The sequence below is a fragment of the Actinoallomurus acanthiterrae genome, from assembly GCF_054775715.1.
Map to the genome: position 1 here is coordinate 2,366,174 of NZ_BAAHCO010000001.1, position 56,867 is coordinate 2,423,040.

A 56,867-nucleotide genomic window follows, 5' to 3' on the forward strand; every position below is an offset into this window, starting at 1 on the left:
CGCGTCTCGTACGCTCCGCATCGGGATCGGCGCCGCCGCGCTGAGTGCCGCCGCCGCGCTGGGTGTCGCCGCATTCGGCCTGCCCGGCGGCGCCACCGCGGCCCCCGCCGCCCCGGCGGCCCTCCACGCCGCCGCCCAGCCGGCCGCGCAGGACGTCTCGGCCGCCGCCGCCCCCATCAGCCGGCGCAACGTGATCCTGCGGGCCAACACCTGGCACCCGCACTCGAAGAACCGGATCCCGTACAGCCAAAAGAAGTACCACGGGGGCTACCGCACGGACTGCTCCGGGTACGTGTCGATGGCACTGGGGCTGTCGAAGCCGGGGGCCAACACGGTCGCACTGGCGTCGAGGACCTACTCGAACCGCATCAGGAGGATGTCCGGGCTGCTGAAGGGCGACCTGGTCATCGACTCCACCGGAGACAACAACACCCGGCACGTCGTGATCTTCGAGAAGTGGGTCCGGAACTCGAAGGGGAAGATCGTCGGCTACTGGGCCTACGAGCAGCGGGGTCATTACGGCACCGACCACCGCATCCTCACGTACGGGCTGAGCAAGGGCAGCCAGTACCACCCGTACCGTCCGAAGAACATTCGCTGACGGTGCGGTGAGGGCAGGGCGGGGGCGCGCGGCGCCCCCGCCCTTTTCCGATGTCAGGGCTTGCGGCCGACGCCTGCGAGCAGCCAGCCCGACGGTGTGCGGTACGGGCGGTCGGGCCGCCAGTCGGGGGCCAGGACCAGGCCGGGCTCGAGGAGCTCGAAGCCGTCGAAGAATCCCGTGATCGCCTCTCGTCCGCGCAGCGTGAGCGACTCGCGCAGCTCCATGAAGATGTCCTCCACCGCCTCGACGGCCTCGGGCGTCTTCCCCTCGAACGTGGCGTGCGAGATCACGAGATGGCTGCCCGGGGCGACCGCGTCGCGGAACCGCCGCACGATCCGGGCCGGCTGCTCCTCGTCGTCGATGACGTGGAGCAGGAAGGTGAACAGCAGCGCGACCGGCCGGCCGAAGTCGATCAGGTCGGTGACGACCGGGTCGGCGAGGATCCGCTCCGGGTGCCGGGCGTCGGCGTGGACGACGGCGGCGGACGACCCGCCGGACAGCGTCGCCTCGTAGTGCGTCACGGCGACCGGGTCGTAGTCGACGTAGACGACCCGGGCCTCGGGACCCGCCAGGTCGTGGACGTTGACGCGTTTGGGCAGGCCGCAGCCGATGTCGAGGAACTGGCGTACGCCCGCGGCTCGCAGGTGGCGGACGGCGCGCCGCGCGAAGCGGGAGTTCTCCGCCGCCAGGTTTCGGGCCTCCGGGGCCACGGACAGGATCCGATGGGCCAGAACGCGATCCGCGGCGTAATTGTCCTTGCCACCGAGCGCGTAGTCGTACACGCGTGCGTCGGTCGGCATGTGGGCGTCGACGCCCCACGGCAGCCGTGCTCGCTCGGCCAAGACACCTCCAAGCCCCCGCCAGGTGCGACTCAATTTAACCCGTATCACGGCAGCCGGTCTTCGTCTTCGACCGGAAAAGAATAAGTTTGTTACCGGTAAGACGCGGAGCGCCCCCGGGTAATTCGATTGAGGGGAGATCCGCCTCCCCATAGCCTCCTGCCAATGGAGCGGAGCGTGGAAGCGCGTCAGATCGTCTGCTGGACCGAGGCGGGGACGTCGTTCTCAGCCCGCTGGCGGTCCGAGTCCGGGGCGCCGCCGCCCCGGCGCGTGACGGTCGCGGTCGACGGGATGACCGCGGACGACGCCTACCACCTGGCGTGCGAGGGCACGGCCATCCTCTGGCGCGGTGACTTCGTGGGCGCCCGCGAGCTGCTCGCCGCGATGGGACGCCGCGCGGACCGCCGCCCGCGCAGGGTCGTACGGAAACGGCGTCATCGGCCGGCGCCGTCGCCCGCCGAGGCGTTCCATCTCCACCGTCAGGCGCAGTCGCAGCGGGCCCGCGTGCTCGGCATGCTGCTCGTGCCGCTCGAACCCGACCACACGATCCCGCTGCGGCGGGCGCCCGACGTACGGCGGGCCTGTGCGGAGACGTACGGCCCTGGTGACGGGCCGTCGGTAACCTCGCTCCGGGAGATCCTGGGGCTGATCGGCGCACACGAGTGGCGCCGGAACGGCGTGCGGATCCCGGCGCTGGGGGATCGGGTCCACCCGTACTACGGGGTGTTCTCGCCGGTGCGCGGCGAGTACGTCGACCTGGTGGCGCAGGCGCCGCTGCCCGCTGAGGCGCTGGCGTTCGACATCGGCACGGGCACCGGGGTGCTGGCCGCCGTGCTGGCGCGTCGGGGCGTCGCGCGGGTCGTGGCGACCGACCAGGATCCGCGGGCGCTCGCGTGCGCCCGCGAGAACCTCACGCGGCTCGGCCTGGCGGACCGGGTCACGGTCGTGGAGGCCGACCTGTTCCCGCCGGGACGCGCGCCGCTGGTGGTGTGCAATCCGCCGTGGGTGCCGGCGCGGCCGAGTTCGCCCATCGAGCGCGCGATCTACGATCCCGGCGGCCGGATGCTCCTCGGCTTCCTGAACCGCCTGGCCGGGCATCTCGATCCGGACGGCGAAGGCTGGCTGGTGCTCTCCGACCTGGCCGAACATCTGGGACTGCGCTCCCGCGCCGAACTGCTCGGCGCCTTCGAGGGCGCGGGGCTGGAGGTCGTCGGCCGGTCGGACGTACGGCCGCGCCACCCCCGTGCCGCCGACGAGGACGATCCGCTGCACGCCGCTCGCGCCGCCGAGGTGACCTCCCTCTGGCGACTGCGCGTCCGCCGCCCCTGCGGATAAGGTTTCGCCCCTTTTTCGAACGATCTCGCCGAGTCGTATAGACAGTAAAAATCGGGTAGATCGCTTTTTACTCTACTAAAAGCGCGCCATGGTCTGCGGATGGGAAATCGCAGGTCATGGTGGCTTTTCCATTGCGTCTGCCACGCTGGTCGCAGTGATCGCCGTATGCCTCGCTGAGCTGCTGGTTCATCTTTTGCATTCTCGGCTGGATCGATTTAGTCTGCCTGCGACGTTGACGCGCAATACGGCTTGTCCCTAACGTCGATTAACACCCTTTAAGTCGGTTGGCCCGACGTGGGGCGGGACGTGGCATGCGTGGATCGGGCCCACCATACGCCGGTTTTACCTCGTGAAAGGGGGCCCTATGGCGCCCACGACCACCGGATCCGTCGATTCGGGACGACACCTACGGAGGGACGTCGGTTTCTGGGGACTGATGTTCGTATCGCTCGGATCGATCATCGGTTCCGGCTGGCTGCTCGGGGCGCTCACCGCGGCGACGATCGCCGGTCCGGCCTCGCTCCTGTCCTGGATCCTCGCCGCCGTGATGCTGGCCCTCCTCGCCCTGGTGCACGCCGAACTCGGCGCGGCGTATCCCATCGCCGGCGGCACCGCCCGGTTCCCGAGTTTCGCGTTCGGACCGCTGGCCGGCTTCGCGGCCGGCTGGATGGCCTGGGTGCAGGCGGTGGCGATCGCCCCGATCGAGGTCGAGGCGACGCTGTCGTACTGCAATCACATCGGCTGGGTGAAGGACAACATCACCCTGTTGCACACCGATGGGACGCTGACCGGCGCCGGCCTCGCGGTCGCGACCGTCTTCATGCTCCTCTTCACGATCATCAACATCGTCGGCGTGAAGTTCCTCGCCGAGTCCAACTCGATCACCGTGATCTGGAAGACGGCCATCCCGCTGCTCACCGTGGTGGTCCTCCTGCTGCTGACCTTCCACGCGTCCAACTTCAAGGCGGGCGGCGGGTTCATGCCCTTCGGCGCGCACGGCATCTTCGCCGCGCTGCCGGCCGGTGTCGTCTTCGCCCTGCAGGGCTTCGAACAGGCGATCCAGATGGCCGGCGAGGCGAGAAAACCCCAGCAGGACGTCTCACGAGCGGTCATCACGGCCACCGCGATCGGCACCATCGTCTACATCCTGCTGGAGATCGCCTTCATCGGCGCCCTGAACCCCGCCAACCTCGCGCACGGCTGGGCGAATCCCGTCGGCAAGGGCGACTTCGGCCCGTACGCCACCCTCGCGATCGGGGCCGGCGCCTCGTGGCTCGCGGCACTGCTCTACGCGGACGCGGTGATCTCCCCGGCCGGCACGGGCCTGGTGTACACCGCCACGTCGTCCCGGCTGTCGTACGCGCTCGGCCGGGAGAAGGCCGTGCCGAGCCCGGTGGCCAAGGTCAGCAAGAAGGGCGTGCCGATCGTCTCGATCCTCATCGCCTTCGTCGTCGGTGAGATCGCGTTCCTGCCGTTCCCGAGCTGGCAGTCCCTGGTCGGCCTCGTCACATCCGCAACCGCGATCATGTACGCGTTCGGGCCGATCGCCCTGCGCGCCCTGCGGCTGCGCGATCCCGAACGCACGCGTCCGTACCGCCTCCCGGCGCATCGGGTCCTCGCGCCGGTCGCGTTCATCGCGGCCAACCTGATCATTTACTGGTCGAGCTTCCAGGCGGAGTGGAAGCTGGGGCTCGCCATCGTGATCGGCCTGGTGATCTTCACGGTGACCCGGGTCACGAGGCCGCAGGCCGAGCGCGCGCCCCTCAACTGGGCGGCGTCCCTGTGGGTCTGGCCCTGGCTCGGCGGGATGATCGTCATCGGGTTCCTGGGCCGCTACGGCGGCAGCAAGATCCTCCCCGAGTGGGTGGACATCCTCACCGTCGCGGCGTTCTCCCTGGCCGTCTACTACTTCGCCGTGCGGATCGCCGTGTCCGGCGAAGAGGTCAACGCCGCCGTCGCGGCGGAGGAGGCGGAGATCGCGGCCGAGCCCGAGCTCAACATCGCCTGACGCGACGCGCCGCCCGTACGCTCGTCGCGTACGGGCGGCGCGGACACGCCCTAGGAGAGCAGGCGCAGCCGGATCGTCGTCGGCAGCGCGCGCAGCTGCTCGATCACGTCCGGCGTGTAGCGGGTGCCGATGTCGGTGATGACGTAGCCGATCTCCCCGCGGGTGCCCAGCAGCTGGCCCTCGATGTTCACGTCGTGGTCGGCGAGGATGCCGTTGATCGTGGCCAGCACGCCCGGGGTGTTGCGGTGCAGGTGCGTCAGGCGGTGCCCCTCCGCCGGTGCGGGCAGCGACACGGTCGGCAGGTTGACGCTCAGCGCGGTGTTGCCCGTCGCCACGAAGTCCTGCAGCTTGCCCGCGACGAACTGCCCGATGTCCTGCTGGGCCTCCTCCGTCGAACCACCGATGTGCGGCGTGATGATGACGTTGGGCAGCCCGCGCAGCTCCGAGACGAACTCGTCACCACGGCCCTTCGGCTCGTGCGGGAACACGTCGATGGCCGCGCCGGCCAGGTGCCCGGACTCCATGTGCCGCCGCAGCGCCCCGTGGTCGACGACGAACCCGCGCGAGAGGTTCATGAACAGGCTGCCGGGCCGCATCCGCGCGAACTCCGCCTCGCCGAACAGGCCGCTGTTGCCGGCCCGGCCGTCGACGTGCAGGGTGACGACGTCGGCGACCGAGAGCAGCTCCTCCATGCTGGCGCAGCGGCGGGCGTTGCCCAGCGCGAGCTTGTCGGCCGTGTCGTAGAAGAACACGCTCATGCCCAGGCTCTCGGCGAGCACCGACAGCTGGCTGCCGATGTTGCCGTAGCCGATGATGCCGAGCCGTCGGCCCCGGACCTCGTGGGCGCCCTCCGCGGACTTGTCCCAGACCCCGGCGTGCATCAGGGAGTTCTTGTCCAGGAGCCGGCGGGTCAGCGCGATGATCTCGGCCACCACGAGCTCGACCACGCTGCGGGTGTTGGAGAACGGCGCGTTGAACACCGCGACGCCGCGCTGCGAGGCGGCGGACAGGTCGATCTGGTTGGTTCCGATGCAGAACGCCCCGATCGCGAGCAGCTCCGGAGCCGCGGCGAGCACGGCGTCGGTGATCGTGGTCTTCGACCGGATGCCGAGCAGGTGCACGCCGGCGACACGGGCGGTGAGCTCGTTCTCGTCGAGGGCGCGATCCACCGTCTCGACGGCGTAGCCGTTCTTCTCAAGAGAGGCGACCGCGTCGGAGTGAATGCTTTCCAACAGCAGCGCGCGCAGGGGTTCAGTAGCGGTGCTCACCTTGGGAACAGTCCTTCTGCAGGCGTCGTCGTCCATCAAATGCTACGTGAGGCGGTCACGGTCCCGTCGCGGCGGCCGGAGCGCACCGCGGTCGATCAGCGCCGGTCCGCGCACGCCCGCGCGTACCGGGGGCCGATCAGCGCCGGTCCGCGCACGCCCGCGCGTACCGGGGGCGGATCAGCGGCGGTCCGCGCATGCCCGCGCGTACCGGGGGCGGATCAGCGCCGGTCCGCGCATGCCCGCGCGTACCGGGTGGGCGACATCCCGATCGTGGCGGTGAAGTCCCGGGTGAAATGGGCCTGGTCGGCATATCCCAGCTCGGTGGCCAGGGCCGCCCAGTCGACGTCCGTTCCGGACGCCGCCCGGTCCGCCGCGTCCTGCATGCGGTACCGGCGGATCACCCATTTGGGGCCGACCCCGACGTAGTCGGCGAACAGCCGCTGCAGACGCCGCGTCCCCATCCCCGCCGAGGAGGCCACCCGGTCCACCCGTGTCAGCGCCGGATCGGCGGCGATCCGGTCCACGACGTCACCGACCTCGAGGACCACGGGGTCGGCGCGCGGCGCGCGGGAACGGAGGAGATCCTCCGCCAGGGCGACCGCGTCGCCGGGATCCGGCGCGGCGATGATCGCGTCGGCGGCGGCCCGCGCCGCGGGGCCGAAGACGTCCTCCACGGGGACCCGCCGGTCGGTGATCGTGGAAACCGGCGCACCGAGGAACGGCCGGAAGCCACCGGGCCGGAAGCGCACGCCGACGACCCGGCCCCGGCCCTCGATCGTCTCGGTGAACACACCGCGGACCACGCCCACCACCCGGGCCTGCCCGTCGCTGAGGAACGTCATGTGCACCGACGGATGGGTGAGGACCTGCTGCCGGTGGGATCCGCCCTCTCCCAGATCCCAGTGCAGGATCCAGTGATAGTCGGCGATCCACGCGAGATCCTCCGCGGGCGCCCGCCGGGAGACGTGGAAGCGATCCAGCGCGGCGCGGCGGTGGAGGATGGCGCGATCGGCCTGGGGCGCTGCGTCGGCCATGTGGTCAAGTGTCGCATTTGTTCAAGACGGCCGGCCGCGACCGGCCTACGGTGTCAGCCTGCCACCAGACGAGTCACGGAGACGACGATGGAGCTTCGCCCACTGATGACGCGCGCCGCGGAGGCGCCGGTCACGGTGGTCCAGGGGATCGGGCCCGACCGGCTCGCCCTGCCGACCCCGTGCCCCGAGTACGACGTCCGCGCGCTGCTGAACCATCTCATCCACTGGACCGGAGCCCGCTCCGAGGCCGCGGCCCGTAAGACGCCGCCGCCCGAGCCCCCGGCGGAGGACCCCGACTTCACGGCCGAGCCGGGCTGGGCCGAGCGGTACACCGCCGGGGTGCGCGCGGCCGGGGCCGCCTGGTCCGAGCCTGCCGCCTGGGAGGGCGACACGGGGATCGCCAAGGCGGCGGCGATGCCCGCCCGGTTCGTCGGCGGTATGATGTTCGCGGAGGTCCTGCTGCACGCCTGGGACCTGGCCGCGGCGACGGGCCAGAAGGCCCCGATCGACGACGAACTGGCGCGGGCACTGTTCGACCAGGTCTCCGCGATGGCCGAGATGGCCCGGCAGTACGGCGCGTTCGGCCCCGAGGTGGCGGTGCCGGACACCGCCCCGCCGCTCGACCGCGCACTCGGCCTCGCCGGCCGCGACCCCGCCTGGACCCCCTGACCCGCGGTCCGGGCCCCGGCGCGGTCGCGTACGGCGCCGGGGCCTTCAGCGGCTGTAGCGGCTTATAAGCGAAATCGCAGGGGCCGGTCAGCGGCCGTAGCGGTTCTTGAGATGACGCCACCAGTCGCGGAACATCCACTTGTCGAACTCGGTGATCTGGGTCGCCGTTCCCGCCTTCATCAGGAAGCAGCACTGGCCGGTCGGCGTCCAGTCGTAGAAGTCGTCCAGCCCGAACGTATGGCCCATCTCGTGCAGCAGGATGTGGATGTTGTCGGTGTTCAGGTTGCTCGTGAAGTACTCGCTGCCGATCCGCTGACCCCAGTCGCCGCCCGCTCCGCCGTTGAAGCCGGACGTCAGCCAGAGCGACAGGTCGTAGTGCCGGGCGGCGCCGCCGGGGCAGCCGGAGTAGTTGCCGTCCTGGTGGAAGAAGCGGCCGCACGGAGCGGCGCACTGCGGGGCGTTCTCGTTGATGTCATTGACATAGACGTCGACGGAGTTGTCGCTCCACTGGAGCGTGCTGCGGTTCCGTACGGCCCAGCCGACCACCTTCACCGGCACCGTCGTGTACGGCCAGTTGTTCCAGCGCTGTCCGTTGTCGAGCATCGCGGCCATCCACTTGGCGAACTGCCGGCTCAGCGCGGCCTGGATCTGGCCGCGCAGGCGGAGGAAGCTTCAACTTCCGCAGTAGCAGTGTGTAAGGACCTAAAGATTCGTCTCGGCGAATTTTCGTAACCATGTGTGCATCTCTGGTGGCGGATGGTAGTTTGATTTGTGTCCGACGTGCGAGAACCAAGCCCTTCGGGCCTACCGCCGGGCTGGCGGGAAGTTACGTCTGTGGAGCCTGTGTAAGACCGATGGGCGGCACTCCGTCCCACGCTGGTTAGCCGGGTCGGCAACGGGTCGTGAAGCAGAAAACTCAACCCGCAAGGGTTGAATCGCCCTGCTTCGGCTGGGGGAGAAGTCAAGGAAACGCCCTTTCCTGAGGTCCGAGGTCAGGCGGCTGACGATAGGTCGCCTGATCATCGGCGGATAGCCGCCTTTCGTGACTTTCCACGCATTGACACAAGGCATTACGGGTGCGACGGTGGGAATTAACTGTGACCTCGGGGAAAGGGATGTCGCCCCATGGCCGACCTTCCACGGCTGCCGTTCGAACGTTCCAGCGTGCTGGACATCTCCGCCGCGTACGGCGCGCTGCGCGCCAAAGCGCCGATCACGAGGGTCCACACTCGGACCGGCGACGAGGCGTGGCTCGTGACCGGGTACGAACAGGTGCGAGCGATCTTCGCCGACGAGCGCTTCGGCCGTTCCCACCCCGACCCCGACAACGCCCCGCGCGTGTCGAACTCCGCCCTCACCGGCGGCCCGAACGGTGACTACGCCACCGAGAAAGACGTGCACGACCGGATGCGGCGGCTGCTCGCGCCGGCGTTCTCGGCGCGCCGGATGCGGGCCCTGTCCGGGCACGTCCAGGAGCTGGTCGACGGCCTGCTCGACCGAATGGAAGAGCAGGGCCCGCCGACGGACCTGCACGCGTCGCTGTCGGTGCCGCTGCCGATCCAGGTCATCTGTGAGCTGCTCGGCGTCCCGCTCGCCGACCGCGACCACTTCCGCGCGCTCGCCGAGGAGATGACGGACCTGACCGATCCGGACCGGTCCGCCGCCGCCCGTACGGCCATGGAGGAGTACTCACACGGCATCGTCAAGACCAAGCGGGACCACCCGGGCGAGGACGTCTACTCCGACCTGGCAACGGCCGACCTGCCCGACGAGGAGATCGCGACCATCGCGGGCGGGCTGCTGTTCGCCGGACACGAGACGACCGTCAACCGCATCGACGGCGGGGTCGTGCTGCTGCTGCACAACCCCGAACAGCTGGAGGCGCTGAAGCGCGACCCGGGGCTGGCACCCGCGGCCGTCGAGGAGATCATGCGCCTGGGCTCGCCGAACGACCACGGCCTCGGCCGGTACGCCCGCGAGGACGTCGAGATCGACGGCGTACGGATCGAGGCCGGGGAGCTCTGCGTCCTCGTGACCTCGGCCGCCAACCGCGACGAGAGCGTCTTCGTCGACCCCGAGCGGTTCGACATCGGCCGCGAGACCCAGCCGCACCTCGGCTTCGGCTACGCCATCCGCTACTGCCTGGGCGCGAACCTCGCCCGGGTCGAGCTACGGGTCGTCTTCGGCACGCTCTTCCAGCGGTTCCCCGACCTGCGCCTGACCGTGCCGCTCGAGGAACTGCCCCAGCGCAACGACCGCCTGACCGGCGGCTTCTCCGCCCTGCCCGTGACCTGGTGACCCGTTACCGCCCGACCGGCGGCTTCCCGTCGCCCGCGGTGATCTGGCGTCACCGTGTGGCGAGCGCCGGGGTCCGGGTCACGCGCCGGCCCGCCTGCCGGGCGAACTCGGCGAACCGCGCGGCATCACGTACGGCCGCCCCGCCCGGGTCATTGTTGAAGTAGACGTACGCGTCGGCGTCGTCGTCCCAGGTCTCGGCGAGCCGCCGGACCCAGGACCGCAGCGCCTGGTCGCCGTAGTCCGGCCACGGCGTCGCGGCGCCCTCGTGGAGCCGGAGGTATCCCCAGTCCGCCGTCCGCCACAGCGGGATCAGCGGTCTGCCCAGCCGGTCGGCCCAGCACAGCGCGGCACCGTGCCGTACCAGCACGTCCCGTACCTCGTCGGTCCACCAGGAGGGGTGACGGGGCTCCACGGCGACCCGTACGCCGGGCGGGAAGCGGCGCAGGCAGCGGGTCAGGCGTTCGACGTCGACCTGGAGCGTCGGCGGCAACTGGACGAGGACCGGGCCGAGTTTGTCGCCCAGTCCACCGGCCGCGTTCATCAGCCGGTCCACCGGCTCTTCCGGATCCTTCAGCCGCTTGATGTGCGTCAGATACCGGCTCGCCTTCACGGCCATCACGAACCCAGGCGGCGTACGCTCCCGCCACCCGGCGAAGACCTCGCGGCTCGGCAGCCGGTAGAAGGCGTTGTTGTTCTCCACCGTCTCGAAACACTCGGTGAAGCGCTCCAGCCACACGCGCTGAGGCAACCCCGTGGGGTACAGCACGTCACGCCAGTGCGTGTACTGCCACCCGGACGTCCCCACGAGCATCGGCATATTGGCGGTCCTACCCACCTACCACTCCCCAAACGGAGCGGCCGCGACCCCGCGTCACAGGTCTTCACGACTCATCGCCCGCCGGAAATGGCAATATTAATGTCATCCCGGCTGGATACTCAGGCCGTTGGTGGCGCGCCCGGAAGTCATCCCTGCGGTGACCGACCTTAAGGAAGTCGCCAATACTCCCGAATTGGCCGTTTTGTCGGCCATGGTGCACGGCTCACGGAGTCATCGTCCCTGATGAGGCGCGTACTCGGATCGAGGGCTGCGTCGATCCGTCGCAGTTGGAGAAGTGGGTCCGCATGGCCGCCAATGCGCAGTCCATCGACGAACTGTTCGACTGAGCCGCGTGGTCGTCCGGCCGTGTGGCGACCTCAGTAGATGAGCAGTGTCCTCGGGTCGCCGGAGGTCCGGCGGTACGGTTCGACGCTGTAGCCGGTGTCGCGGAGTAGTGCGGTGATCCGCTCTCGGCGCGCGTCGCCCGCCGGGATCTCGACGCTGGCCGTGGCCGCCGGGGCGTGCCGGCGCCTGATGGTGACCCCGTCGTAGAGGTACAGGCCCCACGCCGACCACGGGACGTCCGGGGTGGGATCATCGTGCTGCATCCAGGCCATCCACGTCTCGCCATGGACGTACCAGCAGTGGATCGCGCCCCTACGCCAGGCCCCCTTGTGGTGGATCCAGACCCAGGAGTCGCGGGCCTCGATCCGGTGAGAGCCGGGCGGGTAGTGGTCGAGCGGTCGGGCGTCATGCATACGGCCATCATCGAACTGATGTTCGAATGATCGCAAGTCAGGCCAGGTCAAGACTGCTTTGCCCACACTGCGGCTCGCCGCGACTCTCGCCCCTTGGATGAGGCGGAGACGACGCGCGGCCGCCCGGCCGCCCTGGAAGGCGTGCTCTTGACGTACGGCGGTCGCGGCTGCGAATCTCAGCGGAGAGGGTGAGTGGCTGATCCACTCATCCTCCTGGGTCGAGGGAGCGATGACCGGCTCTCTCCCGCCGTACGCCGGGCCGACACGAGGAGCCGCCCATGACCGCCGCCATTCCCCGGGACACCGTCGTCGACGCGCTGGTCGACCGGCTGCGCGACGACGTGCTGAGCGGCCGGTACCCGCCAGGCTCCTATCTGCCGCCCGAACGGGAGCTGGCCGGCGGTTACCAGGTCACGCGCACCTCGCTCAAGCACGCGCTGGTCCGGCTGGTCCAGGCCGGGCTGCTGGAGACCAAGCACGGTGTCGGCACCCGCGTGCGCGACTACGAGAGCCTCGGCGGCCCCGAGTTGCTGCCCATGCTCGTCAACGCCGCGGGCGCGGAGTGGATGGAAGAGATCTTCGAGGCGCGGCGGGAGGTGGGTGCGCTGATCGCGGGGAGTGCGGCGGCGAACGCCGACGAGGAACACCGCGGGCGGCTCGGCGCGCTCAGGGAGGAGTTGCGCTCGGCGCCGGACGCGGCCGCCGCCCAGGCGATCGAGTGCGAGATCCACCGGGTCATCGCCGCCGCCTCCCGCAACCGGGTGTACCGGCTCATGGTGAACGCTTTGCTGAACGCCTACATGGAGGTCCGGGAGGCGTTCCAGCACGCGTTCGCCGATCCGGTGGAGTCGGCGGCGCGGATCGACCCGGTCATCCGCGAGATCCAGGCGGGTCGTCCCGACGGCGCGCGGACCGCCGCGCGGGAGTACTTCGCACGGACGCAGGAGCTCATGCTCGCGTCCGTCCCGGGCGACCGATCACAGGAGGCACCCGCATGAACGGCCCGCTGTCCGGCCGCACGGCTCAGGAGGATCAAGACCGGGCTCGACCGCGCGTGCCCCGCGATCGGCGCAGGCGGCACACCACCTTTCAGGAGGTGATGACGGGCGGCGTACGGCTCGACGGAGAGGACCGGCCCATGCGGCTGGAGCTCCACGCCGACCTGCCGGAGCCGCTGCGGCCCTGGGGTGACACGGAGGGCATGCTCACCGGGCGGGTGCTGGTTCCCGGATGGGCCGACGACCCGTACGCGACCGGCGTGCTGCGGGTGGCACCCATCGCGGCCCGGCGCATTCGCTACCGCATGGAATTCCGGACCGTGGACGGCAGGGCGATGTTCCTCGACGGGTGGAAGTCGGTCAGCTACCGCCGCCCGGTGCACTCGATGACCTACCTGCCCGTCACCATCACCGACGCCGACGGGGGCGTGGTCGCGGAGGCGCGGCTGCGGTTCGACCTCCGCGACCTGGCGAGCTTCGTCGCGGGGTTCCGCCTGCCGCGCACCGACCAGGCGGGCGCCGATCGCCGGAGCGACGTTCGGGCGGGCGCCGATCGCCGGAGCGATCCTCGGGCGAGTGCCGATCGCCGGAGCGATGCTCGGGCGGGTGCCGGACGCCGGAGCGATGCTCGGGCGAGTGCCGGACGCGCGGTGGCGTACGACGCCGCGGAGCTGTTCCGCAGCCGGTGGCGCGGGCAGCCGGGGCGGCTGGAGGTCTGGTACACGACGCTCACCGACCCGGCCACCGGCACCGGAGTGTGGCTGCATCACGAGCTGGTCGCCCCCAGCGACGGCGCGCCGGCCCGAGGGCACGGCTGGGTGGCGCTGTTCCCACCGGGCGAGCGGCCGGTGCTCGAGCGCTTCGGCCCGGAAACCTGGGCGGCACCGGGCGGTACCCCGACCGCCGAGCCGACATCCCTGGTGGCGGCGGCCTCCGGAGGCTGGGAGGCCGGGGACGCGAAGGTCTCCGCCGGTCGGGAGGCTGAGGGCGCGGCGGTCCCAGCCGGATTCTCCTGCGCCGGTGTGGAGGCGACCGCCGACCGCCTGAGCGGTCGCGCGGGGACCCTGTCGTGGGACCTCACCACGTCCGGCGGCGGAGCACCGCTGTACACCTTCCCCCGCTGGGCGTGGCGCCGCGAGGCGCTGCCGGCGGCGCAGATCGTGCCCGCACCGACGGCGCGCTACGACGGAACCGTCCGTTGCGGTGACCGGGTATTGGAGCTGCGCGGCGCGCCGGGCGGCTCGGCCCGCATCTACGGCCACGGCAACGCCGAACGCTGGGCGTGGCTGCACGCCGACCTCGGAGACGGCGACGTCTGCGAGGTGGTCGCCGCCGTATCGACCCGCAAGCTCCTCGACCGCCTGCGTCCGCTCCCGTTCGTACGGCTGCGGGTGGACGGCATGGACTGGTCCGATGGCGATCCGCTGCTCACCGCGCTGCGCGCGCGGGCCGACGTCGGGCTGCCCTCCTGGAGGGTGCGCGCGCGATCGCGCGACCGGGCGGTCACCGTCGAGGTCACCCTCCCGCAGGCGGAGACCGTCGCGGTCGACTACACCGACCCGGACGGCCGGGCGGCGACGTGCCACAACAGCGAACGCGCCGACGCCGTCATCACGTTGCTGCGCCGAAGCGGGTCACGCTGGCTGACCGAACGACGCTGGCGCCTGGACGGTACGGCCCACGCCGAAGTGGGGCTGCGATGACGCGGCGCGCGGACGGGCCCGGCGACGCGGCGCCAGTCTCCGGGAGCACGGTGCCCGGCGGCACGGGCGTGTCCGGCGACGCGGCAGCGGTCCTCCCGGGCACGGCGCGCGGCGTCGGTGCGGGCGGGACGGTGGCGCCGCGCGGCGTACACGCCGGCGTGACCGCGGCGCTGCTCGGCGTCGATGACGAGGACGAGCTGCGGCGCCTGTGCGCGCGGATCGACGACATCACCCGGGCGTTCCCGCGCCCGGCGCGGGTTGGCCTGCGGGCGGGCGCGAACGCCCTCGACGTGGCGGCCCGGCTGCTCACCGGCCGTCCGCTCGGCGGCCTGGACGCCGCCCACCGGGAGGCCGTCTGCGCGATCGTCGCGTCGCGCGGGCCGGGCGCACGACTCGTCGAGACACTGAAGCTGCCCGCGCTGCTGGCGGCCGGTACCGACCGTCTGGAAGAGGACTTCGCACGCGGGATCCCGGCTGGGCGCCCGGACCCGGAGCTGACCTGCGTTCCGTCGGCGGAATGGCCGACCTGCGCCACCGCGGACGCGGTCGTCGTGGGGTCCGGTGCGGGCGGCGCGATGGCCGCTCGGTCCCTCGCGCGTGCGGGCCTGTCCGTCGTGATCCTCGAGGAAGGGCGGCGCTACACCGCCGCGGAGTTCCGCGAGCGGCGTCCGCTGGACCGGTTCCTGGAGCTGTACCGCGACGGCGGTGCTTCGTTCACGCTGGGCCACCCGCCGGTGCTGCTGCCGACCGGGCGCGGCGTCGGCGGCACGACGTTGGTCAACTGCGGTACGTCGTACCGCACGCCCGAGCGGGTGCTGCGCCGCTGGGCCGCCCTCGGCGTGGCGACCGAGCGGCTGGGCGGGTTTCTCGACGAGGTCGAGCGCACCCTGGAAGTGGCGCCCCAGCCGATGGCGGCGATCGGCCGCAACGGCACGCTCGTACTGGAGGGCGCCCGGCGGCTCGGCTGGCGGGCCGCGCCGCTGCGGCGTAACGCTCCCGGCTGCGACGGCTGCTGCCAGTGCGTCGTCGGCTGCCCGCACAACGCGAAGAACGGAGTCCACCTCAACGCGCTCCCGCAGGCGTGCGCGGCTGGGGCGCGGATCGTCACGCACGCTCGGGCGGATCGCGTCATCACCGAGCGCGGGCGTGCCGCCGGGGTGCGGGCCCTGCGGCCGGACGGGACCGCGTTCGAGATCCTCGCGCCGCTCGTCGTCGTCGCCGCGGGCGCGACACAGACCCCTCCGCTGCTGCGGCGGTCCGGGCTGGGCCGCCATCCCCAGCTGGGCCGGAACCTCACCGTGCACCCGGCGACCAGCCTCGCCGGACGCTTCGAGGAACCGGTGACGTCGTGGCACGGCGTGCTCCAGAGCGTCGGTGTCGAGGAACTGCACGGCGAAGGGGTGCTGATCGAGGCGACGGCCGGTCCGCCGGGCATGAGCTCGTTCACGCCGCCCGGGGTGGGCCGGGCACTCCGCGACCAGCTCGACCGCGCCGACCACCTCGCCGTGATCGGCGCCATGATCGCCGACGAGCCGTCGGGCCGCGTGTACGGGCGGCGCTCCCCGGTATTGCGGTACGACCTGGCGCGGGCGGACGCGTCCAAGCTGCGGCGCGCGATGCTGGCGATGGGCCGGATCCTGTTCGCGGCCGGCGCCACCGAGGTGCTCACAGGAGTCGCGCGGCACCCGGCCGCGCGTACCGAGGACGAGCTCGCCGAGATCGTCGCCGGGGTGCCGATGGCAGAGGTCCACCTCGCCGGTTTCCACCCGACCGGCACGGCGCGCATGGGCGTCGACGCGGAACTGGCGCCGGTCACCCCCGAAGGCCGGCTCCGCGGCGTGACCGGCGTGTACGTCGCCGACGCGTCGGCGCTGCCCACCTGCCCGGAGGTGAACCCGCAGGTCAGCGTGATGGCGATGGCCCTCGCCGTGGCCGAGGACACCGTAGCCGCCGACTGACCAAAGGCGCGGGGAAAATATGTTGTACCCGCCGCCAGAATTCCTATCATTGAAGCAGAACGGAACGAGGAAGGATGTCCATCATGATGAGCTCGACGCTCACCGCCTCATGGGAATGGCGGTCCGAGCCGGGTAATCTGCGCGGCGTCCTCTGGGAGTGCTCCGGATAGAGAGACGATGCTCTGTCCAGAGGCCGCCCGGTGGATACCCCGGCGGCCTTTTCTTGTGGGCGAGCCAACGGATAGGCGACCGTCCTCCAAAGTCGGTGAAAAGTAGGTTCGACTCCTGCCGCCCATGCGGGACGACCGTCACGTCGACGGGACGCTCCTTGACAATTCAATAGATATTCCATGCCGCCCTGGCCCAACGGCAGAGGCGTCCGGTTCAGGACCGGAAGGTTCAGGGTTCGAATCCCTGGGGCGGTACGCACGCGTGAGGCATCCGGCTGGATAAGGAGCCTCCGTTTCAAGGCCCGTTGGTCCAGTGGTGAGGACTCCCGGCTCTCTACCGGGCGGCGCCGGTTCGATTCCGGCACGGGCTACGTGTCATGGCCCCTTCGACCATGGGTTAGGTCCTGGGACTTTCAATTCCAGGAAGCGGGTTCGAGTCCCGCAGGGGTCACGCGGAGCGCAGTAGGGGAGTTCGGCCGTCCCCGCTAGTCTCATAAGCTAGAGATCGTGGGTTCAAATCCCACCTGCGCCACCATTCCGGTGTCATCCAACGGCAGGATGCGCGGCTGTTAACCGCGTCATGCTGGTTCGAAACCAGCCGCCGGAGCGGGTTCGGCGAATGGCCGGCCAGGTATTTCCTGGCCGGCCATTCGCGTGAATAATTCGCGAGCCGCTCGACCTATTTGTATTACTGAAACGGCCCGGAACCCCTCAGCAGGGAATCTGGAAGTCGCCGTAAATGAGGTTGTTGCCGGTCCGGGGCTCGTCGGACGGGGTGGGCGGGACTTCGACGGCGCGGGCGGCGAAGCCGGCGTTCTCGGCCGTGACGCGGTTCAGCGGGGCCGGGGTCAGCACCTTCTGGCTGCGGACGAACTTCACGAAGCTCTCGAAGTCGCGGATGCTGCGGTACGGCCGGTCGTACTCGGCCAGCGCGGGGTACCCGTCGCCCTGGACGAACGTGTAGGCCATCGTCGCGAGCCGGTAGCTCCGCTCGACATCCAGCGGCTTGCCGTCGATGAGCACGTCGGTGGGGTCGACCCGGTCGCCGGCGGGCTTGCTCGCGTCGTACGTGTAGCGGACGTTGCGGGAGACCGCGAACGGCGCGTACACGACCTTGCCGTCGGCGCCGGCGGTCCACTGCTGCTCCAGCGCGTCGTGGATCTGCTGCCCGGTGACGGTCGCGGTGACGACCGGGTCGCCGTACCCCACGGCCTTGAACGCCTGCGCGAGGGTGATCGACCCGTCCGGCGCGGCCGGGACCAGGTCGCCGCCGACGACGCCCTGGCCGACGCGCGGCGCGATGGCGATCAGCGCGAGGTCGGCGGGGACGTTCCGGTGTGTGTTGCCGTCGTTGATCGGGTCGATCGGCTGCCGGGCCGCCCAGTACGCCCAGTCGGCGGCTAGGTCGCCCATCGTGCTCTCGCCGGCGGTGTTCCGGGTGCGCGTGAACGACGCGGTGACCCGGCCGATCGAGGTCTGGCCCCGCTTGGTGGCGAAGTCGAGCCAGTGGTCGGCGACCTCCTGCAGCTCCGGGTCCGGCGTCACGTCCTGGGTGACGGCGTGGTTGGTGGAGACCGTGAGTTCGCGGATGACCTTGCCCGTACGGCGGTCGAGCCGCAGGTCGATCTCGTTGATCAGCTGGCCGTTGCAGCCGGCCTCGACGAAGGGGCGCGGGACGCCGTTCGGGTCGGGGACCATCATGTTGAACCGGCAGTGCCAGTGCCCGGTGACGATCGCGTCGATGTCCGGGGACACCTGCCGGGCCAGGTCGTACGCCGGGCCGGACGGGTCGCTGCCGCTGTTGAAGTCGCTGCCCGCGACGGCTCCGTCGTGCATGCTCAGGATGATCGCGTTGACGCCGCGCGCCTTCAGGAGGGCGGCGTACCGGTTGACCGTCTCGACCTCGTCGAGCGTCTTCAGCGCGGGCTGGAACGACGCCGGGAAGGTCTCCGTGCCGAACGCCGTGAGGTGGATGAACCCGATCGGGATGCGGCGCCCGTACCCGGCGTCCACCCACTCGATGTTGTACGGCGGGACGACCGTCCGGCCGGTCGCCGACCACACGACGTTGGCGCTGTAGTACCGGAACCTCGCGCCCCGGAACCGGCGGCCGGTCGAGTCGGCGAACTCGTCGTCCCAGCCGATCTCGGGGAACGGGATCCCGCGCTCCATGTGCGCGGTGAGGAACGCCGGCGACTTGTCGAACTCGTGGTTGCCGGCGGAGCTGAACCGGAAGTCCATGCGGTTGAGCGCCTCGACGGTCGACTCGTCGGCGACGCTCTCGGCGTCGAACTCCCACCCGGAGAACATGTCGCCCGGGCCGAAGAAGATCGAGTTGCGCCGGCCGTCGCGGAGCCGGTTCAGGTGGGCGGCGAGGTAGCCGACACCGCCGACGGTGTAGCGCGAGCCGCCGGCGCCGGTGATGACGCTGCTGCCGTGCAGGTAGCCGTGCAGGTCGGTGATGTTGAGGAGCTGCACGTCCACGTACTCGTCGGCGGTGGCCGCGTCGCGGGCGTCCTCCGTCGCGTACGCGGGCGTGCCGATCGCGGCCATGGTGGCCATCGCGCCGGTCGCCGTCAGGAAGGTCCGCCGTCCCAGGTCCTGCGTCATCGCCCATCTCCCGATCATGAGGAAGCGCACGGGGAGTGAAGCGGTTGAAGATCAAATCGCCGTCACCGGGGATCGGCCGGAGCGTGAACGTCCGATGATGCGTAGATCTTCGCTGGATGCGCGGTGCGGATGGCCGCAATCGGCCGTCACCGTACGGGGGTTGCCGGGGGCAGCCGAGCGTTATCGTCGAGTCACGATTCGTATCGAACGGGGGCGTCGATGCCGGATGTCGCGCCGATCACCAGGGTGAGGTCCAGGCCATGAACAATGCACTCGCCGGCGTCCGCCCGACCTTCCCCGCGGCGCCGTGAACGCGGCGATCGAACGGCCCCGCCGAAGAAGGCGGCGCGTGATCACGGCGGTCGTCGCGGTCGTCCTGATCGCCGTCGGGGCGGGGGCGTACGCGGTGTTTCGCGCCATCCCGGACATCCGCACCGCCTTCTTAGTCGACGCGTCGGCGTCGGCCTCGGGCGCGGGCCACGGTGGCTTCGGCGCCGTCGCCGATGCCGTCGGGGTGGCGGCCCAGAACGCCGGGCACGACGACGCGCTGTCGCTGCGGCGGTTCGGCGGCGCCTGCGACGACCGGCACAACACCGTTCAGGTGGTGGGCTCCGGCACCGGCCACGGCCGGCGGATAGGCGAGTCGGCTCACAAGATCACTCCAACCGGCTTGGCCACGTTGCACGGTGGCATATCGGCCGCGATCCATGACTTCTCGGGCCGCTACCCGTTCCGCGGCCGGAAGATCAATCGGATCATCGTCGTAACCGGCCACGGCACTGACGCCTGCACCCACGACCAGGACGCTCTCCGAAGAATGATCCAGCAGGAGGTGAAGGCGGCAAAGGTACGCCTCGACTTCCGATTCGTCGGCTACAAGACGCCGGCGGGCGAACGCGATGGCCTGGCCCGGATGGCCTCGGCGGCCGGAGCGCCGGCTCCGCGATTCGTCCGCACCCCCGCCGACCTGACCGCGGCACTGCGGCGACTCGTCGTACCGGAGTCTCATGCCGCCAAGAAGGTCGACGTACCGAGCGCCAGTCCCAGCGCCGAGCCGGCCAGGCAGGTCTCCCTGGGGCGGTTCACCATCGCCGCCCCCACCACGTGGCAGCGGATCGCTCCGACGTACAACCCCGACCTGTTCGACGTCCGGCTCCCCGGAAAGCCGACCTCTGGAGAGTGCGTGTCGGTGCCCTCGGGTGACACGTCGTGTCCGGGTTTCTCGGTCGCGTACGACAAGGCCACCATGTTCCTGGGGGCCAGGCCGTTCGACGTGGACAAGCCGGTCGGCACGCAGTTCACTCAGGACGGCGACAATCGCGACTGCCCCGGCCATCCGAACCTGGTGATCGACCAGGACGGCGGCGGCGCCCGGCTGATGGCCCAGGGCCATAAGCCGATCGGCGGCCGGAGCGCGGCCTACCGCCAATGGCGGATCGACTGCTACCAGCGCAGCGGCCAGGGGACCGGGCCCGCGGCCGGGGTCTCTTTCACCGAACGCGTCTGGTACATGTCAGATCCGAAGGTCCTGATCGTCGACAACTGGGATACGCCCGATCTCGAGCACATCCTGCAGAAGGCCGTCTGGAAATGAGCACTTCGACGGCGCTGTAGTGCCGCATCCGTTGTGCCGATGCCTGCGGGAGCTGTGAGGTTCTGGTGGAATGTCCTGCGAGTAGCTGATCACGACCATTGGGAGGCGTCTTGCGCGGCGACTCGGGCCTGCGGCGCGGAGTGGAACTGTGCGGCCGATACCGGCTCGAGGAACCGATCGGTGCCGGCGGCATGGGCGAAGTGTGGCGCGGCATCGACCTGCGGTTGCGGCGACCGATCGCGATCAAGATTCTGCCCGTCGGACTGGCGGCCGACCAGACCGCGGCTGAGCGGTTCCGGCGTGAGGCCGAGACCACCGCGGCTCTCCAGCATCCCGGCATCACTGTGATCTTCGATGTCGATGAGCACCCGTCCGAACAAGGACGTCTGCTGTTTCTCGTCATGGAGCTGCTCACCGGACAGGACCTTGGCGCGCTCCTGGCAGGGTACCCCGGTGGCCTGCCGATCGGCCAGGCGGTCACGCTCGCCACGCAGACCGCCGACGCGCTGGCCGCCGCGCATGCGCACGGCATCGTTCACCGGGACATCAAGCCGGCCAATCTGTTCCTGCTGGGCGACGGCCGGGTGAAGATCTGCGACTTCGGCATCGCCCGGCTCGCCGACGCCACAACGCGGCTTACGGCCACTGGCGGTTTCATCGGGACACCGTTCTATATGGCGCCCGAACAGTTCCGCGGTGGGGAGCTCAGCGCGCGCGTCGACCTGTACGCCCTTGGTTGTGTCCTGTACGAGTTGCTGACCGGAGCGCCGCCGTTCATGCGGGACACCGGTGCGGCCGCCCTCATGTACCAGCATCTCAACGAGGCCCCCGACCCGCTGCGCGCCCGCCGCCCCGACGTGCCCGCGGCCCTGGAGAAGGTGACGCTGCAGCTGCTGGCCAAGGACCCCGCCGAGCGCCCCGCCGGCGCGGCGGCCGTCGCCGCCCTGCTCCGAGGTTCCGACGGCACACGCCACTCGGCGATGCCGACGGAACCCGACCGGCTGCCTCAGCCCGCGCCGAACGAAACGCGGGGCCGAGGGCAAGAGGCGACGACCGTCGAACCATCGCCCCCGCGCCGCCGCAAGGCCGTCCTCACCGCGGTGGCGGCGGTCGTGGTCGCGGGCGTCACGCTCGGGGGCGGGGCGGTCGCCCTCAGCGGTGTCTTCGGAGGTGGCAAGCCGCACTCCACACCCACCCCCGCGAGCGTGCCGTCGGACCCGAAGCCGGTGACGCCAGGCTGGCAGGCCGTCCTCGCGCCGAAGTGGGGCGTGGCGTACGACGTCCCGCCCAGATGGAAGGTGCGGACGCCCGACTGGTCATCTTGGGTCGCGGACTCCCAGGGGCAGGTGTACGCCGGTGAGAACGCGGTGGCCGACAGCCGGAACGGCAAGTGCACGCGTGCGCAGACCGGCCTTCGAGGCGGCTCGGACCCGGTGGCGAATCCGGGGGCCGATCAGATGCCGGCGCTTACCGGCGCGGCGCAGACGGAGGCCCGTAAGTGGGTGTCGGCCCTCTACGGCGGTGTCGACACACCGCCGCACCCGCCGAAGTCCGAGCCCGGTCCGGCCGGCACCGTCACGATGCGCGGCATCACGGCGGCGCGCGTGTCGTTCAAAGTGACCACCACCGCGCGACAGGACGCCTGCACGCCGCCGCATGCCCTCGTCGAGACGATCGCCATGGCGGCGGTCAAGAACGCGGCGACGTCCGGCCCGCTGATGTTCACCGTCTTCGCCGACCGTGGTGTCCGCGGCGGGCTCACCGACGCCGAGCTGAACAAGATCGTCGCGAGCGTCCGCCGGTACGGCTGTCCGGCGGGCACCTCACTCACCCGCAACACCTGCTCGTCGGGAAAGACCACACCGACGCCGTAGGTTCGGTGTCGTTCTCAGCCGATCTGGTAGGTGACGAGGGACCGTGCGGGGACGGTCGCGGTGAAGGCGCCACCGCTCAGGGCGATCGTGCCCTGCCGGGTGGTGCTGTTGCTCCCATTGGTCAGGTAGGGGGTCACGGTTCCGGTCGACAGGCCGGTGCCGGACAGCGTGTAGGTGGCCGACGTGCCGGTCGTTCCGGTGTTGAGGACCACGATGGCGACGGAGCCGTCGGTGTTCTTGTAGGCGGAGACCTTGAGGGCGCCGTCCCCGGTGGTGGCCGAGATCCGGGTCGCGCCCGGGCGGATGAACCGGCTATAGCCGGCCAGCGCGTAGTACCGCTTGGACGGTGTCAGTGTCGCGCCGCTCAACCCGATCAGCGAGCTGTCGTGGCTGGTCGAGCTGACTCCCCAGAAGTACAGGAACGCGCTGAGATCGGCCTGGGTCATGCCCGTGTGGACGCGCTGCGCCCAGGTGAACCCGGAGCCTTCGCTGCCGTCGTCCCACGCGGTGGTCCACGTGCTCCCGTTCACCGACCACTCGGACTCCCAGAGCGGCCGGCCGCCGGTGCCGATCGGGGATGCCGGCGCGCCCGAGTAGCCGTGGCCGGTGAACAGCCCGACGCCGGAGTTCGCGGCCGGGTCGCCCTGTACGGCACTGACATAGCCGGGGAGGTTGTTGAAGCCGAGGGCGTCACAGCACGCGACCTTGGTGGTCAGGCCGGAGGCCTTCATTGCGGGGCCGAACACCGACAGGAAGCTCGCGGCCTGCGCCGGGTTCACCAGCATGCTGGAGTAGCTCGTGCTCAGGGTCGGCTCGTTCACGAAGCCGACCGCGGACGGGGTGAGGCCGGCCGAGGCCCAGAACTTCGCGTGCTGGACCAGATAGTTGGCGTAGGCCTGCCGCCAGTCCCCTGAACCGCATGAGGCTCCCGGGGTGCCGCACAACGAACCGCCGTTGGACTCGCTGCCGTTGGTCTTCATGAACCCCGGCGCGCTCCAGGCGTCGTTGTAGAACCCCGTGACGCCGTACGTCTTCGCCTGCCTGGCCAGCCACACCTGCCCTTGGTCCTGCGCGTCGCTGCTGCCGTTCCAGACGTACTTGGGGGTCGCCGAGGGGCTGCCCGGGGAGTTCGGCTCGATGGAGTCGCCACCCGAGGGGATGATGCTGCGCAGAATGCTGAACCCGGCGCCCTTGGTCGTGCTGAACAGCAGGTCCAGCGCCTGCTGCCGCGTCGCGCCCGCCGCGTTGCGGATCGAGTTGGCCTGGCCGAAGGCTTCGGACACACCGAACCCGTCGATCTTCTGGTAGGTCGTGCCGCCGTTGACGGTCACCGCCGACGCGGCATTCGCCGGCCGCGTCGGATACGCCAGACCGAGGACGATGGAGGCGGTGGCGACCAGCCTGACGCGGCGTCCGATTCGAGACATGCGAGCCTCCGCGATTGCGAATCTCGGATGTGGAGTCGAACACCTCGGCCGCCGTACTGTCCAGCACGGACCGACCCGCCCCACGTACGGGCCGGTCATCGCGCGGCGTACGGCTGAAAGTTACACAATCGGCTTGCCGTGGGCCTCCGCCGAAAGGTCCTGTCCGTCGTCCCAGGTCTTGAGCCGGTCGGCGTAGGCCTGCCGGATCATCGGGTAGAAGCCCTGGCCGAAGAGCACCCGCAGGGGCGGGTTGTCGGAGTCGACGATCTTGAGGAGGGTCCTGGCCGCGGCGGCCGGGTCACCGGCGGGCTGCTTGCCCGCGACCTCGCCGAGGCGCCGGCGGAGACCGTCGTACGCCGGGTTGAGCTCGGCCATGTGCCCGTTGTCGAGCGGATCGGGGTTCTTGCCGGACCGGGTGGCGAACCCGCCGGGCTCGATCACGGTCACCTTGATGCCGAAGCCGGCGACCTCGTGGGCGAGGGCTTCGTTCAGGCCTTCCAGCGCCCACTTGGAGGCGTGGTACGCGCCGCCGAGCGGCATCGCGATGAGGCCGGCGGCCGAGGACAACTGGACGATGTGCCCCGACCCCTGCTCGCGCAGGTAGGGCAGCGCGGCCTGAACGACCCACACCGCACCGAACAGGTTGGTCTCCATCTGGTCGCGCAGTTCCCGCTCGGTCAGCTCCTCGATCGCGCCGATCTGCGCGTAGCCGGCGTTGTTGACGATGACGTCGAGACGGCCGAAGTGCTCCTCGGCCCGCTTCACGCTCTCGAAGACGGCGGCCTTGTCGGTCACGTCCATCGGGAGCGGAAGGACCGCGTCGCCATAGGCGGCGACCAGATCGTCCAGGCTCGTGGCGTTCCGGGCGGTCGCTGCCACCTTGTCGCCGCGGGACAGGGCGGCCTCGACGAAGTTACGGCCGAGGCCACGGGACGAACCAGTGACGAACCAGACCTTGCTCATGATGTCTTCTCTCCCGGTCACCGCTGTCGGCTGTTACACCCCCGAGACGAGACGACCCCGGCGAACCGTGACATCCACCGACTGTGACCTGCGTCTCGTGATGCAATGACATCGGCAGGGCCCGCGCTGCCGGGCTTCGGCCGAGAAGGCGCACATACCTCTTCTTAAAGCGCCGCCTGTCAGGCTTGCGGCTCGCAGAAGCCGACGAAGGAGGTCACGACCGATGGCGTTGCACCAGGGCGAGGACGGCCGTTCACGGCCGATACACGTGAATCCGCTGTTCGGGGAGGCGGACCCGGTATCCGGTGTCGAGGCCGTCCTCCCGCGGCATCGGCTTCCCGAGCATCCGATGGCCCCGGCGACCGCCTATCAGCTCGTCCGCGACGAGATGCTGCTGGACGGTAACTCACGCCAGAACCTCGCCACGTTCGTGACCACCTGGATGGAACCGCAGGCGGCCACGCTCATGGCCGAGACCGCCGACAAGAACATCATCGACAAGGACGAGTACCCTCAGGCGGCCGAACTGGAGCGCCGCTGCGTCGCGATGCTGGCCGACCTCTGGAACGCTCCCGACCCCGAGACCGCGATCGGCTGCTCCACGACCGGATCGAGTGAGGCGTGCATGCTCGCCGGGATGGCGCTCAAGCGTCGATGGATGCACCGCAACGCCGATCGGTACGCCGCCGGGGCTCGGCCCAACCTGGTGATGGGCACCAACGTGCAGGTGTGCTGGGAGAAGTTCTGCAATTTCTGGGAGGTGGAGGCGCGTCAGGTGCCGATGGCCGGTGACCGGTTCCATCTCGGTGCGGAAGAAGCCGTCGCGCGGTGTGACGAGAACACCATCGGCGTGGTGGCCATCCTCGGCTCGACGATGGACGGCAGCTACGAGCCGGTCGCCGAGATCTGCGCCGCCCTCGACGCGCTCGAGGAGCGCACGGGGTGGAACGTGCCCGTCCACGTGGACGGCGCGTCCGGGGGCATGATCGCGCCGTTCCTGGATCCCGACCTGGTGTGGGACTTCCGGCTTCCCCGCGTCGCCTCGATCAACACCTCCGGCCACAAGTACGGGCTGGTGTACCCGGGCGTCGGCTGGGCCCTGTGGCGCGACCGCGAGGCGCTGCCCGAAGAACTGGTCGAGCGCGTGAACTATCTCGGCGGCGACCTGCCCACGTTCTCGCTCAACTTCTCCAGGCCCGGTTCGCAGGTGGTCGCGCAGTACTACAACTTCCTGCGGCTCGGCTACGAGGGCTATCGCGCCGTCCAGCAGGCGAGCCGGGACGTCGCGACGCACCTGGCCGCGCGGATCGAGGCGATGGGCTGCTTCCAGCTGCTCACTCGCGGCGACCAGCTACCGGTGCTCGCCTTCACCACCACCGATGACGTGACGGAATTCGACGTCTTCGACGTCTCTCGACGGCTGCGGGAGTTCGGCTGGCTGGTCCCGGCGTACACCTTCCCGGCCGACCGCCAGGACCTGGCGGTACTCCGGATCGTGGTCCGGAACGGATTCTCGCTGGACCTCGCCGACAGGCTGGCCGAGGACCTGGAGAGCCTACTGCCGTGGTTGCGCAAGCAGCCCCGGCCGATGATGGGCCCCGAGGACGGCACGAGCTTCCACCACTGATCTTCCTTCCGAGGGGTCAGGTGGTCAGGCCGTGGCGGGCGGTGTACGCGGCGACCTCGGCTCGGGCGGTGATCCCCGCCTTGGCGAACGCCCGGTTGATGTGCGACTTCACGGTCACGGTCTCGATGTGGAGCCGGGCGGCGATCTGACCGTTCGACAGCCCGGCGCTGATCAGTGTGAGCACCTCGGCCTCCCGGGCGGTGAGCCCGTCGGGGAGCCGCGTGCGTTCGGGAACACGCCCGGTACGGGCGGTCGCCACCAGGCGCGCCTGGACGGCCGGGTCGACGGGCGCCAGGCCCGCCGCGGCGGCGGTGACGGCCTGCCGGATCTCGCGGTGGCCCGCGTTCTTGGTCAGGAACCCGCGGGCGCCGGCGGCCAGGGCGGTCAGGACCGACTCGTCGTCGGCGTACGAGGTGAGCACGACGACGGCGACCCCGTGATGGTCCGCGACGATCCGCCGGGTCGCCTCTGTTCCGTCCAGGCCCGGCATGCGCAGATCCATCAGCACGACGTCCGGCCGGTGGGCGGCGACCGCCGCGAGCACCGCACGCCCGTCCTCGGCCTGGGCGACGACCTCGATGCCCGGGAGCAGCTCGAGGAGCGCGGCGAGCCCCTCCCGTACGGTGGCCTGGTCGTCCGCGACGACCACGCGGACGACCGGCTCGCTCACCGGCCGACCCGGGCGCATACCCGCCAGCCGTGCTCGGTCGATCCGCTGGTCACGGTGCCGCCTGCCAGCCGGACGCGCTCCCGCATCGCGGACAGCCCGTACCCGCCCTCGACAGTGCCGGCGACGCGCGTTCGCGCCAGGCCGTTCGTCACCTCGACCGCCAAGCCGTCGTCGAGGTAGTCGAGGCTGACGCGTACGTCGGCGCCGGGAGCGTGCTTCCGGGCATTGGTGAGGGACTCCTGGACGGTGCGGTAGACCGCCAGCGCCGAGTCGGCGGGCAGCGGCCAGGCGTCACCGCGCAGCGACCACTCGACGGACGCACCCGTGTCATGGCGGAACGCCTCGACCAGCCCCTCGATCAGCTCCTGGACGGCGACCTCGCCGTCGCCCAGCGTCCGTACGGCGGCGACGGCCTCCTCCTGACCCGACCGGGCGAGCGTCCGGGCCCGCGCGAGGTGCCGGCGCGCCTGGTCCCGGTCGCCGGTGAACTCCAGCGCGGCGTCGGCGGCCTCGAGCTGGAGGGACAGGCCGGTCAGCGAATGCCCGAGGACGTCGTGCAGCTCACGGGCGATCCGGCCGCGCTCGGCGAGGGTCGCCGCCTGCGCCTGCCGTTCGCTCGCCAGTACGGTCTGCTCGGCCAGCAGCCGCGCCTGCTCAGCGCGGTCGGCGTGGAGGCGGTGGTTGCGCCCGACCAGGTAGGCCACGAAGGTGACCGCCGCGAACGTGGCGAGAGCGTCGCCGTACCCGAGGAGGTAGCCGGTGACGAGGACGCCGCAGCAGCCGCCGATCAGCATCGTGCCTTCGCGGCGGGGGAACACGGTCCCCGCGTCGATACAGGCCCAGAAGGTGAACCAGTACACGGCGGGCTGCGGATGCACGAACAGCAGCGCGCTGCCTGCTAGACCGGTGCAGGCGATCGCCGCTCGCAGCGCCGGGCCGTTCCCGCGCGGTCCGACGACCGCCCAGGCGAGCCACGCGACCGACGCCGCCGCCAGCGTGACCGAGGTCCACAGGTGCGTGCCGTGCAGCCCGGCGGCGCCCTTGTGGGCGGTCTCTCCCCACACCATGAACGCGAGCCCGGCGAGCATCGCAGTGCGGACCGGCCACTGACCGCTCAACCGGCCGGGAAACGACCTTCGCACACGCCCTCCCAACCACGGTGATCCGGCCGATTATGCGGCGGATTCCACCCACATATCCAACCGGAAGGCGGACGATCTCCACCCGGCTCTCCTCCTACGGTGACGAACACGACCGGCCGGGGCGCGCCGGGGCAGCCGAGGAGTGGATGTTGTCCGCGATAACGATCGTCAACCTGGTGATCTTCGCCGCCGTTCTGATCAAGGACTGGGGGCACAACCGGGTGACCCTCTTCGCCGTCTTCCGGCCGCTTCTGCTCAGCGCCCTGATCTTGCCATTCATCCCGCTGAAGTTCGACGCCGGTAACGGTGGCCTGGCGCTGGAGGCCGCATCGCTGGCCGGCGGCGTCGCGGTGGGAGCGTTCGCCTGCGCGATGCTGCGCGTGAGCGTGGACGAGAAGGGCAAGGGCTGGTACGACGCGGGCTACGCGTACGTCGCCGTCTGGGTTCTGATCACCGCGCTTCGCCAGCTGTTCGTGTACGGCTGCCAGCACTGGTTCACGCGAGACCTGGGCCGGTTCCTCGTCGACAACCACATCAGCCCGGCCGCCTTCGGCGACTCGATCCTGTTCTTCACGCTCAGCATGGTGATCGCCACGCGCCTGGGCATCCTGCTCCGCAGCCGCCTCCTGGCCGCCCGCGCGGTCCACGCCGTCGCCTGAGCCCCGGCGCGAACCGCACGGGGAGGATTATTCAGCCCGCGGATTTTCGCCGTTCAGAATGGCTGCATCCAATTCCTCGCCTCTGGATTCGGAAGCGAGGAATTGAAATCGCCGTGGTGGGCAAGACGCCAGCCCGAATTAGGGGCGCGTGTTGCAAATTGCTACATTCACGCAAGCGGATACGCCACTGGTGTCATTGTTGAAGTCATTGTCGGAGTTGTTGATGGCGTCATTGTCGAAGTTGCTATTGTTGGTGACGAGTCGTGGCATGGTGCTCGCCTGGGCTTCGATGGCAGGCACTGCGATGCCGATGGTGCTGGTTGCCAGAGCGGCACTTGCCAGCAGGATCGTCCGGAGTTTCATATTTTCTCCTATGTGCGAGTTGCGGTAGGTCGGAAACCTTGTCACTTGTACCGCTATCGGCGAAGTACCCCAAAGCGGCGCTCTGCCCCTAAATAGAGTGACGATTTTGGGATTGATCTACCTTGGGAAACATCGATGACTCTGCTCATGGTCTGGCAGATAGTGAACCAATTTGTGTGGAAATGCCGTATTCGCCTGGTCCTGTATGTCGTGATATTCGGTTTCCGTCGTCGTTTGAGGCCCCGACACATGCCGTAGCACGACCTCCGACGTCCCCTGGCCGACCTTCTCGGGGCAGGGGGCATCGCGCGTGATCGCGCTTGACTTAAAGCGCTTCAACTATCCGACACTCGGTGCATGACAGCGGCACAGAAGGCCCAGGACGCCTGTCCACTGACGATTCAGGAGGTCTCCCGGCTCAGTGGCCTGTCGGAGCCGACGTTGCGCTACTACGAGAAGATCGGTCTCATCGACTCGGTCGACCGGGACGAGAGCAGCGGTCACCGGCGCTACAACGCCGCCGTGGTGGACAGGATCGAGGCGCTGAGCTGTCTGCGAGGTGCCGGGGTGAGTGTTCAGGACATGCGGGCCTATCTCCGGCATCTGGCCTCGGGGCACCGGGAGGCCGGACAGATGCGCGAGCTGTTCCAGCGCAACGCCGAGCGGATCGCCGAAGAGCTGGAACGCATGCAGGTCCGCCTGCGCTACCTGCGGCTCAAGGCCGAATTGTGGGACGCGCGCGAGCGCGGCGACGCCGAGACCGAGCGCCAGGTTCTCGCCGAGATCATCCGCGTCGTGCCCGAGATGGCGTGAAAGTGCGCGGCGCTTCTCACAATGCAGTGATGACAAGGAACGACATGACGCTGGAGTCCACGAACGACGATGGTCTTGTGCTGGTGACCGGTGGCAGCGGTTACCTCGGGTCGCACGTGGTCGGCCGCCTGCTCGCGGACGGGCACCGGGTACGTGCGACCGTCCGCTCGCCCAGGCGGGCGACCGAGCTTCGGGAGATGGTGGCCGACCCGGGCGGTCGGCTGGAGATCGTCAGCGCCGATCTTTCCGCAGACGAAGGCTGGGCCGACGCGGTGGCCGGGTGCACCTACGTCCTGCACGTCGCATCACCGTTTCCGGCCACTCAGCCGGCGAACCCCGACGAGGTCATCGCTCCGGCGCGGGACGGCGCGCTTCGCGTCCTACGGGCGGCACGCGACGCCGAGGTCAAGCGAGTGGTCATGACGTCGTCGTTCGCCGCAGTGGGATACAGCCACAAGCCCGGCAACGAGTACGACGAGAACGACTGGACGGACCCCGCTGACGACAATCCCCCGTACATCAAGTCGAAGGCGATCGCCGAACGGTCGGCCTGGGACTTCGCCCAAGCGGAAGGGCGCGACCTCGAACTGACGGTGATCAACCCCAGCGGGATCTTCGGCCCCCTTCTCGGACCGCACCTGTCCGCCTCCACCGGCTTGGTCAAGGTGATGCTCGAAGGCGGCATGCCGATGGTGCCCCCGGTGTACTTCGGCGTGGTGGACGTGCGCGACGTCGCGGACCTCCACGTAAGGGCCATGAGGCATACAGCCGCTGCCGGCGAGCGGTTCCTGGCAGGCAGCGGCGAGGCGATCAGTTTCCTCCAGGTCGCTCAGATACTCGCCGAGCACCTGGGCGCGTCGGCGGCCAAGGTGCCGTCGCGGGAACTGACAGCCGATCAGGTGCGCGAGGCGGCCCGGTCCAACCCCGCAATGGAGGAAGTGGTCGGCCGCCTGGGCGTAGTTCCCGTCCTGCACACCGAGAAAGCCCGCGACATGCTCGGGTGGGCGCCCCGCGACCCGGAGACCACGATCGTCGACACCGGGGAAAGCCTCATCCGTATGAAACTGGTGGCCGAGTGACCGTTCGAGGTCTCCTGACCGGGCCGTTCACGGCCAGGAGACCTCGAACGACGCGAGGTTACTTCGCCTGCTCCGCCCGTCCGGGCGTATTCGGGCGTAAACACGCCTAGTTGCGCGCGCGCAACGCTTGCGAGAGCGCGTCAACGGTCACGCCCACTATGGCCAGGAGTTGCGCCGGGCTCGCCCCGGCTCTGCTCATGACGGCGAGAGACTGGTTCACGGCCGCCGCGTGTTCAGCGAAGGCATCGGCGTCCTGGTCGGTCAATCGCCCGGCCTTCAGCGCGGCGCGTAGGCGTAGGCGCTGGAAGCCGAGCGCCTCCTTGGCGTGCGCCGCGACGGCCGGGCTCAGCACCGGAATCGCCATGGCGGACTGGGCAATCAGGCATCCATCGGGCAGTTCGGGATCGGCGATGCGCTCAAGGGTGACGTCGAAGAATGAGCGAACAGCTGCAAGGGGTTCCGAGGCTGCACACGATAGGGCGGCGTCGTACTTGTCGCCATAGCGCGCGGCGTAGCGATCCAGGCAGCGCAGGAAGAGCGTGTCCTTGTCGCCGAGCGAGGAGTAGATGGAGCTGCGGTTCAGGCCGGTTGCCCGGGACAGATCGTCTACTGAGGTGTCGGCGTAGCCGGCGCGCCAGAACTGGATCATCGCGGCGTCGAGTGCCGTGTCCATGTCGAACTGCTTCTTGCCTGCCACGTGGCACTTCCTCGCCGGTGTGTTGATGTCTCGGGCTGCGCTGCGCACCATTCTATCTTGAACTAATCAGTTCAAGATGTGCTACGCTGCAGGCGTGATCATGACCGCGGGCCAATGGAGGATTCCCGTGACCGACCCTGCGACCATCACTCAGCAGGTCTCCGAAGCCAACCCTGTCCGCGACCTGCCCCTGCACGACCTGGACGGGTTCACCCACCGCTGGGTCGACGCAGACGGCATCCGCCTTCATGCCGTCGAAGGCGGCCAGGCTTCCGGCCCGGCCGTTGTCCTGCTCGCCGGATTCCCGCAAACCTGGCGGGCCTGGCGAAAGGTCATGCCCAGCCTCGCCGGCCGGTTTCGCGTCATCGCGATCGACCTGCCGGGCCAGGGCCACTCCGAGCGCCCGGAGCGCAGCTACGACACCCACACGGTCGCCGTGCACGTCCACGCCGCCGTGAACGCTCTCGGAGTGTCGACCTACTGGCTGGCCGCCCATGACATCGGCGCCTGGGTCGCCTTCTCCCTCGCCCTCAACTACCAGAGCCGGCTGCACGGAGTCGCCCTGCTCGACGCCGGAATCCCCGGCATCACTCTCCCGGAAGCGATTCCCACCGACCCGGCCCGGGCGTGGAAGACCTGGCATTTCGCGTTCCACCTTGTGCCTGACCTGCCCGAGACCCTGCTTGCCGGCCGCGAACGGGAGTACGCCGGCTGGTTCCTGAAGGTGAAGTCCCTCGCTCCCGGCACGTTCGACGACGCCGACCTCGACCACTACGCGGCGGCCCTCGCCGCCGACGGCGGCCTCCGCGCCTCCCTCGCCTACTACCGAGACGCCGCCGAGTCGGCGCGCAAGAACCACCAGGCACTCAAGCGGCAGCACCTGACCGTGCCCATCCTCGGAATCTCCAGCAGCCACGGCTCCATTCCGGACATGGCGGCCTCCATCAGCCCGTGGGCCGACAACGCCACCGGAGTCGTCGTGCCCGACGCCGGGCACTTCATCCCCGATGAGCAGCCCGAAGCCGTCGCTGCCGCTATAGCCGGCTTCATCGCCGGCGACTGACGCCGCTCAGACCTGCCCGGCGCGCACCCGCCCACGCGCGCGGCCGCCAGGACGCCCTCGTCCTGGCCGTCCTCCGGGCAGAAACGGTCGTCCTGGCGCGGACGGGCCGCCGGCCGCCTCGTCCTGAACTGCCCGGGCCCATGGCAGTACCTGTCCCGGATGCGCCTGCCGCTGCGGCGGGTCCATCGCCGCCGGCCGTTAAGCCCGCGACGGGCGGAGGCGAGACGGGTGACTGCGGGCGGGGGCCCGGCTCTCCATCCTGCCTAGTACTCCTGCTACTTCAGTGGCCGAGCACCTCCTCGGGGCTGGCTGAGGCTGGGAATCCCGTGGTGGCCCCCCACATCTCGGCGAACCGGCCGTCGTCGATGCGGAAGATCTCGAACAGCATCGGCTGCGTGTCGCCGTCCGGGGGCGCGATCCCTTCGACGGTCGAGCGGACGGCGGCCTTGTCGCCGTCGACCAGGATGTCCTGGGCGACGACGCGCATGTCGGGGAACCGGGCGGTGAGCGCGCGCCAGGCGCCCTTGCCCGCCTCGAACCCGCCGCCGAGCGGGTGACTGAAGAAACCGGGGGCGTGCAGGTCGTCGGCCTGGTCGAATCGCCGGCTGTTGAAGCACTCCTGCATCCGCTGGATCAGGGCGCTGGCGTCATCGCGTGTGGTCATCGGCGTGATCTCCTCATGGCTGGCGGACCGGGTCATGATGAGCGGCGCGAGCCCATAACCGGTGCGCCGCCCCGGTTACGATCTCAGAGTATCCGGTGCGTCGCCCCGGTTATGCTGATCCTGAGATGTCCAGCCAGCCCCCTGAGCCCGCACCGGCGAAGCCACCCGCAGCCCACGAGCTGCGCGCTGACGCCCGCCGCAATCGCGAGCGGGTGCTGCGGACCGCGCAGCAGTTGTTCGCGACGGAAGGTCTCGGCGTCTCGCTGGATGAGATCGCCCGCCGCGCGGGCGTCGGCCCCGGCACCGTCCACCGGCACTTTCCGGCCAAGGAAGCGCTGTATCTCGCCGTCGCGATCGATCAGCTGAAGCAACTGGTGGCGGAGGCGGAAGTGCTCGCCGCCACCGGCGATCCCGCGGCCCTGTTCACGCTGCTGTCCCGGATGATGGCCGGCGGCGCGGAGAACGTAGCGGTGAAGAGCGCGCTGGTGGCCGCCGAGTTCGACTTGCGCACAGCCGCGCCGGATGTCGCGGCGGATCTCACCCGCCAGGTCGCGGACCTACTCCATCGCGCGCACGCGGCCGGCACCGTACGCGACGACCTCACCGTCGACGAGGTGATGGCACTGGTCGCCGGCGCCTTCGCCGCGATCCGCCACGCCGGCGCGGAGACCAGCCGCAAGCGCTCCGCACACATCGCCCAGCTCATCCTCGACGGGCTGCGACCCCAGCCCCGGTGAGCAACGGACGCTCCCGAACTGACGACCAAGTCAGCCGGCCGACGTGGACTCCATCGCGCGGAGGGCCGAGGACTCCTCGTTCGTCTTACGCGCGATCAGGTCCAGCGCCTTCTTGGACGGCGCGTCGGCGGGGCGGTAGACGACCAGACGCTGCGTCGTGTCTCCGAGCGGCGTCAGCACGTCGAACTCGATCGTGAGCGGGCCGACCTCGGGATGAAGCAGGGCCTTGAGGCCGTGTCCGTACACCTTGACGTCGCGCCGTTCCCAGAGGCGGGCGAACTCCTCGCTCCCGGACCTGAGCGTACCGATCAGGTCGGTGAGCGCCGCGTCCTCGGGATCGGCGGCCCACGCGGCTCGCAGGTCGGCGATGCCCTCCCGGATCGTCTGCTCCCGGTGGCGGTAGAAGTCGCGGTAGGCGGGATGCAGCACGCACAGCATCATGCTGTTGCGCTGTTCGGGCGGCAGCCGGTCGAACCGGAGCAGCAACTCGGCCATCTCCGGATTCCAGGCGAGGATGTCGAAACGCCGGTCGACCAGCATCGCGGGCAAGGGCGACATCGCACGGACGAGGTGGGCGATGGAGTCTCCCGTGCCGTTGCCTCGCCTGCCCGTCGTCCTGTGCCCGACCAGGTCGAACAGGTACGCGTGCTCGTCGTCGCTGAGCCGCAGCGCCCGCGCGAGGGCGTCGAGCACCTCCGGGGAGGGACGCAGCCCGCGTCCCTGCTCCAGCCGGATCACATAGTCGACGCTGACGCCGGCCAGCTCGGCGACCTCCTCCCGGCGGAGCCCGGGCGTACGACGCGGACGCCTGCTCGCCGGCAGGTCGACTTCTTCGGGAGCCAGGCGCTTGCGGCGGTCCCGTAGGAAGACCGCCAGCTCATGGGTGACGTCCACGTTGGCGCTCATGGTGGTGATCCTATTTCGGCCGGGTGGGAGGGCCAGTCCCAGGAAAAGGCTTCCCTTACCGACGCGTCCGCGCGCGCCGCACCATGGCGGAGCACCCCACGGGAGAACCAGGGAGATCACCATGGCTGCATCTTTGGACACGTACCGCCTGCTGGGCCGGTCCGGTCTGCGTGTGTCACCGCTGGCGCTGGGCGCGATGACGTTCGGCTCCGACTGGGGATGGGGCGCGGACAAGGACGAGGCCCGCCGCATCTTCGACACGTACGTCGACCGGGGCGGCAACTTCATCGACACCGCCAACCAGTACACCGAGGGAACGTCCGAACGACTGGTCGGGGAGTTCTCCCGCGACAAACGCGAGAGGCTCGTGCTCGCCACCAAGTACACCCTGAGCACCAGGCCGGGCGATCCGAACTCGGGCGGCAACCACCGCAAGAGCATGGTCCGCTCGGTCGAGGAGAGCCTTCGCCGGCTGGGCACCGACTACATCGACCTGCTGTACCTGCACGCCTGGGACGGCACCACCCCCGTCGAGGAGGTGCTCCGGGCGATGGACGACCTCGTACGGGCCGGCAAGGTGCTGTACGTCGGCATCTCGGACACGCCGGCGTGGCAGGTCTCCCGCATGCAGGCGATCGCCGACCTGCGGGGCTGGTCGCCGCTGATCGCGCTGCAGATCGAGTACAGCTTGATCGAGCGGACCGTCGAGCGGGACCTGATCCCCATGGCCCGTGAGATGGGGCTCGGGGTCATTCCCTGGTCGCCGTTGGCCAGCGGAGTGCTGACCGGCAAGTACACGCGGGCGGATCTCGATCACGAGGGCGGTTCGGCCGATCCCGGGGGCACCCGCAAGAACGTCGCGGCGGCCAACGGCGCGCTGTCCGAGCGCGGCCTGGCCATCGCGGAGGTCGTCAAGAAGGTCGCGGCCGACATGGACACGACGCCTTCGCGGGTCGCGCTCGCGTGGACCATGCGCGACCCGGCGGTGACGGCTCCGATCATCGGGGCGCGAACGGTCGCCCAGCTGGAGGACAACCTCGGTGCCCTCGACCTGTCGTTCACCGAAGGCGCGCTCGCCGAGCTCGACGAGGTCAGTGCGATCGAACTCGGATTCCCGCACGACTTCCTGGCCAGGCCGATGACGCGGAACGTGATGTTCGGCGACGTACGGTTCGAACGACCTGCCGACCGGACCGGTGCCGGCCGGTGAGCCTCGACGCGGCGATCAGGACCGGTGCCGGCCGGTGAGCGCAGGACCGGCCCCGGCCCGCCGACGCGGATCCCGGGCGCCCGCGAGCCGGGTCACGGCCGCTGCTCCACCAGCGCGGGGTGTCGCGGGTCGTCGACGCGGATCACGACGTCGGCCGTCAGCGTCGGCTGGGCCTCGTCCTCGTACCGCGTGTAGGCGGGCAGGGTCCACTCCTGCTCGGGATCGGTCCGCCGGGCCAGCGCCCCACGGGACATCGACAGGTGGACCACGTGCTCGAAGGGCAGGCCCCGGCCGAGGAGGAGCGCGCCGTCGAGGAGGAGCACACCGCCTTCGCGCAGGGTGACGTACGAGGCACGAGTGGCTCGGTCGGCGGCGCTGTCCCACAAGCTGGGCAGGACCCGTCCCGTACCGCCAGGTTCGAGCGGGGCGAGCACCTCTCGGACCAGGCCGCCCTCGTCGAGCCAGTCGGCGTAGTAGAGGTCCGGGTCGTCGCGGCCGTACTCGAAGCGCAGTGACGCCGGGCGGAGGAAGTCCCCGGCGGACACCCGCAAGACCTCACGGCCGCGCAGGCGGAGCGGGTCCACGAGCGCTTCCGCGAGGTCCGCCGGCCGGGCGGGCGGCGCGCCGTCGATCGCGACCCGCGCCCACGACGTACGGGGAAGGGCCGCTATGCGGTCGGCGAGTTTTTCGACCAGGAGGGACGGCGATATGGGCTCAATGCGCACGTCGCCATCCTCGCAGCCGGGTCGGCTCGACGGCTGTGCGGAGCGCGGCGTCGCCGTTGGGGTAAAGGCTGTTCTACGAGGGCGGGTGAAGGGGATCGTCGACACGGATGACGACGTCGGAGATCTCTGTGGGCTGGGCCTTGGTCTCGTCCCGCACGTAGAGAGTCGCTCTTGGTAATCAAGTGGTATCGTTCTGGCATCAGCACGCCCCGTGCCCAGGCGACGCGGGGCACCCTCCTCGGTCCGATAGCTGTGCAGGCTGGACCGATCAGCGTCCGGAGGGACGTGCCACGCGGGTCGGCGGCTCCACCTGCCGAGACCAGGGCACGAACACGATTGGCACCTGCCCGGCATCCAGTCGGACGATCCTGAGGATTCCTCAGGATCACTTAGTCAATCAGAGACGCTGGGCAGGACCCGGCCCCGGTTCCCAGAGGTGCGAGCACCTCTCGGACCGGGCCGCCCTCGTCGAGCCACAGAGACACCTCGACATCCTCGCAGCCGGGTCAGGCCGACGGCTGCGGGGAGCGCGGCGTCGCCGTCACCAGGACGGTGGCGTGGGCGAGGGTCGACAGGTTCGAGGGGCGTACCGAGTCGGTTCGCTCCCAGAGGGCCGCGTCGACCGCGTCCTGGTGGCGGGTGTGCTGGACCAGGCCGAAGCCGTGCTCCTCCAGAAGGGCGGACATCTCCTCGGGGCGGAACGCGCTCAGCCAGGGCTCGCCCTGTTCGGCGGCCATCGGCGCCACGGAGTCGGCGTACGCCTGGGCCGCCGCGTCGCGGAGCTCGGGTGCGAGCGTGTAGTCGAGGACCATCTCGGTGCCCGCGGCGAGGCCGCCGACCGCGGTGAGGGTCTCGGCGATGGCGTCCCGGGTGAGGTACATGGTCACGCCGAGCCAGCTCACGAAGGCCGGCCGGGACGTGTCGAACCCCTCCCGGACCAGGGCGTCGACCAGTGGCTCGGTCTCAAGGTCGACCGGGACGAAGGTGACCGTGTCCGGGATCGCGATGCCCGCCTCGTTCAGGAGCCGGCGCTTCCACCGCTGCGTCGCGGGATGGTCGACCTCGAACACCCGGACGGGGCCGGCCGGGTCGGCGCGGTAGGCGTACGAGTCGAGGCCCGCGCCGAGGATGACGTACTGCGTGATACCGCGGGCCACGGCCTCGGCGAGTCGGTCCTCCGTGTAGCGGCTCCGGACGGTGGCCGTCGCCCGGACGCCGCAGAGGAGGGGATGCTCGCCGTGGGCACGGTGGTAGCCGACGAACTCCTCGGCCTGCTCTCCCAGAAGGTCGTACGCGACGGTGTCGGCGAAGAGCAGGGGAGAGGAGTCGACGATGAGGTGGGCCGCGCGCGCCGCCGCGGCCATGAGCGCTGTCCGGCTGGGTCGTCCATTTTCCATCACGACAGCAGAACCTACATCGCCTTTTCTCTATCATAGCACAATAATGATTTTTATAAAAGGCCATTGAGGTAACGACCGGGCGGCTTTTCCGGTGCTTTAGAAGTAGTCGACCAGGCGATCGGCCAGTTCGGCGGGGCGGCTGAGCATGACCATGTGACCACCGTCGATCTCGTCGGGGACGATGCCGAGGCGCTCTCGTACGACCTGCCGCATGAACGCCGCCGGGAACAGTCGGTCGTCGCGGCACAGTAGGAATTTCGTCGGCACGTTCGGCCATGCGGGAAGCGGCCACGGCTCTTTGGCTGGGGTGCCCGACTGGCCACGTGAATAGCTTTCCGCCTCGGCGGCCAATTCCGCGGGGACGTCGTGGTAATAGATATCGGCCTCCTCGCGCGGCACCTGGTCGTGCCCGGTGGCGCTCCACCACTCGCCGGGAGCCTCGCCGGGGGAGGGGATCATCGCCGTGAGCATCACGAGGAGATCGACCGGCACGCGCTCGCAGACGAGCGGTCCGGTGAAGCCGCCGAACGAGTGCGCCACCACGACCAGGCCGGTGCGGTCGCCGACCTGTTCGACCACGGCGTCGGCGTACTCGGCGAGCCCCGCCGTGTCGTCCTCGCAGGGCAGGTCCACGGGCACGGCGTCGTGGCCGCGCCCGCGCAACTCGGCCGCGAGCGGCCGCCAGTACGCCGGGTCGCATCCCCCGCCGGGGATCAGGGCGAAGGTCGCCATGTCGGGGTCCTCTCGATGAGGCGTAGGGAACAACCTGTCATGACCGCCCGGCCGCGCGAAACTCATCGGTTCGCGTCTCGGGTGGGTGCTAACCGGCAGTGAATACTCACCTCACCTTCCCGGCCACCGTCAGGTGTCCCGTCGGATCGGACCGTCGGCGTCCGGCGGGGTCGGACCGATATCGGGCGGCCGTGTGTCGCGACCTGTGAGGTCGAAGCGGCCCCGCAGTTTGAGCCTGCCGATTGGATCGGGGTGGATCGGGGGATCGTGAACCTGGCCACCACCTCCGATGGCGACAACCATGAGGGCAAGGGTCTGGCGCGGTATCGCCGGCGCCAGGCCTGGTTGCGTGCCGAACTGCAGGCCAAGAAAGCCGCCGGGAGCCGGTCGGCGGCCCGTCGTCGCGAGCTCTTCCTGTCGGACCGCAAGCAGCACGTCGTGCGGTACGACAGCAACCTGCCGGGGATCAAGGAGATCCGCTGGAGCGACAGTCTCCTCTGAGTCGTAGGCGCCCGCACGAACACGCAGGTCGTCCACGCGTCGCGTGGTCGACCTGCGTGTTCTCGTTCATGTGCCGTATGCCACGCATCACCGCTGATGCGATGCGGTACGGTGCTTTCCGCGGTGATCGTATTTCACCGCATAGGCGGCATTTGTCCGTCTGAGGAGCGCCGGGAAGCCTGGTCGGCACCGCTGACGGCATGCCCACGGGGAGGCGCGAGTGACCGAATTCATCCACGCGGCGCTCGCATTTCCGGCGGTCGTCCTCGGCGCCCTTCTGGTGATCGTTCTCGCCTACTGGCTGCTGGTCGTCGTCGGCCTGCTGGACGCGGCCGCGACCATGGTCACGGCGGTGGCGCTGTCGCTGTTCGCGGCGCTCGCGTGGTTCGCCGGCGTGGCCCGGCACCGTGCTGCTGCACCGTGAGGACCTGACCGGGCGCGGCCCGGCGATCGGGGTGCTCGCCGCCGCGATCCTCGTGTCCGTCCTGGTCACCCGGCTGCTCATGCGGCCCCTGCGGTACATGATCCCGGAGGAGAAGCTGCCCTCCCGGCGGGACTTCGTCGGCCGGATGTGCGTCATCCGGACCAGCCGGGTGGACCTGACGTACGGCCAGGCCGAGGTGCGGGCCGAGGACGGATCGGCCGCCGTCATTCAGGTTCGCCAGCAACGGAACCAGTCGGGCGAAGAGATCCTCAAAGCAGGAGATACCGCACTGATCTTCGACTACGACGCCGACGGCCAGTTCTTCTGGGTGATGCCGTATGACGCCGAACTCGATCCGCACCGTCAACCCAACTGAATTCCCCCGTAAGAAGGACCATCGATGGACTCCATCGGCATCGCGATCGCCGTCCTCGTCGGCGCGATCCTGATCGTCGCACTGGGCACGGCGTACCTGTTCAGCAGACTCTTTCGCAAGGTCGAGCAGGGCCGGGTTCTCATCATCTCCAAGATCAAGAAGGTCGACGTCACCTTCACCGGGGCCATCGTGCTGCCTGTGCTGCACAAGGCCGAGGTGATGGACATCTCGGTGAAGACGATCGAGATCGAGCGGAGCGGGCACGAGGGCCTCATCTGCCGGGACAACATCCGCGCGGACATCAAGATCACGTTCTTCGTCCGGGTCAACAAGACCGTCGAGGACGTCATCCAGGTGGCGCAGGCGATCGGCACCCAGCGGGCCAGCCACGAGGAGACGCTGCAGACGCTGTTCAACGCGAAGTTCTCCGAGGCGCTGAAGACGGTCGGCAAGCAGCTGGACTTCGTCGACCTCTACACGCACCGGCATGAGTTCCGCGACCAGATCGTGCAGCTCATCGGCACCGACCTGAACGGCTACCACCTCGAAGACGCGGCCATCGACCACCTCGAGCAGACGCCGCTGGCGAGCCTCAACCCGACGAACATCCTCGACGCCCAGGGCATCCGGAAGATCACCGAGCTGACCGCCCTCGAGCACGTGCGCACCAACGAGTTCCAGCGCAACGAGGAGAAGGAGATCACCCGCCAGAACGTCGACGCGCGGGAGGCCATCCTCGAGCTCGAACGCCGCCAGGCCGAGGCGGAGGTCAAGAAGAAGCGGGAGATCGAGACCGTACGGGCGCGCGAAGAGGCCGAGATCGCCAAGGTCCAGGCCGAGGAGCGGCTGACGTCGCAGACGGCGCACATCCGCACCGACGAGCAACTGGGCGTCCAGCAGGAGAACCGCAACCGCGAGATCGCCGTCGCGGAGAAGAACAAGGAACGCGTCATCGCCGTCGAGAACGAGCGGATCGAGAAGGACCGCATGCTCGAGGTCATCGCGCGTGAACGGGAGACCGAGCTTTCCCGCATCGCCAAGGACAAGGAGGTCGAGGCGGAGAAGCGGGAGATCGCCGACGTCGTCCGCGAGCGGATCGCGGTGGAGAAGACCGTCGCCGAGCAGGAAGAGGGCATCAAGAAGCTCCGTATGGTCGAGGAGGCCGAGCGCACCCGCCAGGCCATGGTCATCCAGGCCGAGGCGGAGGCCCAGGAGAACCTGGTCAAGGGCATCAAGGCGGCCGAGGCCGCCGAGGAGGCCGCCAAGTTCAAGGCCCGCGAGGAGGTGCTGCTCGCCGAGGCGCGGCAGAAGACCTCCGAGCTCGACGCCGTGTCCAAGATCCGGCTCGCCGAGGGCATCCAGGCGGAGGCCGCCGCCGAGGGTCTGGCCGCCGTCCAGGTGCGCGAGCGCGACGCCGAGGCGATCGAGAAGGTCGGCCGCGCGGAGGCCAGCGTCAACCGGGAGAAGGCCCTGGCCGAGGCCGAGGGCATCGAGAAGGCCGGCCGTGCCGCGGCCGTCGCGAACCGCGAGCAGGCGCTCGCCGACGCGGACGGCATCCGCGAGAAGCTCAAGGCCGAGGCCGAGGGTCTCACCGACAAGGCCGCCGGCATGGCCGCGATGGACGACGCCACCCGTGGTCACGAGGAGTACCGTCTGCGGCTGGAGGCCGAGAAGGAGGTCCGGCTCGCCGGGCTCACCGTGCAGCGCGAGGTCGTCGAGGCCCAGGCGTCGGTGCTCGCCGCCGGCCTGGAGAAGGCCGACATCGACATCGTCGGCGGCGACAGCGCCTTCTTCGACCGGGTCGTCGGCGCGATCAGCATCGGCAAGGGCGTCGACGGGTTCGTCGAGCACTCCGAGGTGGCGCAGCGGTTCGCGGGTCCCTGGCTGAACGGATCGCGCAGCATGCCGGAGGACATCGCCCGCCTCATCGGCTCGATCAAGACCGACGACGTGAAGAACCTGACCCTGTCCGCGCTGCTCATGCAGCGGATCAAGGCCGGGGGCAGCGACGGCGAGAAGGCCCGTGAGCTGCTCGACCAGGCCGAGCGCCTGGGCGTGGCCGATGCCGCGATCTCCAACATGGCAGTGGTCGAGTGAGCCGCCGAGCGAGCGGAGTGGGCGGCGAAGCCGGCCGCGGAGCGAGCGGCGAGTTGATCGGGCGTGTCTCCGACACGACGCCGAGAGCGACCATGGGCACGGAGAGCTGAGCCGGATCACCACGAGGACCAGAGGAATCGCGTGACCGAGGGCGGGGAGACGCCTGTCACGCCGAGTCTGGACGCGGGCACCTACGAGGTGCTCCGCGCCCGGCTCGGCGAGCAGGCCAAGGAGCTGGTCCGGCGGGCCGAGGCGCTGAACGCGCGGCGGCTGGAGGTGTTCGGCGGCACGGAGCTGCGGCTGGTCGGCACCGAGCGGATCCGCACCGAGCACAACTGCGTGCCGCGCGACATCGCCGCGGTCGGCGGGCTCATGCTGTTCGGCTTCAACGTGTTCATCGGGTTGCGGCCGCAGACGACCGTCGGCGACGTGTTCGCCTTGTACCGGTTCGTCCGGGACGGCGACGAGTTCCGGTTCGAGGCCACCGACGACGCGCCGGAGGTGCTGCGCGATCCGGGCTTCGAGCGCGACTTCGGTGAGCTGTACCGCTACTACCGCGACGCCCGGCTGCTGCAGCTGCGGCACGTCGAGGGGAAGCTGCTGGCGGTCTTCCAGACCGGCCTGGAAGCCGAGCACGACACCCGCGTACTGCGCTGGACGGTCGACGTCGACGGCACCGCGACGTACCTGGACAACCTGGGCGAGCCGGACCACGTCTTCCCGCCCCGGTACGACTTCGAGTGGGTGGAGACCACCCGCGACGACCACGTCCTCGGCCGTCACCCGCACGTCTCCATCGAGGACGACGTGTTCGTCGAGACGGTCGGCGGCGACCTCACCGTCAAGATCGAGAACAACACCGAGACCGGCGAGGGCATCTACCGCGAGCCGGTCGAGGAGCCGCTGCAGAGCCTCGCCGACGCCGAGATCCAGTACGCCCGCGTCGGCGCGCTCATCCTGCTGCGCGTCCGCCCGTACAAGGAGAACGACTGGCGGTACCTCGTCTTCAACACCCATACGAAGACGGTCGTGCGCCTGGACGGCATCGGGCAGGCGTGCCGGCGGCTGCCGGAGGACCACGGCATCATCTTCCCGGGCGGCTACTACCTGGTGACCGGCGCGGCGAAGACGTTCGACACGGACGTCGACCGGTTGGAGTACGAACGGGTCATCCGCTCCACCAACGGCGAGGACGTGCTGTACGTCTTCCACGCCCGCGAGGCCGGCCGCTACCTCCTGCTGCCGTACAACGTGATCCGCAAGGAGGTCGCCACCCCGATCACCTGCCATGGCTACTCGCTGTTCGACGACGGCACGCTCGTCGTGTTCCGCGCCGACGAAGGCGAGCCGACCCGCGTGCACGCGATGCAGGTGTGGCAGACGCCGTACCTCTCGGACACGTACGCGGCGGCGCAGCGCCGGCACCGGGCCGCTGGAGCGGGTGGGCAACGCCGACCTGGTCCGGGGCATCTCCGACAGCCTGTCGGTGGCCCGCATGGTCGAGGAGACCACTCCGACGGCGGGCGTGTTCGAGGCGCTGATCGCCGGGTGCGAACGGGCCTTCGACCACTACCACTGGCTCGCCGACCCCGAACTCGGCGAGCTGCGCGCCCCGCTCGCCGACGTACGGACGACGGCCGGGCAGGTTCTCGAGGAGTTCGAGACGGTCCAGCGGCTCACCGCCCAGGCCGCCGCCGCGCTCACCGAGGCCGACGAGAAGATCACGGCGCTGATCCGGGTCACCCGCGGCGCCTCGCCGGACACCGCCGACGGCTGGGTGACCCGGCTGACCGAGCTGCGCCGCGCGCAGGGCCGCCTCGTCACCCTCCGCGACATGCGGTACGCCGACCTGGCCCGGATCGACGGGCTGGCCGGCCGGCTGACCGACGAGCTGGGCTCGACGGGACGCCGCGCGGTCGAGTTCCTGCGCGAGCACGAGGCGTTCACCGCCTACCACGAGGAGATCGACCGGCTGCTCACCGCGATCGAGGCGATGGCCGCCACGGCCGAGGCCGTCCCGATCCGCGAGCGGCTGGCCGAGCAGTACGAGGGCCTGGAGGTCGTCACCGACGTCGTCGGCACCCTCGACATCACCGACGCGACCGTGCGCACCTCGATCCTGGAGCGGGTCGGCGAGGTGCTCGCCGGGATCAACCGGGCGCAGGCCACGCTCGACGCGCGCCGCCGGGAGCTCCTGGACGCCGAGGGCCGCGCCGCGTTCGCGGCCGAGTTCGCCCTGCTCGGCCAGGCCGTGACCGGCGCGCTGGCCATGGCCGACACGCCCGACGCCTGCGACGACCAGCTCGGCCGCGTCATGCTCCAGTTGGAGAACCTCGAGTCCCGGTTCGCCGAGTTCGACGACTTCGTCGCCGAGCTCACCGCCAAGCGCGAAGAGGTCTACGAGGCGTTCTCCGCGCGCAAGCAGACGCTGCTGGACGAGCGCGCCCGCCGCGCCGACCGGCTCGCCGAGTCCGCGACGCGGATCCTCGTCGGCGTACGCCGCCGCGCCGCCGTACTCGAGTCCCTCGACGAGATCAACGCCTACTTCGCCGCCGACCCGATGGTGGAGAAGGTCCGCTCCGTCGTCGAGCAGCTGCGCGCCGCCGGGGACGCCGTACGCGCCGAGGAGCTCGACGGCCTGCTCAAGACCGCCCGGCAGGAGGCGGGCCGGGCCCTGCGCGACCGCACCGACCTGTACGAGGACGGCGGCGAGAGCATCCGGCTCGGCGCGCACCGGTTCGCGGTCAACACCCAGCCCGTCGACCTGACCCTCGTCCCGCACGACGGCGGCATGGCGTACGCCGTGACCGCCACCGACTACCGGTCCCCGGTCCGTGACCCGGCCTTCGCGGCGACCCGCCCGTACTGGGACCAGACGCTGGTCTCGGAGACCGCCGAGGTGTACCGCGGGGAGTACCTCGCGGCGGAGATCCTGGCGGCAACCCCGGCGGACGTCCTCCGCCGAGCCGCCGAAGAGGGCGAACTGCTCGGCGTCGTCCGTACGGCCGCCGACGCCCGCTACGACGAGGGGTACGAGCGCGGCGTGCACGACCACGACGCCGCGCTGATCCTCGATGCCCTGCTGCGGCTGCGGGACGGCGCGGGCCTGCTGCGCTACCCGCCCGCCGCCCGCGCCGCCGCCCAGCTGTTCTGGGCGTACGGCGCCGACGAGGCGTCGCGTGGCACCTGGGCGACCCGCGCCGGATCGCTGGCCCGCGCCCGCGCGGCGTTCGGGGAGCCCCCGGCGGCCGGGGTGCTGCGCCGGGAGCTGACCGGCGCCGCCCTCGCCTTCCTCACCGCGAGCGCGCTGCACGGCCCGGACGCGGCCACCCGGATCCTGCCGCCGGACGACACCGGCGACCTGATCGGGGAGTACCTGTTCGAGGAGCTCGCCGGCGAGCCCGCCGGATTCGTCACCAGCGCGGGGGCACGCTCGCTGCTCGACGGCTTCCGTACGGCGCTCGGCGGCTCCCCGGGCTACCGCGACGACCTGCGCGCCCTCGACCACGGCGGCATGGCCGCCCGGCATCAGCTCATCGAGGCGTGGCTCGGCTCGTACCTCGCCACGACCGGCCTGCCGGCCGACGACCTCGCCGAGGCCGTGGCGATCGAGCTGTGCGGCCCGCTCGACCGGTACGACGTGTCGTCGCCCCTGACGGCGACCGTCGAGGGCCTGCTCGGCGCGCACCCGCGGATCACCGGCCGCCGGATGGAGCTGCGCCTGGACGAGAGCGTCGCCCGGACCGGCCGGTTCCGCGCCGAGCGGGTGCCCGCCTACCGCGCGTACCAGCGGCTCCGCGGCGAGTTGGTCGGCGCCGAGCGGGAGCGGCTGCGCCTGGAGGAGTACCGGCCGCACGTGCTCAGCTCGTTCGTGCGCAACCGGCTGCTGGACGAGGTGTACCTGCCGCTCATCGGCGACAACCTCGCCAAGCAACTCGGGGCCGCCGGCGACGCCAAGCGCACCGACCAGATGGGCCTGCTCCTGCTCATCTCCCCGCCCGGCTACGGCAAGACGACCCTGATGGAGTACGTCGCCGGGCGGCTCGGGCTGATGTTCGTCAAGGTCAACGGCCCGGCGCTCGGCCCGTCGGTCACCTCCCTCGACCCGGCGGACGCGCCCGACGCGACCGCCCGCCAGGAGGTCGAGAAGATCAACTTCGCCCTCGAGATGGGCAACAACGTCCTGCTGTACCTCGACGACATCCAGCACACCTCGCCGGAGCTGCTGCAGAAGTTCATCTCCCTGTGCGACGCCCAGCGCCGCATCGAGGGCGTCTGGGACGGCCGCACCCGCACGTACGACCTGCGCGGCAAGCGCTTCGCGGTCTGCATGGCCGGCAACCCGTACACCGAGTCCGGCCAGCGCTTCCGCATCCCCGACATGCTGGCCAACCGCGCCGACGTGTGGAACCTCGGCGACGTGCTGTCCGGCCGCGAGGACCTCTTCGCGCTCAGCTACCTGGAGAACTCCCTCACCTCCAACCCCGTGCTCGCGCCGCTGTCGACCCGGGAGCGCGGCGACGTGGAGCTGTTCGTCCGGCTCGCGCAGGGCGACACGACCGTCTCGCCGGACCGGCTCGCGCATCCGTACTCCGGTCCGGAGGTCGAGCAGATCACCGCCGTGCTGCGCAGGCTGCTGCGCGTCCGGGAGGTCGTGCTGTCCGCGAACCGCGCGTACATCGCCTCGGCCGCCCAGGCCGACGCCTCCCGTACGGAGCCGCCGTTCCAGCTCCAGGGCTCGTACCGGAACATGAACAAGCTCGCCGAGCGGATCGTGCCGGTGATGAACGAGGCCGAACTGGAGGCCGTCCTCGACGACCACTACGTCGGCGAGGCCCAGACCCTGGCCTCCGGCGCCGAGGCGAACCTGCTGAAGCTGGGTGAGCTGCGCGGCACCCTCACCGCCGACCAGGCCGAGCGGTGGGCGGCGGTGAAGGCGGCCTACCAGCGCTCCCAGGCCCTCGGCGGCGCGGAGGACGACCCGATGACGCGGGCGGTCGGCGCGCTCGGCCTGCTCGCCGACCGCGTCGCCGCCGTCGAGACCGCCATCACCCGCGCCGCCCGAGAGTGAGCCCGCGACCGGCCACGACGAATGCGGGTCGGTTCTAAGCGGTACGGCGGGGTTCCGAGGGCGAGCACAGCGCGTCGTCGACCAGTTTGCTCTCGGCCTGTTCCACGCGCAGGACGTCGTTCGTGGAAGTGGAATCGACGAGCACGCCCGACAACGAGACCGTGACGCTGCGGCGGCCGTCGGCGGTGACGCCGGCGGCGCTGATCCAGCCGGAATCGCCGCCCTCGTGGCCCCAGTACATGCCGCCGCACGACAGCGGGCGTGAGAAGAGCCCCAGCCCGTCGCGGGCGCCCGGCATGAACTGCTCGAACTCCTTGCTGACCGGGATGGTCCGTCTCATCTGCGCCAGCTGTGCCGGGGGCAGGAGCCGGCCGCCGAGCAGGGCGCGGAAGAACCGGTCGACATCGGCGGTGGTGGAGACGAGTCCGGCCTCTCCACCGGCGAACGGGCCGACCTGTTCGGTGACGTCCACGAGCGGCTCGCCGGGCTTGAACCTCTGGTAGCTGTCGGCGTGTGGCCGAGGCAGCGTGGGCGACGCACCCGGCCAGAAGGTGTGATCGAGGCCGAGCGGCCGGACGATCCGATCCCGTACCTCCTGATGCCAGGTCTGCCCGGTGACCCGCTGGATGATCATGCCGAGCAGGACGTAGCCGGTGTTGGAGTAGTTCCACTGCCGGCCGGGCCGGAAGTCCGGCCGGTGGCGCATCGCCCGGGCGACGATCTGCTCGGGGGTGTAGAAGTCGTATCGGTGCTGGTAGAAGTCCTCCGCCGAGGTGTAGTCCGGGTAGTCGTCGTGGAGGCCGCTGGTGTGCTGGAGCAGCTGGCGGATGGTGATCGCGCGGCCGTCGTTGCCGTTTCCGGACACCACGCCGGGCAGCCATCGCTCGACCGTGTCATCCAGCGAGAGCCTGTCGTCACCGGCCAGTTGCATGATCACGGTGGCCACGAACGCCTTGGTGACGCTGGCGATTCGGAAGTAGCCGTTCCGGGGGACCGGCCGCCGGCTCGTCAGGTCGGCGACGCCGCTGGTGGCGGTCAGGTTCCGGCCGTCAGGGGTGATCGACCGGGCCTGGACGCCCGTGACGCCGAGTGCGGTGATCGCGTCGGCGTCGCGCTGGAGCCGGGTTCGGTCGTCGTGCTGCGGGGCGGCGCTCACGCTGGGCGTGCCGGTGGAGAGGGTTCCGGCCACGATGGCGGCCAGGGCCAGGTTTCGTCGGATGGATCGCATGGGCGTCGACGCTAGGTCTGTCAGGGGCGGGCGGACGATGCCGCTCACCAGTGGAAAAAAGGGGTAGCAGGCTGTAGTTCCTGGCTCGGTCCCATGGCCCAGACTTGGGCGGATGAACCACCACGCGGCCCGTCGGCCTTCGGCGGTGTGGCGCGGCCTGGGTTATCTGCTGGCGAGCCTGTTCACCGCCGCGGTCGCCCTGTTCGCGCTGCCCGTACTCGTCGTCCCGACGATGGCCCGCGCCTGGGCGTCCTGGCATCGTCGCCGCGCCGCCCGGTTGCTGCTTTCCCCGCGTTCCGGTCCCGTTCGTGTCGGTGCGTGGCGTGTTCTCGGGTGGCTGTGCACATGCGTCGTGACCGGTCTGGCGTTCGGGCTCGTCGCGGTGCTGTGCGCCGGCAACGCGGTTGCCACGGCCGTCACGGTGCCCTTGTGGTGGGCGTTGCCGCCCGGCACCCGCGCGGGCGGCTTCGCCTTCGGTGTTCCACTGACCGGGTGGGGCACGGCGTTGACCCTGGGGACCGGACAGATCGTCATCTTCGCGGCCCTGACCTACTGGCTGGTTCCACCGCTGGCGCGTCTGCACGCCCGGATCTGTGTGGCGTTGCTGTCCCCCTCGGCCGCCGAGCGGTTGGCACAGCGCGTGGAGACACTGACGGAGACGCGAGCCGGCGCCATGAACGCGCACGGCGCTGAACTCCGCCGGATCGAGCGTGATCTGCACGACGGCACCCAGGCCCGGCTGGTGGCCATCGCGATGCGGCTGGGCGCGGCCCGGGAGTCGCTGGGCGAGGACCCGGAGATGGTGGGCAGGCTCCTGAAGGAGGCGCACGAGGGTACCGAGGAGGCCATGGTGGAGCTCCGCGAGGTGATCCGGACGATCTACCCGCCGATCCTCGCCGACCGCGGCCTCGCCGGGGCGCTGGCGGCGCTCGGAGCCCGGTCCGCGATCGACACGAGGCTCGACGTCGGCGACCTCGGAGCGGTCCCCGCCGCGGCCGAGACGGTGGCCTACTTCGCGGTCGCCGAGGCGCTCACCAACGCCGCCAAGCACGGCCGCGCCACCCGGACCACCGTCTGCGTCGCACGCGCCGGTGACCGGCTGTCGATCGAGGTCACCGACGACGGGGTCGGCGGCGCCGACGAGACGCTGGGAAGCGGGATCGCCGGAATCCGCCGCCGCGTCCTCGCGCTGGACGGCACCGTCCACATTCACAGCCCCGCCGGCGGCCCGACCACGGTCGAGGTGAGCCTGCCGTGCGGGTCGTGATCGCCGAGGACAACGTTCTGCTGTCCAGCGGGCTGGAACTCCTGCTGACCGCCAAGGGCTTCGACGTCGCCGCGATCACCCAGGACGCGCCCGGCTTCGCCGCCGCCGTCGCCGAACACCGGCCGGACGTCACCATCGTCGACGTACGGCTGCCGCCGTCCTTCCGCGACGAAGGTCTCCGCGTCGCCCTCCGCGTCCGCCGCCGGTATCCCGGCCTGCCGGTACTCGTGCTCTCCCAGTACGTCGAGCAGCAGTACGCGAGCGAGCTGATCTCCGATGCGCGCGGCGGCGTCGGCTACCTCCTCAAGGACCGGGTGAGCCGGGTGAGCGAGTTCGTCGACGCGCTGCGGCGAGTCGCCGCCGGCGGCACCGTCATGGACCCCGAGGTGATCGCGCAACTCCTCACCCGTCGCGCCCACGACCCGATCGACGACCTCACGCCGCGCGAACGCGAAGTGCTCGCCCTGATGTCCGCGGGGGAGGACAACGCCACGATCGCGGCCCGGCTCGTCATCACCGAGAACGCCGTCCACAAGCACATCGGTAACATCTTCGCCAAGCTGGGCCTCTCGCCGGACGACAGCGGCCACCGCCGCGTACTCGCGGTCCTCACCTACCTCAGCCGCCGGCCGTGATCAACTGCGGGATACTCGCACCCATGGTGCAATTCGCTGACTTCGACACACGCGGCTACCGGACGGTGGACGTACGGACCGGCTATGGGCAATGGGTGGGCACGTACGAGGAGACGGTCGAGGACGTCATGGACCTCGCGCTGCTCGACGAGCTCACCGAGCCGTCGTGGACGACGGTCCGGCGCGCCGCCGACCTGGGATGCGGCACCGGACGTACGGCCGCCTGGCTGCGACGGCACGGGGTGGCCGCCATCGACGGCGTGGACCTGACGCCCGAGATGCTCGCGGTGGCCCGGTCGAAGGGCGGACACGACCGGCTGTTCGAGGCCGACGTGACGGCGACGGGGCTCGAGTCGGGCGCGTACGACCTGGTCATCTCCTCGCTCATCGACGAGCACCTGGCCGACCTGAAGCCGTTCTACGCCGAGGCCTGGCGGCTGGCGGAGCCGGGCGCGCGGTGCGTGATCGTGGCGTTCCACCCGCACTTCATCATGGCGTCCGGCATGCCCACCCACTTCACCGGAGAGTCCGGCGAGCCCATCGCGATCACGACCCATGTCCACCTGCTGAGCGACCACGTCACGGCCGGCCTCGCGGCGGGCTGGAGGCTCGCCGAGATGCGGGAGGGCGTCATCGACGACCGCTGGCTGGCCGTGAAGCCGAAGTGGGAGCGCTACCGCAGCCACCCGATCTCCGCCGCCCTGGTCTGGCGCAAGGACCCATGATCGTCACTGGGCGGCGTGCACACGCTCACGCATGCGGGCGAGAATGCGCCGAGCGTGGCGGTCCTCGGACGTCGACGTGAGCTGAGCCGGTCCCTGCCTCTTACCATGGGTGCTGTCGGCCGCACGGCCCGGACATCGACCTATGGCTACGGGGGAGACCGGCAGGCGGGCGCAGGCGCACGGCCTCCCTGCCGAGAGCACGAGTTTCGTTGGACGTCGGCGCGAGCTGGCCGAGGTCCGGCGAATGCTGTCCGACGCCCCCATCGTGACGCTGACCGGTCCGGGCGGGGTGGGCAAGACCAGACTGGCCCTGCGCGTCGCCGCCGTGCTGCACAGGGCCTTTCCCGACGGCGTGTGGCTGGTAGATCTCTCCTCGGTGCGGAACCGGGACCTCGTGGCGCGTTCGATCGCCGAGGCGCTGGGGCTGCGCGATCACTTCGCCCGGCCGGCCCTGGACCTGCTGACGGGCCACCTGTCCGGCAGGCGGGCGCTGGTCGTCCTCGACAACTGCGAACACCTGGTGGACGAGTGCGCGGCCGTCGCTGGCGCGATCCTGCGGTCGGCGCCGCGACTGCGGATCCTCGCCACCAGCCGGCACTCACTCGGGATCCCGGGCGAGCGGCTGCTGGAGGTACCGCCGTTGGCACTGCCGGACGACGCGGCGGCGCGTACTCCCTCGCGGCTGCTCCAGCGCTCCGACGCGGTGCGGCTGTTCGCCGAGCGCGGCGCGGCCGCGGACCCCGGATTCGCGGTCACCTCCGCGAGCATGGGTGTGGTGACCGAGATCTGCCGCCGGCTCGACGGGATACCCCTCAGCATCGAACTGGCGGCCGCGCGCCTGCGGACGCTGCCGATCGACCAGCTGCTCATCCAGCTGGAGGACCGGTTCCGGCTGCTCGTCGGCCACGGCGAAGCGGTGCCCCGGCATCGGACGTTGCGCGCCTTGATCGATTGGAGCCACGACCTGTGCACGGTCAAGGAGCGACTGCTGTGGTCCCGCCTGTCGATCTTCGCCGGGAGCGTCGATCTGGAGGCCGTCGAGGCGGTGTGCACCGGCGAGGGCATCGAGCGCCACGAGGTCGTCGATCTCGTGATCGGACTGGTCGACAAATCCATCCTGATCCCGCGGCGGAACGGGCCGGTCGTACGGTACGGACTGCTGGAGACGGTCCGCGAGTACGGCCGGGAGCGGCTGGACCGATCCGGCCGGGCACAGGTGTTCCGCCGGCGTCACCACGACCATTACCGGCGGCTGGCGGGCGAGACCCGCGCCCGCATGTCCGGCCCCGATCAGCGGAGCTGGCTCGCGCGGCTCGAAGCCGAGCACGCCAACCTCCGCGTCGCCCTCGAATACGGGTACACCGAGCCCGGCGAGGCGCAGGCCGGGCTGGCCATGGCCGCCGACCTGATGTACCACTGGATCCACGGCGTCTACCTCGCCGAAGGGCGCGGCTGGCTGGAGCGCGGGCTGGCGATGGAGACCCGGCCTTCGGGCGCGCGGCTGCACGCCCTGTGGACGACCGGCGTGCTGGCCGTCATTCAGGGAGACGCTCGTGGCGCCGAGACGATCCTCCGGGAATGCCGGAGCCTCGGCGAACTCCTCGGCGATCCGGCCGCCCTCGCCTACGCCGCCCTCTGCGCGGGAATGCTGGCCCTCGCCCGCGGGGACGCGGAGTCGGCGATTCCGCTTCTTGAAGAGGTGGTGAGCCGCCAGCGGGCGATCGGCGACCACACCGGTGCCGTGGAGGGTCTCATCCGGCTGTGCGCGGCCCATTCGATCGCGGGCGACGAAGCGCTCGCGATCGCCGTCGGGGAGGAGGCGCTCGCGATGTGCCGGCGGCACGGCGAACGCTGGCACCGGGCGTACACGCTGACCGTGCTCGGCGCCGCGGTCTTCCGGCAGGGTGACCTGCGGCGCGCGAGCGCACTGGTGTCGGAGGCCGTGCGGCTCAACCGTTCCCTGGACGATCCACGGGGCGTCGGCCTGAGCCTGGAGGTCCTCACCTTGATCGCCGCCGCGCAGGGCGGCTTCGGCCGGGCGGCCCGGTCGTACGGCATCCTGCACTCGATCTGGGACATGGTGGGCGGGCGTCCGCTGTCGGGCTACATGCACCCGGTCGCCCACGGTGAGGAATCCGAACTCCGGGTACGCCGTGCCCTGGGCGAGTCCGACTTTCAGGCCGAGTACCGGCGGGGCGCCGCACTGGACTACGACGAAGCACTGGAATACCTGATGGGTGAACGACAGCCCCCCGCCGCCTCGCCCGGCGACCGGCTCCCGCCGTTGACGCCCCGGGAGAGCCAGGTGGCCCGATTGATCGCCCGAGGGCTGAGCGACAAGGAGATCGCCGCCTCCCTGGTGATCGCCCCGCGGACGGCCGAAGCGCACGTCCAGCGCATCCTCGTCCGGCTGGGGCTCGACTCCCGCACCCGGATCGCCGTCTGGGTGACTGAACGGGACCAGCGCGACTGATCCGAGGTCGACGGTGGATTCGTCTGCTGGGAGGGACTCCGGACGCGTTCAGGCGGGGGTTTCTATGCCGATTTCTTACGGTTGCTGCGGTAGAGATTGATCACATCAGCAAGATCTCAAAAGGGTTACTATTGAGTTGATCTTGTAGCTAGCGTGTCGATCATGAAGATCTCTCGCCTATGCAATCGTGGCGTGATCGGCCTCGCGGCCGCCGGCGCGCTGCTGGGATCGGCCGTCGCGCCGGCTCACGCCCAGGCCAAGCCCAAGAGACCCGACGTCTCGATCAGTCCGATCGCGACATACCTCCAGGAAGAGATGGACTCCCTGAAGTTCCAGGAGGTCCTCGACACCGATCCGGTCACCACGGCCGCCCAGGCGCGGACGCTCAAGGCGAACTCGGTCGACAAGGACGCGAAGAAGCCGAAGCAGCTCAAGGCGAACGCGACCACCGACTACCAGCCGATCGTCCAGCAGCCGCAGGTCGACGCCACGGTCATCGAGCTGGACCAGGACAACCGGCCGGTGGCCTCGGGCACGGTGCTGATGAGCCCGCAGTACCCGCACGGCAAGATCGTCATGGTCGACAAGGACTTCCACACCAGCGACGTGCGCTGGCGGCAGTGGGACGACTCCGGCTGGTACACCAACCACGGCCAGGGCACGATCGACGTGGTGCCGGGCCGGGAGAACGCCTCGACCGACTTCATGCTGCCCTACCCGGCCTCGGTCCTGAAGCTGATGATCAACTTCGGCGTGCTGCGCCTGGTCGACAAGGGCGTCATCAAGCTCGACGACACTTACGCCTACAACCCCACCACGGTCAGCTCGCTGTGCGGCGGGGCCAGCAGCGACACGATCCGCAACTACATCGACGCGTCGCTGACGTGGTCCTCCAACCCGGCCTCGTGTGCGCTGCTGAAGATGCTGTGGGACCACAACGCCGTGGACGACCTGAACCAGACGTTCCAGGACCTGGGTCTGGAGACGATGCAGGTCAAGGAGACCAACCCGGCCAACGGCGGGCACTGGAGCAACCCGGTCACGATGAGCTCCCTCGACACCGCCAAGCTGCTCACGCTCATCAACGGCGCGCCTGGAACGGTCTGGACGGCCCCGAACGGCAAGGCCGTGACCAGTGACGTGCTCAGCCCCTCGTCGCGGGAGTTCTTCAAGAAGGAGCTCGGCGACCAGGGCATGAACGACGTGCTGTCCACCTCGAACTGGTGCGGCGCGGACTACCCGGCCCCCGGCATCCCGCAGGTCGTCCCGCAGCGGTGGATCGGCGCCGACGGCAGCGTGACCGTCGACGGTGACGCCTACCAGCACGACGTGCGGCCCTGCAACGCCAAGGCCGAGGTGACCTTCGCCCACAAGACAGGCCTGGTCTCCAACTCCGGCAGCGACGCGGGAATCGTCCGGAACCTGCCCGGCAAGAACGGCCGCAACTACATCATCGCGGTCTTCTCTAACCTCGGGAACCAGTACATCGACCCGAACCGCCCGCCGACGGCGCCCGGCGCCCACCCGGTCGCCTACAGCGAGAAGTACGCCCAGCTGGGTCAGGCCATCGACAACTACGAGGCCACGCTCGGAGGCACCGCCGCCGCCCGCCGGCGATGAGCGTGCGGTGACGGGAGTCCGATCCCGCCCCGCCACGTGAGAGACGGCCGCCGTGAGGTATCCCGCACGGCGGCCGTCCCGCGTCCATCCTGGACGACGCGCTCAGCCCCGCCCGAGACGTGCGCGCAACCGGTCGCGGGCGGCAGGCCACTCCGAGGCGATCAACGAGTAGCAGACGGTGTCCCGGACGGAGCCGTCGGGCAGGACGCGATGCCTGCGCAGCACCCCTTCCCGCTGCGCGCCGAGGCGTTCGATGGCCCGCTGGGAGCGTTCGTTGCGGTGGTGGGTGTGCCAGCCCACCCGGTTGGCGCCCAGTACGTCGAACGCCCGCTCCAGCAGGAGGAGCTTGGCCTCGGTGTTGAGGGCCGTCCGCTGCCAGCGGGCGCCGATCCAGGTGTGCCCGACGCACACGCCGCGATGCGCCGGCTCGATCTCGTAGTACGACGTCGTGCCGGCGACCTCCCCGGTGGTCGCGTCTACCTGGACCCAGGGCAGGCGTGTTCCGCGGGCCATCTGGGCCAGGTCGTTCTCGACCATGCGGCGTGCCTCGTCGAGGTCGGCCGGCTGCCGGGTGTTCAGCCACCGCCAGACCTCCGGGTCCTTGCCCGCGTCGAGGAGCCCCTCGGCGTGCTCGGGACCGAGCGGTTCCAGGCGGACGTGACGTCCGGCCAGGACCGGCCGCTCGAACCATACGCTGTTCATGAGCGGCACATTAGGAGTTGTGGGCACTGCCCGAAAAGGGCCAGTATGTGCCGCTCCGGCACAGGCCACTTGGCGGGGCAGGCCTACATCCGGCGTCGAGCGGTCTTGTTCGACATCATCCCCAGGCCGACCGCGCCCATCCCGAACAGGAAGATCAGGGCACCGGTGATGACGTTGTTGACGATCGTCGATGCCGTGGCCGAGGACCCCCTGACCACCCACGGTGCGATGATCGTCCACACGCCGATGAGGGGGACGACCCAGGCGACGCCGTGCGTACGTCCGTACGCCGACGCGAACCCCATCGCCAGCAGCGTGACCGCGATCCCGGTGAGCA

General features: G+C 70.2%; 47 protein-coding genes, 6 tRNA genes and 1 pseudogene (2 of these 54 running past the window's edge). 33 read left to right on the forward strand and 21 right to left on the reverse strand.

The features are described from left to right. On the forward strand, positions 1–601 hold the 3' portion of the coding sequence (locus tag ACYVF7_RS11665; protein WP_460338755.1) for a hypothetical protein. 5 nt of this gene lie to the left of the window's left edge; the window shows 601 of its 606 coding nt (coding positions 6–606); its start codon lies beyond the left edge, outside the window; the stop codon is at positions 599–601. A gap of 53 nt (positions 602–654) precedes the next feature. On the opposite strand, the gene ACYVF7_RS11670 is transcribed toward ACYVF7_RS11665, so the two are convergent. Then, positions 655–1,443: an SAM-dependent methyltransferase gene (locus tag ACYVF7_RS11670; RefSeq protein ID WP_460338757.1), complete on the reverse strand. Its 789-nt coding sequence runs from the start codon at positions 1,441–1,443 to the stop codon at positions 655–657. Positions 1,444–1,617: 174 nt separating this feature from the next. Here ACYVF7_RS11670 and ACYVF7_RS11675 point away from each other — a divergent pair, with 174 nt between their 5' ends. Together ACYVF7_RS11675 and ACYVF7_RS11680 are read left to right on the forward strand one after the other, a co-directional pair. Beyond that, entirely contained in the window at positions 1,618–2,775 is a 1,158-nt protein-coding gene (locus ACYVF7_RS11675; RefSeq protein ID WP_460338759.1) for a methyltransferase, read from the forward strand. A gap of 364 nt (positions 2,776–3,139) precedes the next feature. Beyond that, positions 3,140–4,783 carry an APC family permease gene (locus tag ACYVF7_RS11680; protein WP_460338761.1) on the forward strand — a complete coding sequence of 548 codons (1,644 nt, stop codon included), beginning with the start codon at positions 3,140–3,142 and terminating at the stop codon, positions 4,781–4,783. Between the two features lie 50 nt (positions 4,784–4,833). On the opposite strand, the gene serA is transcribed toward ACYVF7_RS11680, so the two are convergent. Together serA and ACYVF7_RS11690 are read right to left on the reverse strand one after the other, a co-directional pair. Then, the gene (gene serA, locus ACYVF7_RS11685) at positions 4,834–6,051 is read right to left on the reverse strand and encodes a phosphoglycerate dehydrogenase (RefSeq protein ID WP_460338763.1); all 1,218 of its coding nucleotides are present in this window, start codon (positions 6,049–6,051) and stop codon (positions 4,834–4,836) included. 218 nt (positions 6,052–6,269) lie between these two features. After that, positions 6,270–7,085, reverse strand: a complete 816-nt coding sequence (locus tag ACYVF7_RS11690; RefSeq protein WP_460338765.1) for a DUF6597 domain-containing transcriptional factor — start codon at positions 7,083–7,085, stop codon at positions 6,270–6,272. Positions 7,086–7,172: 87 nt separating this feature from the next. Between ACYVF7_RS11690 and ACYVF7_RS11695 the strand changes: the two genes are divergently transcribed. Beyond that, positions 7,173–7,754: a TIGR03086 family metal-binding protein gene (locus tag ACYVF7_RS11695; RefSeq protein ID WP_460338767.1), complete on the forward strand. Its 582-nt coding sequence runs from the start codon at positions 7,173–7,175 to the stop codon at positions 7,752–7,754. An 87-nt stretch (positions 7,755–7,841) separates the two neighbouring features. Here the strand turns inward: ACYVF7_RS11695 and ACYVF7_RS11700 are convergent, their stop codons facing one another. Further along, positions 7,842–8,357 carry a hypothetical protein gene (locus ACYVF7_RS11700; RefSeq protein ID WP_460338769.1) on the reverse strand — a complete coding sequence of 172 codons (516 nt, stop codon included), beginning with the start codon at positions 8,355–8,357 and terminating at the stop codon, positions 7,842–7,844. Between the two features lie 522 nt (positions 8,358–8,879). Between ACYVF7_RS11700 and ACYVF7_RS11705 the strand changes: the two genes are divergently transcribed. Next, the gene (locus tag ACYVF7_RS11705; RefSeq protein WP_460338771.1) at positions 8,880–10,052 is read left to right on the forward strand and encodes a cytochrome P450; all 1,173 of its coding nucleotides are present in this window, start codon (positions 8,880–8,882) and stop codon (positions 10,050–10,052) included. A gap of 49 nt (positions 10,053–10,101) precedes the next feature. On the opposite strand, the gene ACYVF7_RS11710 is transcribed toward ACYVF7_RS11705, so the two are convergent. Together ACYVF7_RS11710 and ACYVF7_RS11715 are read right to left on the reverse strand one after the other, a co-directional pair. Further along, positions 10,102–10,869 (reverse strand): DUF72 domain-containing protein, encoded by a 768-nt coding sequence (locus tag ACYVF7_RS11710; RefSeq protein WP_460338773.1) that lies wholly within the window; start codon positions 10,867–10,869, stop codon positions 10,102–10,104. 377 nt (positions 10,870–11,246) lie between these two features. Next, complete coding sequence (locus ACYVF7_RS11715; protein WP_460338775.1) at positions 11,247–11,627, reverse strand: hypothetical protein; 381 nt, start codon at positions 11,625–11,627, stop codon at positions 11,247–11,249. Positions 11,628–11,905: 278 nt separating this feature from the next. Here ACYVF7_RS11715 and ACYVF7_RS11720 point away from each other — a divergent pair, with 278 nt between their 5' ends. The 9 genes from ACYVF7_RS11720 to ACYVF7_RS11760 all read left to right on the forward strand — a co-directional run bounded on the left by ACYVF7_RS11720 (position 11,906) and on the right by ACYVF7_RS11760 (position 17,063). After that, positions 11,906–12,625, forward strand: coding sequence for a FadR/GntR family transcriptional regulator (locus ACYVF7_RS11720; RefSeq protein WP_460338777.1), 720 nt, complete (start codon positions 11,906–11,908; stop codon positions 12,623–12,625). Then, complete coding sequence (locus ACYVF7_RS11725; protein WP_460338779.1) at positions 12,622–14,328, forward strand: hypothetical protein; 1,707 nt, start codon at positions 12,622–12,624, stop codon at positions 14,326–14,328. Before ACYVF7_RS11720 ends, ACYVF7_RS11725 begins: the two co-directional genes overlap by 4 nt. Continuing rightward, entirely contained in the window at positions 14,325–16,286 is a 1,962-nt protein-coding gene (locus ACYVF7_RS11730; RefSeq protein ID WP_460338781.1) for a GMC family oxidoreductase, read from the forward strand. The genes ACYVF7_RS11725 and ACYVF7_RS11730 overlap by 4 nt, the downstream gene beginning before the upstream one ends. Before the next feature lie 225 nt (positions 16,287–16,511). After that, positions 16,512–16,583, forward strand: a tRNA-Trp gene (locus ACYVF7_RS11735). 55 nt (positions 16,584–16,638) lie between these two features. Next, positions 16,639–16,711: transfer RNA gene (locus tag ACYVF7_RS11740), tRNA-Leu, on the forward strand. 44 nt (positions 16,712–16,755) lie between these two features. Further along, positions 16,756–16,827, forward strand: a tRNA-Glu gene (locus ACYVF7_RS11745). 8 nt (positions 16,828–16,835) lie between these two features. Further along, a tRNA-Glu gene (locus ACYVF7_RS11750) sits at positions 16,836–16,907 on the forward strand. A gap of 5 nt (positions 16,908–16,912) precedes the next feature. Then, positions 16,913–16,991, forward strand: a tRNA-Met gene (locus ACYVF7_RS11755). 1 nt (position 16,992) lies between these two features. Beyond that, positions 16,993–17,063 (forward strand) — tRNA-Asn (locus tag ACYVF7_RS11760). Positions 17,064–17,167: 104 nt separating this feature from the next. On the opposite strand, the gene ACYVF7_RS11765 is transcribed toward ACYVF7_RS11760, so the two are convergent. Beyond that, positions 17,168–19,066: a bifunctional metallophosphatase/5'-nucleotidase gene (locus ACYVF7_RS11765; RefSeq protein WP_460338783.1), complete on the reverse strand. Its 1,899-nt coding sequence runs from the start codon at positions 19,064–19,066 to the stop codon at positions 17,168–17,170. 349 nt (positions 19,067–19,415) lie between these two features. On the opposite strand from ACYVF7_RS11765, the gene ACYVF7_RS11770 reads away from it, so the two are divergent. Together ACYVF7_RS11770 and ACYVF7_RS11775 are read left to right on the forward strand one after the other, a co-directional pair. Then, on the forward strand, positions 19,416–20,660 hold the full coding sequence (locus tag ACYVF7_RS11770; protein ID WP_460338785.1) for a hypothetical protein: 1,245 nt from the start codon (positions 19,416–19,418) through the stop codon (positions 20,658–20,660). A gap of 110 nt (positions 20,661–20,770) precedes the next feature. Then, positions 20,771–22,534 carry a serine/threonine-protein kinase gene (locus ACYVF7_RS11775; protein ID WP_460338787.1) on the forward strand — a complete coding sequence of 588 codons (1,764 nt, stop codon included), beginning with the start codon at positions 20,771–20,773 and terminating at the stop codon, positions 22,532–22,534. Positions 22,535–22,548: 14 nt separating this feature from the next. Here ACYVF7_RS11775 and ACYVF7_RS11780 read toward each other — a convergent pair whose 3' ends face one another. After that, the gene (locus ACYVF7_RS11780) at positions 22,549–23,961 is read right to left on the reverse strand and encodes a glycoside hydrolase family 30 protein (protein ID WP_460338789.1); all 1,413 of its coding nucleotides are present in this window, start codon (positions 23,959–23,961) and stop codon (positions 22,549–22,551) included. A gap of 120 nt (positions 23,962–24,081) precedes the next feature. After that, positions 24,082–24,924 (reverse strand): SDR family NAD(P)-dependent oxidoreductase, encoded by an 843-nt coding sequence (locus tag ACYVF7_RS11785; RefSeq protein WP_460338791.1) that lies wholly within the window; start codon positions 24,922–24,924, stop codon positions 24,082–24,084. A 223-nt stretch (positions 24,925–25,147) separates the two neighbouring features. On the opposite strand from ACYVF7_RS11785, the gene ACYVF7_RS11790 reads away from it, so the two are divergent. After that, positions 25,148–26,551, forward strand: a complete 1,404-nt coding sequence (locus tag ACYVF7_RS11790; protein WP_460338793.1) for a glutamate decarboxylase — start codon at positions 25,148–25,150, stop codon at positions 26,549–26,551. A gap of 16 nt (positions 26,552–26,567) precedes the next feature. On the opposite strand, the gene ACYVF7_RS11795 is transcribed toward ACYVF7_RS11790, so the two are convergent. Next, positions 26,568–27,221, reverse strand: coding sequence for a response regulator (locus tag ACYVF7_RS11795; RefSeq protein ID WP_460338795.1), 654 nt, complete (start codon positions 27,219–27,221; stop codon positions 26,568–26,570). Then, complete coding sequence (locus tag ACYVF7_RS11800; RefSeq protein ID WP_460338797.1) at positions 27,218–28,363, reverse strand: sensor histidine kinase; 1,146 nt, start codon at positions 28,361–28,363, stop codon at positions 27,218–27,220. The genes ACYVF7_RS11795 and ACYVF7_RS11800 overlap by 4 nt, the downstream gene beginning before the upstream one ends. Before the next feature lie 146 nt (positions 28,364–28,509). Between ACYVF7_RS11800 and ACYVF7_RS11805 the strand changes: the two genes are divergently transcribed. Further along, complete coding sequence (locus ACYVF7_RS11805) at positions 28,510–29,022, forward strand: hypothetical protein (RefSeq protein WP_460338799.1); 513 nt, start codon at positions 28,510–28,512, stop codon at positions 29,020–29,022. Positions 29,023–29,160: 138 nt separating this feature from the next. On the opposite strand, the gene ACYVF7_RS11810 is transcribed toward ACYVF7_RS11805, so the two are convergent. Further along, a complete protein-coding gene (locus ACYVF7_RS11810) occupies positions 29,161–29,385 on the reverse strand; it encodes a hypothetical protein (protein WP_460338800.1) in 225 nt (74 codons plus the stop codon). Between the two features lie 357 nt (positions 29,386–29,742). On the opposite strand from ACYVF7_RS11810, the gene ACYVF7_RS11815 reads away from it, so the two are divergent. After that, positions 29,743–30,198, forward strand: coding sequence for a MerR family transcriptional regulator (locus ACYVF7_RS11815; protein ID WP_460338802.1), 456 nt, complete (start codon positions 29,743–29,745; stop codon positions 30,196–30,198). A gap of 29 nt (positions 30,199–30,227) precedes the next feature. After that, entirely contained in the window at positions 30,228–31,277 is a 1,050-nt protein-coding gene (locus ACYVF7_RS11820) for an SDR family oxidoreductase (protein WP_460338804.1), read from the forward strand. Positions 31,278–31,383: 106 nt separating this feature from the next. Here the strand turns inward: ACYVF7_RS11820 and ACYVF7_RS11825 are convergent, their stop codons facing one another. Beyond that, positions 31,384–31,974: a TetR/AcrR family transcriptional regulator gene (locus tag ACYVF7_RS11825; RefSeq protein ID WP_460338806.1), complete on the reverse strand. Its 591-nt coding sequence runs from the start codon at positions 31,972–31,974 to the stop codon at positions 31,384–31,386. A 127-nt stretch (positions 31,975–32,101) separates the two neighbouring features. On the opposite strand from ACYVF7_RS11825, the gene ACYVF7_RS11830 reads away from it, so the two are divergent. Next, positions 32,102–33,037, forward strand: coding sequence for an alpha/beta fold hydrolase (locus tag ACYVF7_RS11830; protein WP_460338808.1), 936 nt, complete (start codon positions 32,102–32,104; stop codon positions 33,035–33,037). Positions 33,038–33,317: 280 nt separating this feature from the next. Here the strand turns inward: ACYVF7_RS11830 and ACYVF7_RS11835 are convergent, their stop codons facing one another. After that, positions 33,318–33,701 carry an ester cyclase gene (locus ACYVF7_RS11835; protein WP_460338810.1) on the reverse strand — a complete coding sequence of 128 codons (384 nt, stop codon included), beginning with the start codon at positions 33,699–33,701 and terminating at the stop codon, positions 33,318–33,320. Positions 33,702–33,826: 125 nt separating this feature from the next. On the opposite strand from ACYVF7_RS11835, the gene ACYVF7_RS11840 reads away from it, so the two are divergent. Continuing rightward, positions 33,827–34,438, forward strand: coding sequence for a TetR/AcrR family transcriptional regulator (locus tag ACYVF7_RS11840; protein WP_460338812.1), 612 nt, complete (start codon positions 33,827–33,829; stop codon positions 34,436–34,438). A gap of 30 nt (positions 34,439–34,468) precedes the next feature. Here the strand turns inward: ACYVF7_RS11840 and ACYVF7_RS11845 are convergent, their stop codons facing one another. Then, entirely contained in the window at positions 34,469–35,344 is an 876-nt protein-coding gene (locus ACYVF7_RS11845; RefSeq protein ID WP_460338813.1) for a helix-turn-helix transcriptional regulator, read from the reverse strand. A 121-nt stretch (positions 35,345–35,465) separates the two neighbouring features. Between ACYVF7_RS11845 and ACYVF7_RS11850 the strand changes: the two genes are divergently transcribed. Next, complete coding sequence (locus ACYVF7_RS11850; protein ID WP_460338815.1) at positions 35,466–36,554, forward strand: aldo/keto reductase; 1,089 nt, start codon at positions 35,466–35,468, stop codon at positions 36,552–36,554. A 92-nt stretch (positions 36,555–36,646) separates the two neighbouring features. Here ACYVF7_RS11850 and ACYVF7_RS11855 read toward each other — a convergent pair whose 3' ends face one another. The 3 genes from ACYVF7_RS11855 to ACYVF7_RS11865 form a co-directional block, all read right to left on the reverse strand. Next, complete coding sequence (locus tag ACYVF7_RS11855) at positions 36,647–37,279, reverse strand: nucleoside/nucleotide kinase family protein (protein WP_460338817.1); 633 nt, start codon at positions 37,277–37,279, stop codon at positions 36,647–36,649. Between the two features lie 506 nt (positions 37,280–37,785). Then, positions 37,786–38,676 carry a class I SAM-dependent methyltransferase gene (locus tag ACYVF7_RS11860; RefSeq protein ID WP_460338819.1) on the reverse strand — a complete coding sequence of 297 codons (891 nt, stop codon included), beginning with the start codon at positions 38,674–38,676 and terminating at the stop codon, positions 37,786–37,788. A 99-nt stretch (positions 38,677–38,775) separates the two neighbouring features. Next, positions 38,776–39,411 carry an alpha/beta fold hydrolase gene (locus ACYVF7_RS11865; protein ID WP_460338821.1) on the reverse strand — a complete coding sequence of 212 codons (636 nt, stop codon included), beginning with the start codon at positions 39,409–39,411 and terminating at the stop codon, positions 38,776–38,778. Between the two features lie 267 nt (positions 39,412–39,678). Here ACYVF7_RS11865 and ACYVF7_RS11870 point away from each other — a divergent pair, with 267 nt between their 5' ends. The 5 genes and pseudogenes from ACYVF7_RS11870 (at position 39,679) to ACYVF7_RS11890 (ending at position 47,880) form a co-directional block, all read left to right on the forward strand. Further along, complete coding sequence (locus tag ACYVF7_RS11870; RefSeq protein WP_460338823.1) at positions 39,679–39,912, forward strand: hypothetical protein; 234 nt, start codon at positions 39,679–39,681, stop codon at positions 39,910–39,912. A 220-nt stretch (positions 39,913–40,132) separates the two neighbouring features. Further along, positions 40,133–40,336 carry a hypothetical protein gene (locus ACYVF7_RS11875; protein WP_460338825.1) on the forward strand — a complete coding sequence of 68 codons (204 nt, stop codon included), beginning with the start codon at positions 40,133–40,135 and terminating at the stop codon, positions 40,334–40,336. Then, complete coding sequence (locus tag ACYVF7_RS11880; RefSeq protein WP_460338827.1) at positions 40,320–40,712, forward strand: hypothetical protein; 393 nt, start codon at positions 40,320–40,322, stop codon at positions 40,710–40,712. Before ACYVF7_RS11875 ends, ACYVF7_RS11880 begins: the two co-directional genes overlap by 17 nt. A gap of 24 nt (positions 40,713–40,736) precedes the next feature. Beyond that, positions 40,737–42,809, forward strand: coding sequence for a flotillin family protein (locus ACYVF7_RS11885; protein ID WP_460338829.1), 2,073 nt, complete (start codon positions 40,737–40,739; stop codon positions 42,807–42,809). 141 nt (positions 42,810–42,950) lie between these two features. Further along, positions 42,951–47,880 (forward strand): annotated as a pseudogene (locus ACYVF7_RS11890) (DNA repair ATPase). Positions 47,881–47,914: 34 nt separating this feature from the next. Here ACYVF7_RS11890 and ACYVF7_RS11895 read toward each other — a convergent pair. Then, the gene (locus tag ACYVF7_RS11895; protein ID WP_460338831.1) at positions 47,915–49,108 is read right to left on the reverse strand and encodes a serine hydrolase domain-containing protein; all 1,194 of its coding nucleotides are present in this window, start codon (positions 49,106–49,108) and stop codon (positions 47,915–47,917) included. Positions 49,109–49,220: 112 nt separating this feature from the next. Between ACYVF7_RS11895 and ACYVF7_RS11900 the strand changes: the two genes are divergently transcribed. From ACYVF7_RS11900 to ACYVF7_RS11920, 5 genes are all read left to right on the forward strand, one after another. Next, positions 49,221–50,375, forward strand: a complete 1,155-nt coding sequence (locus tag ACYVF7_RS11900) for a sensor histidine kinase (RefSeq protein ID WP_460338832.1) — start codon at positions 49,221–49,223, stop codon at positions 50,373–50,375. Then, positions 50,363–51,010, forward strand: a complete 648-nt coding sequence (locus ACYVF7_RS11905; RefSeq protein ID WP_460338834.1) for a response regulator — start codon at positions 50,363–50,365, stop codon at positions 51,008–51,010. Before ACYVF7_RS11900 ends, ACYVF7_RS11905 begins: the two co-directional genes overlap by 13 nt. A gap of 23 nt (positions 51,011–51,033) precedes the next feature. Continuing rightward, the gene (locus ACYVF7_RS11910) at positions 51,034–51,735 is read left to right on the forward strand and encodes a class I SAM-dependent DNA methyltransferase (RefSeq protein ID WP_460338836.1); all 702 of its coding nucleotides are present in this window, start codon (positions 51,034–51,036) and stop codon (positions 51,733–51,735) included. 142 nt (positions 51,736–51,877) lie between these two features. Next, positions 51,878–54,208 carry an ATP-binding protein gene (locus ACYVF7_RS11915; RefSeq protein WP_460338837.1) on the forward strand — a complete coding sequence of 777 codons (2,331 nt, stop codon included), beginning with the start codon at positions 51,878–51,880 and terminating at the stop codon, positions 54,206–54,208. Positions 54,209–54,370: 162 nt separating this feature from the next. Further along, positions 54,371–55,828 carry a serine hydrolase gene (locus tag ACYVF7_RS11920; RefSeq protein ID WP_460338839.1) on the forward strand — a complete coding sequence of 486 codons (1,458 nt, stop codon included), beginning with the start codon at positions 54,371–54,373 and terminating at the stop codon, positions 55,826–55,828. Positions 55,829–55,930: 102 nt separating this feature from the next. Here the strand turns inward: ACYVF7_RS11920 and ACYVF7_RS11925 are convergent, their stop codons facing one another. Next, positions 55,931–56,530, reverse strand: a complete 600-nt coding sequence (locus ACYVF7_RS11925) for a GNAT family N-acetyltransferase (RefSeq protein ID WP_460338841.1) — start codon at positions 56,528–56,530, stop codon at positions 55,931–55,933. Positions 56,531–56,613: 83 nt separating this feature from the next. Further along, a protein-coding gene (locus ACYVF7_RS11930; RefSeq protein WP_460338843.1) for an SPW repeat protein crosses the window boundary here: on the reverse strand, positions 56,614–56,867 show its 3' portion. It continues 196 nt past the right edge of the window; only the last 254 of its 450 coding nucleotides appear in the window; its start codon lies beyond the right edge, outside the window; it ends in the stop codon at positions 56,614–56,616.

Bases quoted from the DNA above. Each gene is read 5' to 3' on its own strand.
- ACYVF7_RS11900 (WP_460338832.1), top strand. From the start codon at position 49,221: ATGAACCACCACGCGGCCCGTCGGCCTTCGGCGGTGTGGCGCGGCCTG.
- ACYVF7_RS11715 (WP_460338775.1), bottom strand. From the start codon at position 11,627: ATGCATGACGCCCGACCGCTCGACCACTACCCGCCCGGCTCTCACCGG.
- ACYVF7_RS11790 (WP_460338793.1), top strand. From the start codon at position 25,148: ATGGCGTTGCACCAGGGCGAGGACGGCCGTTCACGGCCGATACACGTG.
- ACYVF7_RS11700 (WP_460338769.1), bottom strand. From the start codon at position 8,357: ATGCTCGACAACGGACAGCGCTGGAACAACTGGCCGTACACGACGGTG.
- ACYVF7_RS11805 (WP_460338799.1), top strand. From the start codon at position 28,510: ATGTTGTCCGCGATAACGATCGTCAACCTGGTGATCTTCGCCGCCGTT.
- ACYVF7_RS11895 (WP_460338831.1), bottom strand. From the start codon at position 49,108: ATGCGATCCATCCGACGAAACCTGGCCCTGGCCGCCATCGTGGCCGGA.
- ACYVF7_RS11695 (WP_460338767.1), top strand. From the start codon at position 7,173: ATGGAGCTTCGCCCACTGATGACGCGCGCCGCGGAGGCGCCGGTCACG.
- ACYVF7_RS11820 (WP_460338804.1), top strand. From the start codon at position 30,228: ATGACAAGGAACGACATGACGCTGGAGTCCACGAACGACGATGGTCTT.
- ACYVF7_RS11690 (WP_460338765.1), bottom strand. From the start codon at position 7,085: ATGGCCGACGCAGCGCCCCAGGCCGATCGCGCCATCCTCCACCGCCGC.
- ACYVF7_RS11860 (WP_460338819.1), bottom strand. From the start codon at position 38,676: ATGGAAAATGGACGACCCAGCCGGACAGCGCTCATGGCCGCGGCGGCG.
- ACYVF7_RS11865 (WP_460338821.1), bottom strand. From the start codon at position 39,411: ATGGCGACCTTCGCCCTGATCCCCGGCGGGGGATGCGACCCGGCGTAC.
- ACYVF7_RS11780 (WP_460338789.1), bottom strand. From the start codon at position 23,961: ATGTCTCGAATCGGACGCCGCGTCAGGCTGGTCGCCACCGCCTCCATC.
- ACYVF7_RS11705 (WP_460338771.1), top strand. From the start codon at position 8,880: ATGGCCGACCTTCCACGGCTGCCGTTCGAACGTTCCAGCGTGCTGGAC.
- ACYVF7_RS11850 (WP_460338815.1), top strand. From the start codon at position 35,466: ATGGCTGCATCTTTGGACACGTACCGCCTGCTGGGCCGGTCCGGTCTG.
- ACYVF7_RS11920 (WP_460338839.1), top strand. From the start codon at position 54,371: ATGAAGATCTCTCGCCTATGCAATCGTGGCGTGATCGGCCTCGCGGCC.
- ACYVF7_RS11835 (WP_460338810.1), bottom strand. From the start codon at position 33,701: ATGACCACACGCGATGACGCCAGCGCCCTGATCCAGCGGATGCAGGAG.
- ACYVF7_RS11845 (WP_460338813.1), bottom strand. From the start codon at position 35,344: ATGAGCGCCAACGTGGACGTCACCCATGAGCTGGCGGTCTTCCTACGG.
- ACYVF7_RS11730 (WP_460338781.1), top strand. From the start codon at position 14,325: ATGACGCGGCGCGCGGACGGGCCCGGCGACGCGGCGCCAGTCTCCGGG.
- ACYVF7_RS11720 (WP_460338777.1), top strand. From the start codon at position 11,906: ATGACCGCCGCCATTCCCCGGGACACCGTCGTCGACGCGCTGGTCGAC.
- ACYVF7_RS11885 (WP_460338829.1), top strand. From the start codon at position 40,737: ATGGACTCCATCGGCATCGCGATCGCCGTCCTCGTCGGCGCGATCCTG.
- ACYVF7_RS11810 (WP_460338800.1), bottom strand. From the start codon at position 29,385: ATGAAACTCCGGACGATCCTGCTGGCAAGTGCCGCTCTGGCAACCAGC.
- ACYVF7_RS11925 (WP_460338841.1), bottom strand. From the start codon at position 56,530: ATGAACAGCGTATGGTTCGAGCGGCCGGTCCTGGCCGGACGTCACGTC.
- ACYVF7_RS11725 (WP_460338779.1), top strand. From the start codon at position 12,622: ATGAACGGCCCGCTGTCCGGCCGCACGGCTCAGGAGGATCAAGACCGG.
- ACYVF7_RS11765 (WP_460338783.1), bottom strand. From the start codon at position 19,066: ATGACGCAGGACCTGGGACGGCGGACCTTCCTGACGGCGACCGGCGCG.
- ACYVF7_RS11915 (WP_460338837.1), top strand. From the start codon at position 51,878: ATGGCTACGGGGGAGACCGGCAGGCGGGCGCAGGCGCACGGCCTCCCT.
- ACYVF7_RS11840 (WP_460338812.1), top strand. From the start codon at position 33,827: ATGTCCAGCCAGCCCCCTGAGCCCGCACCGGCGAAGCCACCCGCAGCC.
- ACYVF7_RS11680 (WP_460338761.1), top strand. From the start codon at position 3,140: ATGGCGCCCACGACCACCGGATCCGTCGATTCGGGACGACACCTACGG.
- ACYVF7_RS11815 (WP_460338802.1), top strand. From the start codon at position 29,743: ATGACAGCGGCACAGAAGGCCCAGGACGCCTGTCCACTGACGATTCAG.
- ACYVF7_RS11910 (WP_460338836.1), top strand. From the start codon at position 51,034: ATGGTGCAATTCGCTGACTTCGACACACGCGGCTACCGGACGGTGGAC.
- ACYVF7_RS11710 (WP_460338773.1), bottom strand. From the start codon at position 10,869: ATGCCGATGCTCGTGGGGACGTCCGGGTGGCAGTACACGCACTGGCGT.
- ACYVF7_RS11785 (WP_460338791.1), bottom strand. From the start codon at position 24,924: ATGAGCAAGGTCTGGTTCGTCACTGGTTCGTCCCGTGGCCTCGGCCGT.